Raw genomic sequence first — 56,956 nt, 5'->3', positions numbered from 1 at the left:
CTGCGGCGTGAAACCCAGGCGCAGGGCATGAGGCTGGTGCTGGATGGCGTGTTTAATCATAGCGGCGACTCGCATGTGTGGTTTGACAGGCATAACCGCAGCACTGGCGGCGCGTGCCATCACCCGGACTCGCCGTGGCGCGACTGGTACTCCTTTTCACCACAAGGCGTGGCGCTGGACTGGCTGGGTTATCCGAGCCTGCCGAAACTCGATTATCAATCAGAAACGCTGGTGGATGAGATCTATCGCGGTGAGGACAGTATCGTTCGTCACTGGCTAAAGGCACCGTGGAATATGGACGGCTGGCGGCTGGATGTCGTACATATGCTGGGCGAGGCGGGCGGGGCGCGCCACAATTTGCAGCACGTCGCCGGCATTACCCGGGCGGCAAAAGAGGCGCAGCCTGAAGCCTATATTGTGGGGGAACATTTCGGCGATGCGCGGCAGTGGCTACAGGCCGATGCGGAAGATGCCGCCATGAATTATCGCGGCTTCACCTTCCCGCTATGGGGATTTCTCGCCAATACTGATATCGCTTACGAACCACAGCATATTGATGCCCGGACCTGTATCGCGTGGATGGATAACTACCGCGCCGGGCTGTCACATCAGCAACAACTGCGCATGTTTAATCAACTCGACAGCCATGATACTGCGCGCTTTAAAACTCTGCTGGGTAAAGACGCGGCGCGCCTGCCGCTGGCGGTGGTCTGGCTGTTTACCTGGCCCGGCGTGCCATGTATTTATTACGGCGATGAAGTCGGCGTGGACGGCGCAAATGACCCCATGTGCCGCAAACCGTTCCCGTGGGATGAACGCAAGCAGGACGGCAACTTGCTGGCGCTGTACCAGCGTATGGCGAAACTGCGCCAGAGCAGTCTGGCGCTGCGTCGTGGCGGATGCCAGGCGCTGTATGCCGAAGGTGACGTAGTGGTATTCGTGCGAGTTTATCAGCAGCAGCGGGCGCTGGTGGCGATTAACCGGGGCGAGGCCTGTGAAGTGGCGCTGGAAGCGTTGCCGTTGCTGAACGTGGCCGGATGGCAATGTAAAACGGGAAGCGGTGATATCCGCGAGGGAAGACTTAGTTTACCCGCGATTTCCGCGACGGTATGGATGAATCGTTGAGGCGAGGTGGTTCGTAACACCTTACGCATAAAAAAGGCTCGCATTCGCGAGCCTTTTATCAATGCACTGACTTACAGGCTGGAAATGTTCTCAGCCAGGTATTTAGCCACGCCGTCCGGAGAGGCGTTCATGCCTTCTTTGCCTTTTTCCCACTGCGCCGGGCAGACATCACCGTGCTCTTCGTGGAACTGCAGCGCGTCGACCATACGCAGCATTTCGTCGATATTACGACCCAGCGGCAGATCGTTTACGACCTGGTGGCGAACAATACCGTTAGCGTCAATCAGGAAAGAGCCGCGCAGCGCAACGCCTTCGTCCGGGTGTTCGATACCGTAAGCTTTCTGAATTTCACGCTTCACGTCGGCGACCATTGCGTATTTCACCGGGCCAATGCCGCCTTTATCGACAGGGGTGTTACGCCATGCGTTGTGAACGAACTCAGAGTCGAAAGAAACGCCGACCACTTCAACGCCGCGCTTCTGGAATTCTTCATAACGTTTATCAAAGGCGATCAGCTCAGACGGGCAAACAAAAGTGAAGTCCATCGGCCAGAAGAACAGAACGGTCGTTTTACCATTGGTGTGTTGTTTGAAGTTGAATTTATCAACAATCTCACCGCTACCCAGTACCGCCGCAGCGGTGAAATCCGGGGCCTGACGAGTAACCAGTACCATAATAATTCTCCTGCAATATTAAGGGTTTTAGAACGCAACGCGGGCAGTATAGGGAGGGCGAAGCGACAAAACAATGCGGTCTTGACAATCAATGAGACAGCTTTTGCCTATCGATCGGGTCATTATAAATCGTAATGATGACCCTTTTATGACAGCGAACGATCTTTCTGCCAACGGCGGATCTGACGCACGCCCTCGCTATCAGGCCGTCACAGCGCTTTGCGGGCGGCCTGTGCCATCATACGCGGATAAAAATGCCAGAAGCGCTCTTCTAACGCGTCGTAGTGCGCGTCCAGATCGTACCAGGAATCACGCAAGGCATCCAGCCGGGGACGGCGATTCGCCATGCCATTCAGCACGTTTTGAATGAAATCCATATCGCGATACCGCTCTAACCATTTTTCTGACCAAAGATAATCATTCAGGTTGACAAAGCGCGGCGGGGAGTCGGGCAGAATCGTCGCGACCTGCGCATGGGCGTAGCCGACAAACGCCTGAAGTGGAAAATCAGGAGAGATTTGCGTCCAGTGACGCGATAAAAAATGATCCCACATGACGTCCAGCGTAATGGGCGCCACGCGCCGCGTTTCATGGCGGAACCACTCTCGCGCCTCACGAACTTCCGGCAGGTTGTCGGTCATGACGTCAATACGCCGATGCATATAAATACCCTCTACCACGTCAGGAGGATAATGCGTTGCCGGGTTACCGCGGACAAAATCGGCCAGAAGATTACCGGAAAGCGAGCTGTCGGCAAGGTGCGCCAGATGCAGGTGAGCAAGAAAATTCATTATTGATTCTCTGTCCAAAAAGCGGGTAACGGTTGCAGCGGGAACGCCCCGGCACTAGACTACCCGCCTCTTATTTTAGTCTGAGTCAGAGTCATGCGCGTTACCGATTTTTCCTTTGAACTACCCGAATCCCTGATTGCCCACTACCCACAGCCGGAACGCAGTCGCTGCCGTTTGCTGTCATTAGAGGGGCCGACGGGCGCGCTGACGCACGGTACTTTCACCGATCTGCTCGATAAGCTCAACCCTGGCGATTTGCTGGTCTTCAATAATACCCGCGTGATCCCGGCGCGGCTCTTTGGCCGTAAAGCCAGCGGCGGCAAGATAGAAGTGCTGGTCGAACGTATGCTCGATGATAAACGCATCCTGGCGCATATTCGCGCTTCTAAAGCGCCAAAACCGGGCACGGAACTGCTACTGGGCGACGACGAAAGTATCCACGCGACCATGACCGCGCGTCACGGCGCTCTGTTTGAAGTTGAGTTTAATGACCCGCGTCCGGTGCTGGATATTCTCAACGCCATCGGCCATATGCCGTTGCCGCCGTACATCGACCGTCCGGACGAGGACGCCGATCGCGAACTGTACCAGACGGTCTACAGTGAAAAACCGGGCGCCGTCGCCGCGCCGACCGCCGGGCTGCACTTTGACGAGCCGCTGCTGGCGGCGCTTCGTGAGAAAGGTGTCGAAATGGCGTTTGTTACGCTACACGTCGGCGCGGGCACTTTCCAGCCGGTGCGTGTCGATACCATTGAAGATCACATCATGCACTCCGAATATGCTGAGGTGCCGCAAGAGGTGGTCGACGCGGTGCTGGCGGCGAAAGCGCGCGGCAACCGGGTGATTGCGGTCGGCACCACCTCGGTACGCTCACTGGAAAGCGCGGCGCAGGCGGCAAAAAGCGATTTGATAGAGCCGTTCTTCGGCGATACGCAAATATTTATTTATCCAGGTTATCAATACAAAGTGATTGATGCGCTGATCACCAACTTCCATCTGCCGGAATCGACGTTGATTATGCTGGTTTCCGCATTTGCCGGTTATCAACACACCATGAATGCCTATAAGACTGCGGTAGAACAAAAATATCGCTTTTTTAGCTACGGGGACGCGATGTTTATCACGTACAATCCGCAGGCTATTTCTGAGCGTCCGTAAGAAGGCTATCTCACTTGCCATTTTGACGCCGGGCAGTGCTCGCCATCCTCACGTACTGCGTGTACGCTCCGGTGGTTGTGCGCTGGTCGACCCCAAACTGGCTGCGCCGATGACGCCTTCGGGAATTTATTAGCTATGGAATCATTCCGTAGCGAATCGTTAAACGTCGGACTGTTTTTCTGACGCAGGAGTGATAATGAAATTTGAGTTAGATACCACCGATGGTCGCGCGCGTCGCGGTCGTCTGGTGTTTGATCGTGGCGTAGTGGAAACGCCTGCTTTTATGCCTGTGGGTACTTACGGTACCGTGAAAGGCATGACGCCGGAAGAAGTGGAAGCGACCGGCGCGCAGATTATTCTCGGCAACACTTTCCACCTGTGGCTGCGCCCGGGTCAGGAAATCATGAAGCTGCATGGTGACCTGCACGATTTTATGCAGTGGAAAGGGCCGATTCTCACCGATTCCGGCGGCTTCCAGGTCTTCAGCCTCGGCGATATTCGTAAGATTACCGAGCAAGGCGTGCACTTCCGTAACCCGATCAACGGCGATCCGATTTTCCTCGATCCGGAAAAGTCGATGGAGATCCAGTACGATCTCGGTTCCGATATCGTGATGATCTTTGATGAATGTACGCCGTACCCGGCAGACTGGGACTATGCGAAACGCTCGATGGAGATGTCGTTGCGTTGGGCGAAGCGTAGCCGCGACCGTTTTGATAGCCTTGGCAATAAGAATGCGCTTTTTGGCATCATTCAGGGCAGCGTTTACGAAGATTTACGCGATATCTCGGTGAAAGGTCTGGTAGAGATTGGCTTTGATGGCTACGCTGTCGGCGGTTTGGCTGTCGGTGAGCCGAAAGCAGATATGCACCGCATTCTGGAGCACGTTTGCCCGCAGATCCCGGCTGACAAACCGCGTTACCTGATGGGCGTGGGTAAACCGGAAGATCTGGTGGAAGGGGTGCGTCGCGGTATTGATATGTTTGACTGTGTCATGCCAACGCGAAATGCCCGTAATGGTCATCTGTTTGTGACCGACGGCGTGGTGAAGATTCGTAATGCAAAGCATAAAAGCGACACCAGCCCGCTTGACGCCGAGTGCGATTGCTACACCTGTCGCAATTATTCACGCGCTTACTTGCATCATCTCGACCGTTGCAACGAAATATTAGGTGCGCGTCTCAATACCATTCATAACTTGCGTTACTACCAGCGTTTGATGGCGGGTTTACGCAAGGCTATTGAAGAGGGTAAATTAGAGAGCTTCGTAACCGAGTTTTACCAACGTCAGGGGCGACCCGTTCCACCTTTGAACGTTGATTAATTTTAATAATGAGGGAATTTGAATGAGCTTTTTTATTTCTGATGCGGTAGCGGCAACAGGTGCTCCAGCGCAGGGCAGCCCGATGTCTCTGATTTTAATGCTGGTGGTGTTTGGTCTGATTTTCTATTTCATGATCCTGCGCCCGCAGCAGAAGCGCACCAAAGAGCACAAAAAGCTGATGGACTCCATTGCGAAAGGTGATGAAGTTCTGACGAATGGCGGTCTGGTCGGTCGAGTGACCAAAGTAGCGGAAGCCGGCTACATTGCCATCGCGCTGAATGACACCACGGAAGTGGTTATCAAACGTGACTTCGTAGCTGCCGTTCTGCCGAAAGGCACCATGAAGGCGCTGTAATATTTCGTTTTCCCAAAGGGAACTGCCGTGTTAAACCGTTATCCTTTGTGGAAGTACATCATGCTGGTCGTCGTGATTATCGTCGGCCTGCTTTACGCACTTCCCAACCTGTATGGTGAGGATCCGGCTGTTCAAATCACTGGCGTGCGCGGCGTCGCCGCCAGTGAGCAAACGCTGATCCAGGTCCAGAAAACGTTACAAGAAGAAAAAATTCCCGCTAAGTCTGTGGCACTGGAAGAGGGCGCTATTCTTGCGCGCTTCGACACCACCGATACCCAGCTACGCGCCCGTGAAGCGCTGATGAGCGTGCTGGGGGATAAATATGTCGTGGCGCTTAACCTTGCGCCGGCTACGCCGCGCTGGTTGGCGGCTATTCACGCCGATCCGATGAAGCTCGGTCTTGATCTGCGCGGCGGCGTTCACTTCCTGATGGAAGTGGATATGGATACCGCGTTAGGTAAACTCCAGGAACAAAATATCGATAGCCTGCGCAGCGATCTGCGTGAAAAAGGCATTCCTTATACCACCGTTCGTAAAGAAAATAATTATGGGCTGAGCATCACGTTCCGTGACAGCAAAGCGCGTGATGAGGCGATCGCCTATCTGACGCCGCGTCATCGTGACCTGGTGATTTCCAGCCAGAGCGGTAATCAACTTCGCGCGGTAATGACCGATGCGCGCCTGAGCGAAGCGCGCGAATACGCCGTTCAGCAGAACATTAATATTCTGCGTAACCGTGTTAACCAACTGGGCGTCGCGGAGCCTGTCGTACAACGCCAGGGCGCAGACCGTATTGTGGTTGAGCTGCCGGGTATCCAGGATACCGCTCGCGCGAAAGAAATTCTCGGCGCGACCGCGACGCTGGAATTCCGTCTGGTGAATACCAACGTTGACCAGGCCGCCGCTGCCGCCGGGCGCGTACCGGGCGATTCCGAAGTGAAACAGACCCGCGAAGGTCAGCCGGTGGTATTGTACAAACGCGTGATCCTCACCGGCGACCATATCACCGACTCGACGTCCAGCCAGGATGAATATAACCAACCGCAGGTTAACATCTCGCTGGATAGCGCAGGCGGCAATATCATGTCTAACTTCACTAAGGACAATATCGGCAAACCGATGGCAACCCTGTTTGTGGAGTATAAAGACAGCGGTAAGAAAGACGCTAACGGTCGCGCCGTACTGGTGAAACAGGAAGAGGTGATTAACATTGCCAACATCCAGTCTCGGCTGGGTAACAGCTTCCGTATTACCGGTATCAGCAACCCGAACGAAGCGCGTCAGCTCTCGTTGCTGCTGCGTGCGGGCGCCCTGATTGCGCCGATTCAGATCGTTGAAGAGCGCACCATTGGCCCGACTCTGGGTATGCAGAACATCAAGCAGGGCCTGGAAGCCTGTCTGGCCGGTCTGGTGGTCTCCATCCTGTTCATGATCTTCTTCTATAAGAAGTTTGGTCTGATTGCGACCAGCGCGTTAGTGGCTAACCTGGTGTTGATTGTCGGTATCATGTCGCTGTTGCCGGGGGCAACGCTCAGTATGCCGGGGATTGCGGGTATCGTGTTAACCCTTGCGGTGGCGGTCGACGCCAACGTTCTGATTAACGAACGTATCAAAGAAGAGTTGAGTAATGGCCGCACGGTACAGCAGGCGATAAACGAAGGCTATGCCGGCGCGTTCAGTTCCATCTTCGATGCGAACATCACGACGCTGATTAAAGTCATCATTCTGTATGCTGTCGGTACCGGGGCAATTAAAGGGTTCGCGATTACGACCGGTATCGGTGTGGCGACGTCGATGTTTACCGCGATTATCGGTACGCGTGCTATCGTAAACCTGCTATATGGCGGCAAGCGCGTCACTAAGCTGTCAATCTGAGGAGTGCGATGTGGCACAGGAATACACTGTTGAACAACTAAACCACGGCCGTAAAGTCTATGACTTTATGCGCTGGGACTTCTGGGCATTCGGCATCTCCGGGCTGTTGCTGATCGCGGCCATTGTCATTATGGGTGTACGCGGGTTTAACTGGGGGCTGGATTTCACCGGTGGTACGGTAATTGAAATCACGCTGGAAAAACCGGCTGAAATGGACGTGATGCGCGAAGCGCTGCAAAAAGCGGGCTATGAAGAGCCGCAGTTGCAGAACTTTGGCAGCAGTCACGACATTATGGTGCGTATGCCGCCAACCGAAGGTGAAACCGGCGGTCAGGTACTGGGTAGCAAAGTGGTGACGATCATTAATGAAGCCACCAACCAGAACGCGGCCGTGAAGCGTATTGAATTCGTGGGGCCAAGCGTGGGCGCCGATCTGGCGCAAACCGGCGCTATGGCGCTGCTGGTGGCGTTGATCTCTATCCTCGTTTATGTCGGTTTCCGCTTTGAGTGGCGACTGGCGGCAGGGGTGGTCATCGCGCTGGCGCACGACGTGATCATTACGCTGGGGATACTGTCGCTTTTCCATATCGAGATTGACCTGACCATTGTGGCATCGTTGATGTCGGTGATCGGTTACTCGCTGAACGACAGTATCGTGGTCTCCGACCGTATTCGTGAAAACTTCCGCAAAATCCGTCGCGGGACGCCTTACGAAATCTTTAACGTGTCGCTGACCCAGACGCTACACCGTACGTTGATTACCTCCGGTACGACGTTAGTGGTAATTCTGATGCTGTACCTCTTCGGCGGTCCGGTACTGGAAGGCTTCTCGCTGACGATGCTGATCGGTGTCTCTATTGGTACGGCATCTTCTATCTATGTCGCATCGGCGCTGGCGCTGAAACTCGGTATGAAGCGCGAGCATATGCTGCAGCAGAAAGTCGAAAAAGAAGGGGCGGATCAGCCGTCCATTCTGCCGTAAGCTGGCGTTAACATGACTGAAAAAAGCCGCAACATCGCAGGGTGCTGCGGCTTTTTATTATCCAGAATAAACTCGATTGCATGAGGAACTATCATGGCTATCATCCCCAAAAACTATGCGCGCCTGGAAAGCGGCTATCGTGAAAAAGCGCTGAAGCTGTTTCCGTGGGTGTGCGGACGTTGTTCCCGTGAGTTTGTGTATTCAAATCTGCGTGAGCTGACGGTGCATCATATCGATCATGACCACACCAATAACCCGGAAGACGGCAGCAACTGGGAGCTATTGTGCCTCTACTGCCACGATCATGAGCATTCTAAATATACCGAAGCCGATCAGTACGGTTCGACGGTCATTGCCGGGGAAGATGCGCAAAAAGATGTCGGCGAGGCGACTTATAACCCGTTTGCCGATCTGAAAGCGATGATGAACAAAAAGAAATAAGCAGACTGCTGACAAAGCTGTTGGTGCTGTTGAATGTTAGGTTACGCTTCGCTCCACCCAACGGAATCCGCAATATAAATGAATTATTGGTTTTCGTAGGTCGGATGCAATCTGGCATTTTTTCAGCCCCGGAGTTTGTCGCCAGCCCCAAACGTCCTGTAACGCATACATTGTCACTGGAATCCCGATCGCAAGGTTGGGATTTTTTTGTTTTTAAGTCCTGCCGATACTGGCGAGCAGAGTAGAATCAGCGGTAAGCCGGGGCAACCCGGTGAGGCGCAATGTTGCGGGGGCTTGATCCCCGGTGGCCTTGTCGCTGGAAAGAGAAAACCCCCGCACATTGTTCGGTATTCACCGGCAACATTACGGGGGCTAACTTGACCCTAGACAAGTTGAGGATAGCCGCGAACCGTTGCCATTGCAACAAAGGCGGCAATATGACGCTCACAGAGTTGAGCATTACTATCTGGCACGATCTGGCGGCACCAACGCTGGTCGGGATTGCGACAGGTCTGTTTTTAGGCTGGTGGCATCGCCGGAAGTAATGTGAAGTGGGCGCGACTCGCCGCCGCATGGCAGCATGCGCCCGAAACGGGCCAGAGGACGACCTCTGGCCTTTTTTGCAGGTTTAGAAGTTGTAACCCACGACCAGGTAGCCGCCCCAGCCGGTAGATTTCGCGCTGAAATCGCCGTCGCCCCAGTTCAGTTTTGCGCCATTCTGCCACTGTCCGCCGTTATGGAAGTAACGCGCAACGACCGAGTAGTGCCAGTGATCGTAGTTCAGCGCCAGGATATGGCTGGAAGCGATGGAGTTGCTGGTACGGTTCGGATCGTCGCCTAAATCAGATCCCCAGTCAAAGTTGGTAAAGCCGATATAGCTCAGTTTACCGCCCCACAGATCGGTGATGGGGACGAAGTATTTCACTTTGAAACGGTAGCCGTCCCATTCGTTTTCATTGGACGCGCCGTAGTTTTGCCACTGATATTTCGCATACACGTTCAGCGACAGGCCCATCGGCAGGCCGGTGTCGATATCGGTCCCCAGACCCATATACCACGTGCTCTGGCGGCTGGCTTTGTTATCGCCCATATCGTAGATGTAGTTGTTGGCGAAATACCACTCTTTAAACGGGCCGAAGCTCAGGTCTGCGCCGGTCAGCTTATCAATTGAGAAACGCGGTTCGATTTCCATGAACAGCGGAGAACCGTCGGACCAGATACCTTTATCGTTGCCGTTACCCCAATCAAAGGTTTTGGGAATATCGATATAGCCGTAGAAATCAAACCAGTCTTTTTTGGCAAATGCTTCATATTCCAGATAGACGTCGTTGTTCAATTTCGGCGAGAAACGGGTATGGTAGCTGCCTACCACGTTTACGCTCTGGTGCCACCAGTCGGACAAATACTGCGGCTGATCATTTTCTGCTGCGTTAGCAGTAAAAGATGAGGTGAGCGCCAGCGCTGCGCTGACTGCGAGTAAAGTTTTTTTCATATGTATGCCACTGTTTGAAATCCCTTACGGGAGTGAAAAGAACGCAATTTGCGTTTCTAAATATTTCGTGTTTCTGCGGAGCCTATTATAAAAATCATTGCTCACAAAAATATGTCTTGTTTCACATATCTATCATTTACGTAATCGATTGCGTTCACGTTTGCGCATTTTAGACGCGGCGACAGTACTATCTTTCATGAATATTACCAATCCATGTCATAAATGACGGAAATGTCAGTAGGGCAACAAAAGTCGCGCGGGGGATGTTGCGGAGCGCACAAAACGCCCCGCCAGAACGTTTATTGATTAACAGGCTGAATATCATGGATGCGAATGAAGCCTAACTGCGCCGGTGTGATCCCCTTCAACGGTAACGAAATATTGACATCACTGGGCGCCAGCAAGCTGGCAGGGGCATTTACCAGAAGGCTCTGTGCATTCACCTCCTGATAGTTCTCCGTAGTGCCCTGAAGTTGCCCGTACTCTACGGTAGCGCTGAATGCCGGCAGCGGATCGCGGGACTCGCCCTGAATGTGTAACGTTGCGTGAGCGCCGTCTGCGACAGGCGTAATTTCCAGCAATGTCATACGTAGCGTACCGATCTGGCTCTCCAGCCGGGCAGGCGTATTGGCGCCAGGCAACAAATAGACGCCGCGGGTTGACTCCGCATTCAGCTTATTTTGTTGGGTAATTTTTACCGTTTCCTGATTCAGTTGGGTCATCTCTTTATTCAGGGTGCTAATGCTTTGATGCATCTGGCGAACTTCGCTCTGCGGCGCGCAGGCGGTCAGGCTCAAGAGACTTCCCACCAGGAGAATTCTTAGGTAACGTCTTGTCATGTCGATCATTTCCTTCATGGTTCGATAGCGTAATGGTAGTGCGCTATACGCACAAAGGCACCGATCCTTTATCTCAAAAGCGCTCCGCCTTTGTTGTCGCGCCAGTTCAGGGTAAAATAGCATTTCCTAAATCATCTGGTCAGGACGCCGTATGCATTGCCCATTTTGTTTCGCCGTAGATACCAAAGTCATTGACTCTCGTCTTGTAGGCGAGGGCTCGTCCGTGCGCCGCCGTCGGCAGTGCCTGGTGTGTAATGAACGCTTTACGACCTTTGAAGTGGCTGAACTGGTCATGCCGCGCGTGATAAAAAGCAACGATGTGCGCGAACCCTTTAATGAGGATAAGCTGCGTAGCGGCATGTTGAGAGCGCTGGAAAAAAGACCCGTCAGCGCAGATGATGTTGAAATGGCATTGAACCATATTAAGTCACAATTACGTGCCACTGGGGAGCGTGAAGTTCCCAGCAAGATGATTGGCAACCTGGTCATGGAGCAGCTGAAAAAACTCGATAAAGTCGCGTATATTCGCTTTGCCTCCGTCTATCGCAGTTTCGAAGATATCAAAGACTTTGGCGAAGAAATCGCTCGCCTACAGGACTAAGCCATGCAGGATGAGTTTTACATGGCGCGAGCGCTCAAACTGGCGCAGCGTGGACGTTTCACCACTCACCCGAACCCTAATGTCGGCTGTGTCATTGTTAACAATGGCGACATCGTCGGCGAAGGTTATCACCATCGCGCCGGAGAGCCGCACGCCGAGGTCCATGCGCTGCGGATGGCGGGCGCAAAAGCCAAAGGCGCAACCGCCTATGTCACGCTTGAACCTTGTAGCCATCATGGGCGAACGCCGCCATGTTGCGATGCGCTGATTGCGGCCGGCGTCGCGCGCGTGGTCGCCGCGATGCAGGACCCGAACCCACAGGTCGCCGGGCGCGGGCTGTATCGCCTGCAACAGGCGGGTATTGCGGTCAGCCACGGGTTAATGATGAGTGAAGCGGAGGCGCTCAATAAAGGCTTCCTCAAGCGGATGCGTACCGGATTCCCTTATCTTCAGCTTAAACTGGGCACCTCCGTGGATGGACGGACGGCGATGGCCAGCGGCGAAAGCCAGTGGATCACCTCGCCGCAGGCCCGGCGTGACGTTCAGCGCTTGCGTGCGCAAAGCCACGCTATCTTAACCAGTAGCGCGACGGTATTGGCTGACGATCCGGCCTTGACGGTGCGTTGGGCGGAGTTAGACGCCTCTACGCAGGCGTCTTACCCGCAGGAAAATCTGCGCCAGCCGGTGCGAATTGTTATCGACAGCCAAAACCGGGTAACGCCTGCGCATCGTATTGTGCAGCAGCCTGGCGAAACGTGGATCGCGCGTACCCAGGAAGATAGCCGCGCGTGGCCCGATGCGGTTCGTACTATCAGCGTGCCGGCGCACAACGGACATTTGGATCTGGTTGTGCTGATGATGCAGTTAGGCAGGCAGCAGATTAATAGCATATGGGTTGAAGCCGGACCGGGACTGGCGGGCGCGTTGCTGCAAGCCGGGCTGGTGGATGAACTGATTGTCTATGTCGCGCCTAAATTGTTGGGAACCCAGGCGCGGGGATTATGCGAATTGCCGGGGCTTGAGAAGCTCGCCGACGCGCCGCAATTTACCTTCAGCGAAATACGTCATGTCGGCCCGGATGTTTGCCTGCATATGGTGAGCGCATGAGTTCTCCCGTCGAAAGGGGAGCAGCGCTCAAATTATTATGATAAAATCCGCCCCCCTGCGGGGCCAAATGAACCCTGGAAGAGAGAATATGAACATTATTAAAGCTAACGTTGCAGCCCCTGACGCTCGTGTCGCCATCACTATTGCGCGTTTCAATCAGTTTATCAACGACAGCCTGCTGGATGGCGCGGTTGATGCCCTGACGCGTATTGGTCAGGTAAAAGATGATAATATTACCGTAGTGTGGGTGCCTGGCGCCTATGAACTGCCGCTGGCGACCGAAGCGCTGGCGAAAAGCGGTAAATACGACGCCGTGGTTGCGCTGGGAACCGTGATTCGCGGGGGGACTGCGCACTTTGAATATGTGGCAGGCGGCGCCAGCAATGGCCTGGCAAGCGTTGCCCAGGACAGCGGCGTGCCGGTAGCCTTTGGTGTTCTGACCACCGAGAGTATTGAACAAGCCATCGAACGTGCTGGTACAAAAGCCGGTAATAAAGGCGCAGAAGCTGCGCTGACCGCGCTTGAAATGATTAATGTATTGAAAGCCATTAAGGCCTGATTTTTTGTAAGGGGAATTCCGTGAAACCTGCTGCTCGTCGCCGCGCCCGTGAGTGTGCCGTCCAGGCGCTTTACTCCTGGCAGTTGTCCCAGAACGACATCGCTGATGTTGAATACCAGTTCCTGGCGGAACAGGACGTAAAAGACGTCGACGTTCTCTATTTCCGTGAACTGCTATCCGGGGTGGCGACTAACAGCGCGTACCTGGATGGTTTAATGAAACCGTATCTGTCCCGCCTGCTTGAAGAGCTGGGACAGGTTGAAAAAGCCGTGCTGCGTATTGCGTTGTTTGAGCTGTCAAAACGCAGCGATGTGCCTTATAAAGTGGCCATCAACGAAGCGATTGAACTGGCGAAAACCTTTGGCGCTGAAGACAGCCACAAATTCGTCAACGGCGTACTGGATAAAGCAGCTCCGGTGATTCGTCCCAACAAAAAGTGATTCACAGGCCGGAAAGATAGCGGGCGATGGATACCCGCCGTCTCCGGCCTTTTCTTTTTTTCTGCTGAGGCATAACGTATGGCATGTGGCGAGTTTTCCCTGATTGCCCGTTATTTTGACCGTGTAAGAAGCTCTCGTCTTGATGTTGAAACCGGTATTGGCGACGATTGCGCGCTCCTGAATATTCCTGAAAAGCAGACCCTGGCGATCAGTACCGATACGCTGGTGGCGGGCATCCATTTCTTACCCAATATCGATCCTGCCGATCTAGCGTATAAAGCGCTGGCGGTGAATTTAAGCGATCTGGCGGCGATGGGCGCCGATCCGGCATGGTTAACGCTGGCGCTCACGCTTCCTGACGTCGATGAGGCGTGGCTTGCCGCGTTCAGCGACAGCCTGTTTGAACAACTGGATTACTACGACATGCAGCTCATTGGCGGCGATACCACGCGCGGCCCGCTGTCGATGACGCTCGGTATTCATGGCCTTGTGCCAGCCGGTCGGGCGCTGAAACGTTCTGGCGCAAAACCGGGCGACTGGATTTATGTTACTGGCACGTTGGGCGATAGCGCTGCCGGGCTGGCGATTCTACGGGGTGATTTTCGCGTGGGAAGCTGGGGGGATGCCGACTATCTGGTCAAACGCCATCTGCGCCCGACGCCGCGTATTTTACAAGGACAGGCGCTACGCGATCTCGCCAGTTCGGCGATCGATCTTTCCGACGGTTTGATCTCCGATCTTGGTCACATTCTGCAAGCCAGCAACTGCGGCGCGCGAATCGATTTGGAGGCGCTGCCTGACTCCGAAGAACTGTGGGGACATGCCAATGATCCCGAACAAAAGCTTCGCTGGATGTTATCCGGCGGCGAAGATTATGAACTGTGCTTTACCGTCCCGGAGCTGAACCGTGGCGCGCTGGATGTCGCGCTTGGTCATCTGGGCGTGCCGTTTACCTGTATCGGGCAAATGACGGCGGATATCGAAGGGATCGCCTTTGTGCGTGACGGAGAACCTGTCACTTTTGACTGGAAAGGATATGACCATTTTGCCACGCCATAAAGATGTTGCGAAAAGCCGCCTGAATTTGCGCAATCCGTGGCACCTGCTCGCTACCGGCTTTGGCAGCGGGCTGAGCCCTGTGGTGCCGGGCACGATGGGCTCGCTGGCGGCGATCCCCTTCTGGTATTTGATGACGTTTCTGCCGTGGCAGCTTTATTCGCTGGTCGTGATGTTTGGGATCTGCATTGGCGTTTATCTTTGCCATCAGACGGCGAAAGATATGGGCGTACACGACCACGGCAGTATTGTCTGGGATGAATTTATCGGTATGTGGATAACGCTAATGGCGTTGCCGACGACGGACTGGCAGTGGGTGGCTGCCGGGTTCGTTATTTTCCGCATTCTGGATATGTGGAAACCCTGGCCGATCCGTTGGTTTGATCGCAACGTGCACGGCGGCATGGGGATTATGATCGATGATATCGTCGCCGGCGTGATATCCGCCGGCATACTGTATTTTATCGGTCATCACTGGCCGCTCGGTATTATTTAAAGGGTTTGCCGGATGGCGGCGTAAACGCCTTATCCGGCCTACCCCCGAACAATATGTCGATTTCGCAGGCCCGATAAGTGCCGCGCCATCGGGCAATGGCAGATTATTTAAATCCCACCACCGGATGCTGTTTGTACGGCGTTTCGAGTTCAGCAATCTGCTCCGGTTTGAGCGTTAAATCAACGGCATTCAGCAACTCATCTAACTGCTCTTCACGCGAAGTGCCGATAATCGGCGCGGCGACGCCTCGTTTACTGAGTAGCCAGGCCAGCGCAACCTGCGCTCGCGTTGCGCCAAGCGCCTCGCTGACGCCAGCCAGCCGTTCCGCTATTTGCGCATCATTTTTATCGCTTTCATCGTATAAATTTTTACCCACGTCATCCGAGACCAGCCGGGCCGTGGTTTCTCCCCAGGGGCGAGTTAAGCGCCCGCGCGCCAGCGGACTCCACGGAATCACGGCGACGCCTTCCTGCCAGCACAGCGGTAGCATCTCACGCTCTTCCTCGCGGTAGATCAGGTTATAGTGATCCTGCATGGTGACAAACGGCGCCCAGCCGTGTTGTTTTTGTAGCGCCAGCGCTTGGGCAAATTGTGAGGCGTGCATTGAGGAAGCGCCGATATAGCGGGCTTTACCCGCCTTCACCACGTCGTTTAGCGCTTCCAGAGTCTCTTCTATCGGCGTGGTGTAATCCCAGCGGTGGATTTGCAGGATATCGACATACTCCATTCCCAGACGGGTGAGGCTATCGTCAATAGAGCGCAGGATTTGCGCGCGGGACAATCCTTCCGGCAGATCGCCGACGCGATGGAAGACTTTCGTCGCTACCACCACCTCGTCGCGCCGGGCGAAATCACGCAGCGCGCGGCCGACAATCTCTTCGCTGCTGCCGTCGGAGTAGCTGTTGGCGGTATCAAAAAAGTTAATGCCGCCCTCAAGGGCGCGCTTGATGATGGGACGGCTGCTCTCTTCGGGAAGCGTCCAGGCGTGATTGCCGCGACTCGGCTCGCCGAATGTCATACAGCCCAGACAAAGGCGGGATACCCGAAGATCTGTATTTCCTAACGTGTTGTATTGCATGACTCCGCTCCTGTTATACCCGTCACTCTTCAAGCATAGCAGGAGCAAAGAGGGGATTATGCCAGCCAGGCCTTGATTTTGGCTTCAATGCCTGCGGCGTCAAGCCCCAGTTCCGCGCGGGCTTCTTCCTGCGTTCCTTGCGGGATAAAGAAATCCGGAAGACCGATATTCAGCACAGGTACAGGTTTACGATGGGCCATTAGCACTTCGTTTACGCCGCTGCCAGCGCCGCCCATAATGGCGTTTTCTTCCAGCGTCACCAGCGCGTCATGCTGCGCGGCCATCTCCAGAATTAACGTGTCGTCCAGCGGCTTAACAAAGCGCATGTCGACCAGCGTGGCGTTCAGCGCTTCGGCGACTTTCGCCGCCTCAGGCATTAAGGTGCCAAAGTTCAGAATCGCCAGTTTTTCGCCATGACGCTTCACAAGGCCTTTACCAATAGGCAGTTTTTCCAGCGGGGTTAGCGCCACGCCCTGCGCATTACCGCGTGGATAACGTACTGCCGTCGGGCCGTCGTTATAGTGATACCCGGTAAATAACATCTGGCGACATTCGTTTTCGTCGCTTGGCGTCATGATCACCATATCCGGGATGCAGCGCAGATAGGAGAGATCGAACGCGCCCTGGTGTGTTTGCCCATCCGCGCCAACGATACCGGCGCGATCGATGGCGAACATGACCGGCAGTTTCTGGATAGCGACGTCATGGATGACCTGATCGTAGGCGCGTTGCAGGAAAGTAGAGTAGATCGCCACGACGGGCTTATAGCCGCCAATCGCCAGACCTGCGGCGAAGGTGACGGCATGCTGCTCGGCGATAGCGACGTCAAAATAGCGATCCGGGAATTTACGTGAAAATTCCACCATGCCGGAACCTTCGCGCATTGCCGGGGTGATCGCCATCAGCTTGCTGTCTTTGGCGGCAGTTTCACACAGCCAGTCACCGAAGATTTTTGAATAGCCTGGCAGACCGCCGCTGCTTTTCGGCAAACATCCGCTGGAAGGATCAAATTTAGGCACCGCATGGAAAGTGATCGGATCTTTTTCCGCGGGCTCATAGCCGCGGCCTTTCTTGGTCATGATATGCAGGAACTGCGGGCCTTTCAGGTCGCGCATGTTCTTCAATGTGCTGATAAGCCCCATGACATCGTGACCATCGACCGGCCCGATGTAGTTAAAGCCCAGCTCTTCGAACAGTGTGCCCGGCACAACCATGCCTTTAATATGTTCTTCGGTACGCTTGAGCAGTTCTTTAATTGGCGGTACGCCGGAGAAGACCTTTTTTCCGCCTTCGCGCAGAGAAGAGTAAAGTTTACCGGAAAGTAGCTGCGCCAGATGGTTGTTGAGCGCGCCGACGTTTTCCGAAATCGACATTTCATTGTCGTTCAGAATGACCAGCATGTCGGGTCGGATATCGCCTGCGTGATTCATTGCTTCAAACGCCATACCGGCGGTGATGGCGCCGTCGCCAATCACACAGACGGTGCGGCGATCTTTGCCTTCTTTCTCCGCCGCCACGGCAATACCGATACCGGCGCTGATGGAGGTGGAGGAATGCCCAACGCTCAGCACATCGTATTCGCTTTCTCCGCGCCACGGGAACGGATGCAGACCGCCTTTCTGGCGAATGGTGCCGATTTTGTCGCGACGACCGGTAAGGATTTTATGTGGATAAGCCTGGTGACCAACATCCCAGATTAGCTGGTCAAACGGGGTGTTGTAGACATAATGCAGCGCCACGGTAAGTTCTACCGTGCCCAGCCCGGAAGCGAAGTGCCCGCTGGAACGGCTTACGCTGTCGAGTAAGTAGCGGCGTAGCTCGTCGCAGAGTTTCGGCAGACTCTCTTTCGGTAACAGTCGTAACTCCTGGGTGGAGTCGACCAATGCCAGGGTAGGGTATTTGGCTATATCAAAACTCATCGCAAGCTCATTGGATATGGGGTTTATTTATCACGCTGGATTATGTAGTTCGCTAGCGCTTCCAGTGCCGAGGTGTCCAGTGATTGCGCGGCCAGCTGATGTAACGACTGACGGGCGTCCTCTATCAGGTCCCGGGCTTTATTCCGGGCTTGCTCAAGACCCAGAAGTGCAGGGTAGGTACTTTTGCCAAGCTGCTGGTCTGCGCCCTGACGTTTACCTAACGTTGCAGTATCGCCCACCACATCCAGAATGTCATCCTGAACCTGGAAGGCAAGGCCGATACTCTCTGCATAGCGGTCAAGTATCGGCAGAGTATTCCGTCCTTTATCGCCCGCGCTCAACGCGCCAAGTCTAACGGCGGCGCGAATGAGCGCGCCGGTCTTATGGCGATGAATGCGTTCCAGCGCGTCCAGAGTGATCCGCTGGCCTTCTGCCGCCAGATCCAATGCCTGACCGCCGCACATACCGGCGATACCGCTGGCGTTCGCCAGTTCGGCGATCATCGCGATACGATCGCGATCGGCGACTTCCGGCATCGGCGCGTCGCTGATAATGGCAAACGCCAGCGTCTGCAACGCGTCTCCCGCCAGGATTGCGTTGGCTTCGCCAAATTTAATATGGCAAGTTGGCAGGCCGCGACGCAAATCGTCATCGTCCATTGCTGGCAGGTCGTCATGGATCAGCGAATAGGCATGAATGCATTCGACCGCCGCAGCTGGCGCATCCAGCGTTGCCGTACTGACGCCAAACATTTGACCGGTGGCGTAAACCAGAAATGGCCGCAGGCGTTTACCGCCTAATAATGCGCCATACTGCATGGCTTCGACCACGGGAGTGTTCTGAAAGGGCAGTGGCGCGATAAAACGGCTCAGCGCCTGATTCGCTTGCGTTACGCAAGCCTGTAGCTGCTGCGTAAAGTCCATTTACTCATTATCCGCGATAAAAGGCTCAGGTGAAGCCTCTTCATTATCAGACAGCAAAATTTGCACGCGCTGTTCCGCCTGCTGCAGTTTTGCCTGCCCCTGACGCGCCAGTTGTACGCCGCGCTCGAATTCATTCAGCGCGTCTTCCAGCGGCAAATCGCCGCTTTCCAGGCGGGTAACAATATGTTCCAGCTCGCTCAGCGCAGTTTCAAAGCTGGCGGGCGCCTCATTTTTCTTCGGCATGATGACTGTTTGACTCTCTGTAATGGCAGCACAAGTCTATGGTAACGGACTCACACTGATAAGCAAATAACGCGCAATGGTAAGGGGAAATGCGCAAGATGTCCGTGATAGTGATATACTTCCGCGCCTGGATGCAGCCGTAGGTATGGGCTGCTGTACTATTTCTCCACGACAAGCCTTAGATTGCTTGCTAAAGAACCATTGCCGCCATGAAGTTTATCATTAAATTGTTCCCGGAAATCACTATCAAAAGCCAATCTGTGCGTTTGCGCTTTATAAAAATTTTAACCGGGAACATCCGTAACGTTTTAAAGCACTACGATGAGACCCTCGCGGTTGTCCGTCACTGGGATAACATTGAAGTTCGCGCCAAAGATGAAAACCAGCGTCTGGCGATTCGCGACGCGCTGACCCGCATTCCGGGGATTCACCATATTCTTGAAGTCGAAGATGTGCCGTTCACCGATATGCACGACATTTTCGAGAAAGCGTTGGCGCAGTATCGCGAACAGCTTGAAGGCAAAACCTTCTGCGTGCGGGTAAAACGTCGCGGTAAGCATGAGTTTAGCTCCATTGAAGTGGAGCGCTATGTTGGCGGCGGATTAAATCAGCATATTGAATCGGCGCGCGTGAAGCTCACTAACCCGGATGTGACGGTGCATCTGGAAGTGGAAGATGATCGCCTGCTGCTGATCAAAGGGCGTTATGAAGGTATTGGCGGTTTCCCGATTGGCACCCAGGAAGACGTGCTGTCGCTGATCTCCGGCGGTTTTGACTCCGGCGTCTCCAGCTATATGCTGATGCGTCGCGGCTGCCGCGTACACTACTGCTTCTTTAACCTTGGCGGCGCGGCGCATGAAATCGGCGTTCGCCAGGTGGCGCATTACCTGTGGAACCGCTTTGGCAGCTCCCATCGCGTGCGTTTTGTGGCGATTAACTTCGAACCGGTGGTCGGCGAGATTCTGGAGAAAGTTGACGACGGCCAGATGGGCGTGGTGCTCAAACGTATGATGGTACGCGCGGCGTCGAAAGTGGCGGAACGCTACGGCGTACAGGCGCTGGTGACCGGCGAAGCGCTGGGCCAGGTGTCCAGCCAGACGCTAACCAACTTGCGCTTGATCGATAACGTGTCTGACACGCTGATCCTGCGCCCGCTGATCTCTTACGATAAAGAGCACATTATCAACCTGGCGCGCCAGATTGGTACGGAAGATTTTGCCCGTACGATGCCTGAATACTGTGGCGTGATTTCAAAAAGTCCGACGGTGAAAGCCATTAAAGCGAAAATTGAAGCCGAAGAAGAAAACTTCGACTTCAGTATTCTCGATAAGGTGGTAGAAGAAGCGAACAACGTCGATATTCGTGAAATCGCCCAGCAGACCCAGCAGGAGGTGGTGGAAGTAGAAACCGTGAGCGGTTTCGGCCCGAACGACGTGATTCTGGATATCCGTTCTGTGGATGAACAGGATGACAAGCCGCTGAAAGTGGAAGGTGTGGACGTGGTTTCGCTGCCTTTCTACAAGCTGAGCACTAAATTTGGCGATCTCGATCAGAGCAAAACCTGGCTGCTATGGTGCGAACGCGGCGTAATGAGTCGCCTGCAGGCGCTCTATCTGCGCGAGCAGGGGTTTGCCAATGTGAAGGTGTATCGCCCGTAATTCCTTTGCCGGGTGGCGGCTATGTCCTACCCGGCCTACCGTTTTATTTCTGCCCCAACCGTTTTGCAATGCGCTCCAGCTTCATCATCAGCAGCAGCGTCATGGCCACCAGCACAATGGTCAGCGCCGCGCCGTCGGCGATATTTCCACGGTCGGTCAGGCTAAAGATAGCCACCGGCAGCGTCGTCCAGCCCGGCGGATAAATCATCATCGTCGCGCCCAACTCCCCCATGGAGAGCGATAAACTCAGCGCCAGCGCTGACATCATCCACGGCATCAATAACGGCAACGTCACGTGACGCAGACGATACCAGGGCGATGCCCCCAGACTCGACGCGACGTTTTCAATATCGGCGGAAATTCGCGCCAGTCCGGTCGACACGTTACTGAAGGTAAAGGCGGAAATCAGCACAAAGTGCGCTGTCAGCACAATCCATAGGGTGCCGTTCATTTGCAATGGCCCCTGGCTGAAAGCAACCAGAATGCCCAGGCCTACGGACACTGACGGAATCGCACTCGGCAGATAGAACACCATACTTAACCATTTCTGCGTTTTCACCCCATATTGACGCAGCGCCAGCGCCGCCCAAACGCCGCAAAGCAGCGCAAACAGGCTGGCGCAAAAGCCAATCGTGAGGCTGGCAAGTAGGGCATCCCATGCCGCACCGTGCAGAGCGTTAACAAAGTGGTTCAGCGTGAAGCCACTCGGCAGAATACCGTTCCACTGCTGGCTAAGGCTGGACATCAGAATCACCGCCAGCGGCAGGAAAAAGAACACGATAAACAGTACGCTAGCCACAACGCCCGCCGCTGCGCGTCCTTTAGGTGACCAAATTAGCATGGCTGGCTCCTTACGCCGGTACGCGATGCCGCCAGGCGATAGAGGGAGAACAGCCCCAGCGACAAGACAATGTTAATCAACGCAATCATGCAGGCGACCGTATAGTCGGACTCCAGAATCGCTTTGCTGTAAACCATCATCGGCAGGGTGTTAACCCCTTTCGCGCCAATAAACAGTACGATGCCAAACTCGTTAGTGGTTAACAGCAGGCACAGGCTGCCACCAGCCATCAGCGCCGGTAGCGCCGCCGGGAAAATCACCTGCCCAATCACCCGTAACGGGTGCGCCCCCAGAATGCTGGCTGCCTCTAGCTGGCTTTTATCAATTTGCCGCAGCGCGGCCATCAGTGGCCGCATCACCAGCGGAGTGAACACCGTGATCTCCGCCAGAATGACGCCCTGCATCGAGTAGAGAAAATCCACCGGCGGTAGCTCAAAGGCAAACAGGCTCATCAGCGTACCGTTGAGCAGACCCGCTGACCCATAAATAAAGGTGAACGCCAGCGTAATCAGGAAGGTCGGCAGCGCAATAAAAGTATCGACGACCCGACCAATCAACTCGCTTCCGGGGAAAGGAATAAACACCAGAATCAGCGACATCACGCTGCCCAGCAGCAGGCAACCGGCGGTGGCGAAAAAGGCGATTTGCAACGTGTTCAGCAACGCGCCGACAAAGCGTTTCGAGTCGACCACCTGGCGGAAGGTCTCGAGCCCGATGTCGCCATTGGCACCGCGTAGCGCCTGTTCAACGATGAGCGACAGAGGCCAGAAAAACAGCGTCGCCAGCACCAGCAACGGGAGCAGCAGCCACAGCAGCGGGCGTAGGTTAAGCGCCGGTTTTTCCAGAGGTAAAATGAGTGACATGGTTATACCTCAATCAGGACCGCATCATCCGGTTCGAACCACAGCGCCAGCTTGTCGCCCACGCGCGGCAGCGGATTGACATGCGTCAACACCATCCGCACCGTTTCGCCAGCAATGTCACACAGCAGATGGGTTAAATCGCCCTGCCAGTGCACCGATTGCAGTGTGGCGTTGAAGCGGTTGCTGTAGGCCGAACGCGGCGTCAGGCTGAGGTGCTGAGGACGAATGCACAGCAGTTTGTTGTAACCGTGGTGGCTGCCCCGGCTGAACGCGCGAATCACCGCACCGCCGCAGCTGACGTCCACCAGCCCCGGAGCCTCCGTTATCCCCAGCGCGATGGCGGAGAGAATATTGGCGCGGCCTAAGAATTCGGCGGCAAAACGATTGGGCGGATGCTGATACAGCGCGCGGGTTTCGCCGTGAGCAATCAGCGAACCATCCTTCATAATGCCGATTTTATCGGCCAGGGTGAGCGCTTCCGTTTGATCGTGGGTGACGTAGAGAATAGTGAGTTCCGGCAGCTCACGGTGAAGACGGGCGATTTCTTCCACCATATTATGACGAATCTGTGCGTCCAGCGCTGACAGTGGTTCATCCAGCAACAGCACGCGCGGGCGCACGGCAATCGCGCGGGCGATGGCCACGCGTTGCTGCTGGCCGCCGGAAAGTTGATGCGGATAACGGGCGGCGTAATCACTCATGCCAACCGTTTTCAGCGCCTGCGTTACACGCTCATTAATTAGCGCCTTTGGCTGCTTCTGCGCACGCAGGCCAAAAGCGACGTTGTCTTCCACTTTCAGATGCGGGAACAAGGCGTAGTTCTGCACCACCATCGCCAACCCGCGTTTATAGGGTGGCAGATGGGTGACGTCCGTATCGCCAATCAGAATACGACCGCCTGCAGGTTGCACAAAGCCCGCAACCGCACGCAGCACCGTCGTTTTTCCAGATCCTGATGGGCCAATCAGCGCCAGCACTTCGCCAGGTTCAATCGTCAAAGAGAGCGGTTTAAGCACCACGTTGCCGTGATACGCAACGCGCAGCGAGTCGAGGACTATCCCCGATGTCCCCTGCGATGCAGGGACGTGAACGGCAGTCGTTTTCATCAGCATCAGGCTTACTCGCTTTCGGTCACTTTGTGCCAACGGCTAATATCTGCCGACAGCGAAACGGCTACGTCATCCCAATTTGGCTGCCAGCTCTGCACGCCTTCTAACGCGGCAGTGGCGGTCTTGTAATGTTCGTCGCTCGGCGTCACGTCGCTGCGTACCGGCATTCCCCAGGAGAGTTCGCTGACGCGAGTCTGCGCTTCTTTACTCAGCAGGAAGTTAATCAGCTTTTTACCATTTTCACTCTGCGGCGCCCCCTGGACCAGGCCAATGACATAAGGGATGGCCAGCGCGCTGCGCTCGCCTTTGTCGTTGGCCGGCCAGAAGATTTTCACGTTCGGGTTACGTTCCATCTGCGCGAGGTTCATTTGCAGGTCGCCGTTAGCGACGTAGATTTCACCTTTATTAACCAGCGCGGTTAGCTTGCCGGTAGAGGCAGATGGCCCGACGTTATTGGCCTGCAGCTTGCCGAGATACGCAAAACCGGCATCTTTACTGCCGAAGCTGTGGAAAGCCTGCAGCATCACCGCCGTGCCGTCAGCGGCCTGACCTGGCGTGGAATACTGGAGTTTATTTTTGAATTTACCGTCAAGCAGATCCTGCCAGCTCGCCGGGGCAGTTTTCAGCAGCTTGCTGTTGTAGATAAAGCTCAGATAGTTCTTTACCAGCGGCGAATAAAGGTTGTTGGCATCGGGGATAGCCGAGGCGGCGTCGGTGTTAAAGTTCGCCAGCAGCTTTTCGGCGGCGGCGCGCTGAATGAATGGCGGCGCGGTTACCAGCACGTCGGCCTGTGGATTCGTGCGCTCTTTTGCCAGACGTTCCACTACCACGCCACCACCGCCTTCAACATAGCGTACGGTAATGCCGGTCGCTTTGGTGAATGCGTCAAACTGCACCTGGTACCAGCTGTTATCGCCATCGTGCAGCCCGTCGATGGAGTACACCGTGACCACTGATTCCGCCCATGACGGGGCGCTGGCGAGAGCGAAGACAGACAGCAGAGCAAGTCGGGAAAGTTTCATCGTAATAGCCTCATAGCGTACGTTGCATTTTCTGGCCTATACCAGGTTTGCTTTTTACGCTAAACGGCTTATATGACAAAACGATGAAAGAGAAATAAATCAGTCCACGCCGGATGATGCTGCGCTTATCCGGATAGCCGTGAGACGATACGATTGACAGGCCGGATAAGTCCCGCAGCCAACATCCGGCGCACCCGCTAGTGGGTATCTACCTCAATGCGCAGGCTGTCGTGACGCCAGTATTCGATATCCAGATCCAGCACTCGCCCGTGTTGATCGTAGTTCAGACGGCGCAGTAACAGCGCCGGGCGCCCTTCCATAACGCCCAGCGCCTGTGCGGCCTGCGCAGGCATGGCGGTGGGGTAGAACGACAGATGCATGCTGGTATAGACGAGGTTGTAGTGCGACTCGTATACCTCGGTCAGGCTGCCGTTGAGATCGTACTGCAGCAGCTCAGGCACGCGGGCGGGCAAACAATGGTTTTCGCAGTAGCACACGGCGCGGCCATCGGCGTAACGCAGACGGGTCAGCAGATAGATTTGATCAAACGGCTGGAGCTGGAGGGGCTCCATGACCTCGACAGGCACGGTGGTTAACACGCCGCTCAGTAGCGCGGTTTTTGGCTCCCGCCCCTGCTCGCGGCAAAGCTTATGGAAGTTGGTGTTCTGGGTCGGATCCAGCCACAGGCGTTCCGGCGTAACGAACCAACCGCGACGATCGGCGCGCCAGATAAGCCCACTGGACTCCAGCTGCGCCAGGCTTTCACGAATAGTAATGCGCGTGGTGTTGAAGATCGCGCACAGTTCGCGTTCAGACGGCAGTTTATCACCGCTTTTCAACGCACCGCTCTGAATACGCGCCTGAAGCTGCGCCTTGATCAACAGGTACTGCGGGATATCGCCCGGGATAGATTTCATGCTTACTCGCTTCCGTTTTGCCTGCCGCCATTATACAAGCAGAGATGAATTTTTTGTTGCAGCGCGATTTTCTCTTTGACCCGTCGCGGCAAAGATCGTCATGATAAATGCAATCTGGTATAGACCAAAGGTAAATAACATGACTTCGCGTAACTATCTGCTGCTGACTCCTGGCCCACTCACCACCTCTCGCACCGTGAAAGAAGCGATGTTGTTCGATAGCTGTACCTGGGATGATGATTACAATATCGGCGTGGTGGAACAGATCCGCCAGCAGCTGACCGCACTGGCAACGGCCTCCGAAGGCTACACCTCCGTACTACTGCAAGGCAGCGGTAGCTATGCTGTGGAAGCCGTACTGGGCAGCGCATTGGGGCCGCAGGATAAGGTGCTGATCGTCAGCAACGGTGCATACGGCGCACGAATGGTCGAGATGGCCGGCCTTATGGGTATCGCCCATCACGCTTACGACTGCGGCGAAGTTGCGCGCCCGGACGTGCAGGCGATCGACGCGATCCTCAACGCCGACCCGACGATCAGCCATATCGCCATGGTGCATAGCGAAACGACCACCGGGATGCTCAACCCCATTGATGAGGTGGGCGCTCTGGCGCATCGCTATGGCAAAACCTACATCGTTGACGCCATGAGCAGCTTCGGCGGCATCCCCATGGATATTGCAGCATTACACATCGACTATCTGATCAGCTCCGCTAATAAATGCATCCAGGGCGTGCCGGGTTTTGCCTTTGTGATTGCCCGCGAGCAAAAACTGGCCGCGTGCAAAGGGCGTTCCCGCTCGCTGTCGTTAGATCTCTACGCCCAGTGGCGCTGCATGGAGGATAATCACGGCAAATGGCGTTTTACTTCGCCCACACATACCGTCCTGGCGTTTGCACAGGCGCTGAAAGAGCTGGCGAAAGAAGGTGGCGTGGCGGCACGTCATCAACGCTATCAGCAAAATCAGCGCAGCCTGGTGGCCGGAATGCGGGCGCTGGGCTTTAACACGCTGCTGGATGACGAACTTCACTCGCCCATTATCACCGCCTTTTATTCACCGGAAGATCCGCAGTATCGCTTTAGCGAATTTTATCGCCGCCTCAAAGAGCAGGGCTTTGTTATCTATCCAGGCAAGGTGTCGCAAAGTGACTGCTTCCGCATCGGCAACATTGGCGAAGTATATGCCGCCGATATCACTGCCCTGCTGACCGCCATTCGTACCGCCATGTACTGGACGAAATAAGGAACCATGATGAACCGTATTCACGCTGTTATTCTCGACTGGGCGGGCACCACCGTCGATTTTGGCTCCTTCGCGCCGACGCAAATTTTCGTCGAGGCGTTCCGTCAGGCATTTGATGTGGAGATCACCCTCGCCGAAGCACGCGTGCCAATGGGGCTGGGTAAATGGCAACACATTGAAGCGCTGGGAAAATTACCTACTGTTGACGCGCGCTGGCAGGCAAAGTTTGGCCGCTCCATGAGCGCAGCAGATATTGATGCCATCTATGCCGCTTTCATGCCGTTACAGATTGCTAAAGTTGTCGATTTTTCTTCTCCTGTTGCCGGAGTTATCGACACGATCGCGACGCTACGAGCCGAGGGTATCAAGATAGGCTCCTGCTCCGGTTACCCACGAGCGGTGATGGAGCGCCTGGTTCCCGCCGCCGCCGGGCATGGTTATTGTCCGGATCATTGGGTGGCAACGGACGACCTGGCCGCGGGTGGTCGTCCGGGGCCGTGGATGGCGCTGCAAAACGTGATTGCGCTGGGCATTGATGCGGTCGCGCACTGTGTGAAGGTAGATGATGCCGCGCCGGGCATTAGCGAGGGGCTTAACGCGGGGATGTGGACGGTGGGGCTGGCGGTATCGGGTAACGAATTCGGCGCAACATGGGACGCCTATCAGACAATGTCGAAAGAGGACGTTGCGGTCCGCCGCGAGCACGCGGCCAGCAAGCTGTACGCCGCCGGGGCGCATTACGTGGTGGATTCACTGGCGGATTTACCTGAGGTGATTGCGCATATTAATGCGCGTCTGGCGCAGGGCGAACGCCCGTAAAATAACTGCCGGATGGCGCTGCCGCTTATCCGGCCTACAGACTGTACCGTTTTGTAGGCCGGATAAGGTGTTTACGCCGCCATCCGGCAATCATTCTTATTCGTAGTAGTTATAAATCCCCGCCGCCATCACCAGTTGCGAAGCCACTTCATGCGCTTTTTCACGACCAACCAACAGGTCGATGATTTTCAAGCCAAAATCGATAGCGGTACCCGGTCCCTGGCTGGTTAATAATTTTACCCGCGCATCCCACACCACACGCTTATCCTGCCACTGTTCGGCGGGGATCTTATCTTTCAGCGCCGGAAAACCGGTCATATTGCCGATAGGGAAGATATCGTGCGGCACGAGCACTGTAGCGGCTGCGGCGCAAATGGCTGCGACAATGCGCCCGGAGCGGTGAAACTGTTTTACGGTTTCGACCAGCAGCGGGCTGTCGCGAAAGCACTCGGCGCCTTTAATTCCGCCGGGCAACACGATGATGTCATAATCGCCGTCGGCAACTTCAACCAGCGGCGCATCCGCCAGCAGCTTCACGCCGCGCGAGCAAACAATCGTCAGGTTGCCATCGCTGGCGACGCTGGCGGTAGTGACGTGGATTCCGCCGCGAACCAGCAGATCGATAGTGGTGACCGCTTCGGTCTCTTCACTACCAGGGGCGAGGCATACCAGTGCCTGAGCGCTCATACTCACTCTCCTTTCGCTTTACCATTTCAAACAGGCGGCTATTTTCCGGAACGGCGAGACCGTGCACGCGGGCGCGCTTGAGTAAATAACCGGTGATGTAGTCAATTTCGGTATGGCGCATGGCACGCACGTCCTGCAACATGGATGAGATGTTTTCTGCCGTACTGTCAATCACTTGCTCAACATAATAGCGTAAATCGTCTGCCGATGTGTGGTAGCCTTCACGTTCAATCACGGCGGCGACCTCTTCGCAAATCGCGTTGATTTCATCAGGATGATGGCGCAGCTCGCCGTTCGGGCAGTTCCAAAGCGCGGTGAGCGGGTTGATAACACAGTTGACCGCCAGTTTGCGCCACATCTCTGCGCGGATATTGTTATGCCAGGCGACATCGGGCAGTACCCCCTGCAGGATATCGGCGAGATAACTGTAATCGCCGTCTTGCTCGCGCGCCGGGCCAATATGCGTAGTACCGTTAGCGACATGAATAATGATATTACCGTCGCGGCGCGCAGCATGGGTGATAGTCCCCATCAACATCGGCTGTTGGATATTTTGCAGCTCTTCTATGGTTCCCATTCCATTATGAATGAGCAGGATAGGCGACGTCACCGGTAGGGTTGACGCCAGGGTTCGTACTGCGTCGGAAACCTGCCACGCTTTCAGCGTGACTAACAACAGTTCGCTCTTCGCCAAAAAATCCGGATCGTTTGCCGTCAGTGATTCGTTGAAAAAGGAACCATCGGTATCGATCAGATTTACGCTGCAATAAGGTTGTGGCACTCGTAGCCAGCCCTGTACGTCATGTCCATGTTTGCACAGTGCCGAAAGCCAAAGTTGTCCTAAGGCTCCGCATCCCAGTACAGTAATTTTCATTGTTCCTCCTCACCTGCAACAGCGCCAGGTGTTATGGCGCTAATTATAGCGTCATCAGCTAAGCTTCTCGTTAAGCCTCGTTGCAGGTATTATGCAACGCAACGAAAATGAAGGGAGAAGAAAAGATGCCATCTTTCGATATTGTTTCTGAAGTTGATCTGCAGGAAGCGCGTAACGGCGTGGATAACGCGGTTCGCGAGGTTGAGTCTCGTTTTGACTTTCGTGGCGTAGAGGCGACTATTGAACTGAACGATGCCAATAAAACCATCAAGGTGCTGAGCGAGTCCGATTTCCAGGTCAATCAGTTGCTCGATATTCTGCGCGCCAAGCTGCTTAAACGCGGTATTGAAGGCGCTTCGCTGGATGTACCGGACGAGTTCGTGCATAGCGGTAAAACCTGGTATGTGGAAGCGAAGCTGAAGCAGGGCATTGAAAGCGCCGTGCAGAAGAAAATCGTCAAGCTGATTAAAGACAGCAAACTGAAGGTGCAGGCGCAAATTCAGGGGGAAGAGATTCGCGTGACGGGCAAATCACGTGACGATCTGCAATCGGTAATGGCGCTGGTTCGCGGCGGCGATTTGGGCCAGCCGTTCCAGTTCAAAAACTTCCGCGATTAAGTTGTTATGCCGGATAGAGCCTCGCCGCCATCCGGCAATGCAGTATCATCATTTGCTGATAAGCTGTTCAACTTCAAAGCGATTGGTCACTTTGCTGTCGATTTTGACGTAAGCGGAATGCTCTTCCGCCACGATCAGCGCTTCGCTTACGCCTTTCATTGCCAACAGTCGCTGTTTTAGCCTGTCGTCAGCAACGATATCCGCTGGAATTTCCACGCGCAGGCTGCTGACATAGGGCGGCTCTTTCATGGTACTTGCCACTGCCAGCCATATCATCGCCAGTACGGCCCCGGCAAGGAAAACGGTTTGCCCATCAAACATGCCGTCTATCCAGCCGCCCAGCGAGCCGCCAAGCGCCACGCCAAGAAACTGACTGGTAGAATAGACGCCCATCGCCGTTCCTTTATACCCCGCGGGCGACTCTTTGCTAATAAGCGAAGGCAGCAGCGCCTCCATCAGATTAAAGGCGAGGAAAAAGAGTTGTACGCCAATCACCAGCTCCCAGAAATGCTGGCCCGCTCCCCACAACACGATTTCTGCGACGATAATGAGCCCCACGCAAAACAGGAATACCTGCTTCATCCGCCGTTTGACTTCAGCATAGATGATAAAAGGCACGACGGCGGCAAAGGCGATCACCATGGTTGCCAGATACACCTTCCAGTGTTCGGCGGCAGGGAAACCGGCATCGGCAAGCTGGCCGGGCAGGGCGACAAAGGTGGACATCAATAAAATATGCAGACACATAATGCCGAAATTGAGCTTGAGCAGCCTCGGCTCCGCCAGCACTTTACTGAAGCTGCCTTTGACCATCCCGGATTCGCGATTCAGCACATGGTTGGTACTGTTGGGAACCACCCAGATCGTCAGAAGAATGCCCAGGGTGGCGAGGGCGGCGATCATCCAGAACAACGCGTTCAATCCCAGACTATGGGTAACAATCGGCCCTAATACCATCGCAATCGCGAAGGTGATACCAAAGCTGACGCCGATAAACGCCATCGCTTTGGTGCGGTTTTGCTCTCGGGTCAGATCAGACAGGAGCGCCATGACGGCGGCGGCAATAGCGCCGGACCCCTGTAGCGCTCGCCCCAGAATAATGCCCCAGATAGAGTGGGAGAGCGCGGCAATGACGCTACCCGCGACAAATACCGCCAGTCCGCCGACAATCAGCGGTTTACGGCCAATGCGGTCGGACAACAGCCCAAAGGGAATTTGAAAGATAGCCTGCGCCAGCCCGTAAATACCGATCGCAATGCCGATTAATGCTTCGCTGGCGCCCTGTAGCGCCATACCGTATGTGGTCAGTACTGGTAGAACCATAAACATGCCCAGCATACGCAACGAAAAGACGGTCCCTAAACCCCATGTGGCGCGCAGCTCCCCTGGCGTCATTTTATAATCGTTCATTGCCACCTCTGTATAAAAGCTGGGAGTAGTGTAGTGCGGGGAGTGTGCCGGGTAAATAGAGGGTTAATTAGCAAATATTATGTTTTTGAAACAGTTGAGCTAAAAAAGAGATAAATTGTTAACACGATAGGGGCGATCGGGAGAGTCAGCATAGCCTTGTGCTCATTCATATTCCGATCTCCTTGAGCTGTAGTGGCTATCTGAGCCATCTCAGTATAGTGTAGCGGTTAGCCACGGCCTTCAGGCTGTGCGCGCTGTTGCTCCATGTCGCAATAGCAGAACTCGTCAAGCCAGACTGTCAGCGAACCGCGCTGCCTGAGTGTGGCTGGCCGGTGGGTGACTTTAAAATTTTGCTTTGCCATAGGAAGCCGATTCTGAAACGATGGCAATGATCAGAACCGTCCATCTCCTGAAAATTTGATTTATTCAACAACGCCGAGACTGATAGCAAACTTTCTGCGTGATGGCGCGCGTTTATCAGGCAGAAGGTTCGTCATCAGTCTTATTTATTATATTATTCAAGGAGTGAATTAGTTGTGAAAATTAAATTCTTATCATTATGTATTTTAGCGGGTGTTTTATTTGCTAACCAGGTGAATGCATCAGAGAACAACAGTAAAGATGATGTAAAATACGCTGCGCTTACCCAGAAGGATCTTGATGCTTTGCCTGTGGAAAAAAGAGCTTCGGTTCTGGATGAACTGGGGTTTATCCATGAATACGGCCTTAGTGTACCGATGAATCGCGAACGGGCGTTGCAGTATTACAAGCAGGCCTGTGAGCTTGGCGGTAACTACGGCTGTTATAATGTGAAGTATGCTTATCAGTATGGCGACGGAGTGGCGAAAGATAGCGCTCAGGCCAATAAGTATGCTAAGAAAATGAATCTGGATAATTTATTGATTGAGCAAGAATATATTGATAAGTTTTCGCAAGAAATTTTCACGGCAAAAGTATTAGCCGATACGGATAAATCGCAGCGGGCGGCATTTATTAGTATACTAATTCATGCTCTAAATAATAGACCCGAGAGCGATGCGCTTTTTTTTAGCCGTATTGGATTTAACCAGGAAAAAACATTTCGGCTGGCTACGTTATGGTCGCAGGATGGCGACCCGCAAATGGATTATCAACTGGGGCGACTCACCCTTAATGATTTCTCTGGTCATTATGTGGATGAGCCTTATAAAGCCAGGCCGGCCTCGTTGAAATGGTTTCGCGCCGCCGCGGAAAAAGGCGTCGTTGAGGCCCAATCTCTCTTGGGGGGTATTTATTCGGGGGGAGAGGGCGATGAGTGGGGGATTAAGCCAGACATTCAGGAAGCGCAAAAATGGTATGGGCAGGCGTCTGAGCAGGGGGACAGCGATGCACAGATTGCGTTAGGTAAAATCTATTATTCTGGTGCAACAGGGCGCACTGATTACGCTAAAGCGCTGGCATTATTTACGCAGGTTGAAAATGATGGTACTAATTCGCGCTCAACGATGCCGTTGAGTTGGATGTATTATAACGGTTTAGGTACTGCACCTGATTGTGATAAAGCCTGGTCGTATTACAAGAAAGCATCTCGATATGTAGGTAAGAAAGTTGAGGAAAAAATATTTTTGAGTAAATGCGAAGCGGATATTCAGAGTCGAAAAAACAACGCGGATGCTTTACCCAAAGTAACCCTAAAAAAAGAAAGTATTTTCTCTCGCGGGATAACGGCTAAGCCGAAAGAATGCGCACTAATTTTTCAGATTGGCACAGATAAAATCCGTAACATGGCGAATTTGCATATTACGCTTGAGCTGAAAAATGATGATGGAATGGCAACTGAGGAAACGTTAATGATTCCGCCATTCGGTTTGAATACACTGGGGATAGATATGCAAAATCATGATGTTGATCCTCTCGTTACCCCATACGATCTCCCGCTGTATACGCAAGATTTTTGTCACGGTATCGGCGATATCCATTTTACGCTGAAATCCGCTACGGCAACGATTAACGGTAAGAATGTCGATTTGCTGAAAGCTGACAGTGTGCGCTTTTTAGATAAAGAATAAGGGAATGAAAAATGATAAAACGGAAATGGAATATTTTGTTTCTGCTTGGGCTTTCTTTCGCATCGGTATGTCAGGCAGGTGATGATATTAACGCGTTGTATAGCCGTATTGCGCAGAAAGATGTTCAGGCGCTAAATGAGCTAAAAGCGTTAGCCAAAGATAATAATGCCCAAGCGCTGGCAGAACTGGGGTTTATTTATGAGTACGGCGTTGCCGTGCCGAAAGATACGATACAGGCTATCAAGTATTATGAGCAGGCTTGTCATGTTGAAGAACCCTATGGCTGCTACAACGCTCGTTATTTTTATCTGCATGGCCTGGGGGTGATGCAGAATGACGTTTTGGCAAAAGAGCTTGCGGATAAAACCAGTAAAGCAGACATCGATACTGATGCGCAGACGGTGACGCGCCTGATAGCCGACGAAATAGATACGGCAAAGCAAGCCGCGGAAAGCGATATTACTCAGCGTTCCCGGTTTATTGAAACATTACGCCAGTATGCCAGCGGCGGGAGCGTGATGGCCGCGCTCATCACGCGCCTGGGTTATTCAAAGGCGGATATCCTGCACCTTGCGGAGCTGTGGGCGCAGGAGAGAGACCCTGAACTTAACTTTATCGTTGGTAGCCTCTATGACTCTGGTTTTGTTGAGGTCGACGATAAAGAGGCGCGTTCGTTGCAATGGTTCCGCAAGGCTGCTGAATTGGGCCAGGCTGATGCGCAGAATATACTCGGTTACTTCTACTTGAATGGAAAACGAGGGATTAAGCGCGATCTGCAGAAGGGGGTGCAGTGGTACGAGTTGGCGGCTGCGCAGGGTAATGTCGATGCGCTCATAAATCTTGGTGAGATCTATTACTCCGGGACGCAGGTTCCGCTTGATTACGCTCGGGCGTTTGAATTCTTTGAACGGGCGGCGAAGATGGGCAAGTCTCGCGCTTTAAACTATCTTGCCTGGATGTATACCAACGGTCAGTTTGTCGACACAGACTGCCGGAAGGCAGCGGAGTTGTTTGCTCAGGGGCGAACAAGTTTTGCAGACGATCCCCATTTTCAGGTGACCTGCGAAAAAGACCGACAGGCCCGCGCTGAGGCTGTTGCAATGCGTGAAAAGAATTTGCCGAAGTTAACCTTCAATCGTGATCGTGTTTTCGGTGCGAGCCAGGGCAGCGGCTATGCATGCGAGCTGGAGTTTGTCGTCAAAACGGACAGAATCAGCAGTATAGAGAATTTACGCGTCTCACTGGCGCTGAAAAATAAGGCCGGGGCGATGTCACAGCAGGTTATCGCATTTGAGCCTTTTGGGCTAAATACGCAGAACCGCAATTTACAAGGGTATAAGTCTGATACGCTCCGTGAATCGACATTACAACCTGTCTATCAGCCGGAATTTTGCGATGTTGATAGCTATAGCGTGACTGCTGTGACGGGAATGGTTAACGGTAAAGAGATGGATATGCTTAAGGCAGGCATTTTTCTGTAACTGCGAGCGAAAATAATGGCGTATCAAGCGATACGCCATCAAAAGTCTTACCAGACGTAAGTCAGCAGATTCTGCGAATTCGGCACCATAAAATCAACGGACATCATGATACTCAGCGCGGTAATCGCAATGATAGAGAAGCCGAACAGCTTGCGCGCCCAGACCTTATCATCTTCCACTTTGTAACCGCGTAGCGCCATGCCGAGCCACCAAACGCTGACCGCCGCGGCGACCACCAGGTATTTGTAACCGGCATAACCGCCCAACGTGAGCATTAGCGTTGCAACGGCAAACGCAATGATGTACAGCGTGATGTGGTTTTTAGCGACTGAGATTCCTTTTACCACCGGCAGAACCGGGATATTGGCCGCCTGATAGTCCTTAAAGCGGAAAATGGCGATGGCGTAAGAGTGCGGCATCTGCCAGAGGCTGAAAATAGCCAACAGAATCGCCGCGCCGCTGTCAAAGTCGCCCGTTACGGCGCAGTAGCCAATCACCGGCGGCGCTGCGCCGGAGAGAGAACCAATCAGCGTTCCGTAGACGGAGTGACGCTTCATGTACAAGCTGTACACGCCAACGTAGACCACGAAGCCCATCACCCCCAGCCAGCAGGCCAGAGGATTGGCGCCAAACCACAACAGCATAAAGCCAGCAATACCCAGCAGGGTGGCGTATACCAGCGAGACGCCAGGAGAAATCAGGCCTTTGACCAGCACCCGATTCTTGGTCCTTTCCATCTTCCTGTCGATATCCCTGTCGATGTAGTTGTTAAATACACAACCCGACGCCACAACCAGTGACACCCCGACCAGCGTATAGATGAACAGGGGATAGTCAATGCTGCCCTTTGAAGCCAGCAGAAATCCCCCGATCACCGAGATCAGGTTGCCAAAGATGATGCCTGGTTTCGTTACTTGCAGGTATTGCTTAAACATCATACTCGCCGCTCTTAGTGCATCATCATGTTGTAGTTGAGGTTCCACATAATCCAGATGGAGCCCACAACCAGGATGGCGATGATCAGCACGGTAAAGATGAAGGCCGTCATGTTCCAGCCTTCATCAGATTTGGTGTTCATGTGCAGGAAACACACCAGATGCACCAAAATCTGCACCACTGCCATTGCCAGGATAGATCCCAGAATAACGGCCGGAGAGGCAGCGCCGGTCATCACCATCCAGAATGGAATAACCGTCAGGATGACCGACAGGATAAAGCCGGTCATGTACGTTTTTACGCTGCCGTGGGATGCGCCGCCGCTCTCGGTAGAATGACTCATTACATCGCCCCCATCAGATAAACAACAGTGAATACGCAAATCCAAATCACATCCAGGAAGTGCCAGAACAGGCTCAGACACATGATGCGGGTACGGTTAGTGCTGGTCAGACCGCGACGGGCAACTTGCACCATCAGCACCGCCATCCAGATCAAACCGGAAGTGACGTGCAGACCGTGCGTGCCGACCAGCGCGAAGAACGCAGACAGGAAGCCGCTGCGATCCGGGCCCATACCGTTAACAATCAGGTGATGGAATTCATAGAGTTCCATCCCGATAAATCCGGCGCCAAACAAGAAGGTCAACGCCAGCCAGGAGATAACCTGGCTCTTGTTGTTCTTGTGCATGGCGATCGCCGCCATGCCGTAGGTAATGGAGCTAAATAACAGCAGGAAGGTTTCAACCAGAACGAACGGCAGTTCGAAAATGTCCTTACCTGTCGGGCCGCCAGCGGTGCCGTTCACCAGAACGGCATAGGTAGCAAACAGAATAGAGAACAGAATGCAGTCGCTCATCAGGTAGACCCAAAATCCGAAGATTTTGTTCTGGCCTGCGTCATGGTGCCCGTGTTCGTGCGCGTGGGCAGTCGCGTGCGTTAAAGTATCAGTTGCCATTTTTCAGCCCTGCCTTAGTAATCTCATCGAAATGCTGGTTTTCCAGTTTTTCGACTTCCGGGACCGGCACGTAGTAATCCACATCTTCATCAAAGCTTTTTACAATCCAGCTGATGATCATGCCTGCGAAACCCACTATCGCCAGCCACCAGATATGCCAGATCATGGCGAAGCCAAATACCGTTGCGAAGGCGGCGATAACAATACCGGCACCGCTATTTTTCGGCATATGAATCTCTTCATACTGTCCAGGCTGTTGGTACGCTTCGCCTTTTTCTTTCATTTCCCAGAAGGCGTCACGTTCGTGAACGTGCGGCACAACGGCAAAGTTATAGAACGGCGGCGGAGACGAGGTTGACCACTCCAGCGTACGGCCACCCCATGGGTCGCCGGTCAGATCGCGGTTCTGATCGCGGTCGCGAATAGAAACGAAGATCTGAATCAGTTGACACAGGATACCCAGCGCAATCAGCGCGGCGCCGGCGGCGGCAACCATCAGCATCGTATGGAACTGCGGATCAATTTGCTGGCTGAGGCGACGGGTCATGCCCATGAAGCCCAGTACGTACAGCGGCATAAAGGCTACAAAGAAACCGATAATCCAGAACCAGAAGGCGCGTTTACCCCAGGTTTCGTTCAGCTTGAAGCCAAACGCCTTCGGCCACCAGTAGGTCATACCCGCGAAGCAGCCAAACACTACGCCGCCGATGATCACGTTATGGAAGTGCGCAATCAGGAACAGACTGTTGTGCAGGACGAAGTCCGCGCCCGGTACCGCCAGCAGAACGCCGGTCATACCGCCGACCGAGAAGGTCACGATAAAGCCAATGGTCCACATCATTGCGGAATGGAAGACGATACGGCCCTGATACATGGTGAACAACCAGTTGAAGATCTTCACCCCGGTCGGGATGGCGATAATCATGGTGGTGATACCGAAGAAGGCGTTAACGTTCGCGCCCGCGCCCATCGTGAAGAAGTGGTGCAGCCAAACGATAAACGACAGTACGGTAATACAGACGGTCGCCCAAACCAGCGAGGTATAGCCGAACAGACGTTTACGCGAGAAGGTCGCTGCGATTTCGGAGAATACCCCGAAGACCGGCAGAATCAGAATGTACACTTCCGGATGGCCCCAGGCCCAAATCAGGTTGATGTACATCATCATGTTGCCGCCCATATCGTTGGTAAAGAAATGGGTGCCCAGATAGCGATCCAGGGTCAGCAACGCGACGGTAACCGTCAGAATCGGGAAAGAGGCGATGATCAGTACGTTGGCGCACAAAGAGGCCCAGGTAAAGACCGGCATCTTGAACATTGTCATACCCGGCGCACGCATCTTCAGGATCGTCACGAAGAAGTTGATACCGGTTAACGTCGTACCAATACCCGAGAGTTGCAACGCCCATATCCAGTAATCGACCCCGACGCTGGGACTGTACTCTATTCCCGATAGCGGCGGATAAGCCAGCCACCCTGTCTGCGCGAATTCACCCACGCCCAGCGAGAGGTTAACCAGGATAACGCCGACAACGGTGAACCAGAAGCTCAGGTTGTTCAGGAAAGGGAACGCAACGTCGCGCGCGCCGATCTGCAGCGGAACCACCAGGTTCATCAGACCGATAACGAAGGGCATCGCCACGAAGAAGATCATGATTACGCCGTGAGCGGTAAAGATCTGATCGTAGTGGTGCGGCGGTAGAAAACCCGCTTCGCCTGCGGAGGCAAGCGCCTGCTGGCTACGCATCATGATGGCATCGGCGAAGCCACGTAACAGCATCACAATCGCGACGATGATATACATGATGCCGAGGCGTTTATGGTCAACCGACGTTAACCACTCTTTCCATAGGTAGGTCCACTTACCGAAGTAAGTAATCGCTGCCAGTATCGCCAGTCCCCCGACGATAATTGCAGCGATCGTTACCATGACGATAGGTTCATGGAACGGTACTGCATCCAGTGATAATTTTCCGAACATCTTATCTTCCTCAACCCTTGGAGTTGGCGGATTCCGCGTGGCTCATGTCCATACCTTCCATTCCTTCATGCGAGCTGTGCTCACCTTCAGGTTGGGTCATGTCCATGCTCTTACCGTGGCCCATGAATTTGTTAATAACGTCCTTGAACAAATCTGGTTTCACGCTGGAGAAATATTCCACCTTGTTGTACTCGCTTGGCATAGCCACTTTCTCGAACGCCGCCATATCATTCATGGTGTTCGGAGACTGCTTCGCTTTTGCGACCCATTGGTCGAATTCTGCGCGGTCTTTGGTGGCGATAGCTTTAAACTTCATACCAGAGAAGCCCGGGCCGCTATAGCTGGCGGAGATGCCATCGTAGGTTCCGGGTTCGTTGGCGATCAGATGCAAACGTGTTTGCATACCGGCCATGGCATAAATCTGGCTACCCAGACGCGGGATAAAGAAGGAGTTCATCACGGAGTTGGAGGTCACTTTGAAATAAACCGGCGTGTTCGCCGGGAAGGCGATCTCGTTGACGGTGGCGATACCCTGCTCCGGATAGATGAAGAACCATTTCCAGTCCATGGAAACCACTTCGATGGTGATCGGTTTTTCGTCATGCGCCAGCGGCTTGCTTGGTTCAAGCGCGTGCGTGGTTTTCCAGGTCAGTACGGCAAGGAAAATGATGATCAAGATAGGCACCGTCCAGACCACGGCTTCCACTTTATTGGAGTGTGACCAGTTCGGGCTATACTTCGCATCCTTATTACTCGCACGATACTTCCAGGCGAAACCAACAGCCATCAAGATGGCGGGAATAACGACGATCAACATCAGGCCAAATGCCGTCAGTATCAGCGAACGTTGCTCCAGTCCAATCTGTCCTTTGGGATCCAGCAGCGCAGAATTACAGCCACTGAGTAATGCAGTGCCTGCAATTAATGACAACCATCCCAAACTTTTATTGTATTTCCTGAGTCTCATTTAACGACCTCAATTCCACGGGACCTGGTGGCGTTTAAAGTGTAGGGGCATTTTACGGTAAGGTTACATTACTGTAAACATGATTGGTTCTGTGTTACCAAGTTCTGCCGCGCATGTCACATATGTTGCCAAGTATGTCGAAATAACTTTAAGACACTGTTGAAACTTTGCGTTATAACGGATGAGGTCTGTAAGTGGGATGTTGAGGGATAATTGGTATAACCAATGTGAAAATAAAACAATTACTTAACAATTTATTATCAATAAAAGGACAATCAACGGCAGAAATTTAAATTTAATCGGCTGAATCGTGTAAAGAAAATAGGTAGCGTAGAAATTACCAATAATTTCCAAAATTCTGTTGCGCACAAAAAGACAAATATATTTTTTATCAATTGATGGTTATTTAGCCGTTATAATTCCGGGTCGTTATTACAACGGCAAATAATGTTTTAGAGCAGGCGTGTTTTTCGTAGCGCCAGGTAGTCCAGCAACCCGCCAAAGACAATGCCGCACACGGCAACCGCTACCGCAGTCTCAAGCAATCCGGACAGGAATGAGAAGTTAGTGTAATCCAACGCGTTCATGGTCAGCAGGAGTACCCACACCGCCAGCAAAGCGACGCCCGCGAGCAGGATTGAAAGCGCGAAATTGTAGGCGCCACGGTATTGCGTGCGGGGAATGAAACGCTCGCTCTGCCAGCTATATTCCAGCGTTTGCCGACAGACCAGCAACAGTAACAGCCCGGGAACGGCGGCGACAACCGAGAAGAGGTAGAATGTCGGCCAGCCGTGCGCTTCAACGAACCAGCCCGCTACAGGACCAACATAAACGCGGCCTACTGCGGAGAGGGCCGACAGTAGGGCAAACTGTGTTGCGGAAAACGACTTATTACATAGCGTCATTAATAAGGCGACAAAGGCGGCAGTACCCATCCCGCCGCACAGATTTTCGAAAAAGACCGCCGCGCCCATGCTGAACATGTTTTTATCGGTAATGGAGAGCAACCAGTAACCGGCGTTGGACGCGCCTTGCAAAATGCCGAAAATCAGCAGCGCGCGAAACAGCGAAAGACGCTGCATTAATATGCCGCCGTATAACGCGCCGACGATTGTCGCCAACAGGCCCAGCGTTTTATTGACCACGCCAACTTCACCAGCGTCAAAGCCGACGCCGCGAATCAAAAAGGTGGTGGTCAGGCTCATAGCGAAGGCGTCCCCCAGTTTATAAAGCACAATGAGCAGTAAAATCAGCCAGGCGTTATTACGGCCAAAGAAATCGCGTAGCGGCGCGACGACGGCCTGTTCCAGCGATTTCGGGGACGGGATAGTATCGGTCGGTTCCGGCGCCAGTAAGGTGGCGATAATGCAGGGGATCAACAATGCCGCCATCAGCCAGTACATGCCCTGCCAGCCGAGCCAGCGATCGGCCAGCCATAGCGCCAGTCCGCCGGAAACCAGCATCCCCAACCGGTAGCCAAGCACGCTGATTGCCGCGCCAGCGCCGCGTTCTTCTGCGGGTAAAACATCGGTTTTCCAGGCGTCGAACACGATATCCTGCGAGGCGGAGCAAAAAGCAATCACCACCGCCAGCGCCGCCATCCAGCGTAGCTGCGTGCCGGGTTCAAGAAAGCCCATCGCCGCAATCGCCGCCAGTAACAACAGTTGGGTGGCGAGTAACCAACCGCGACGACGACCTAAAAAAGGCGGCGTGTAGCGGTCCATCAGCGGGGACCAGAGAAACTTAAACACATAGGCCTGACCAACCAGCGAGAAGAAGCCAATCGTTTTAAGATCGATATTCTCGACGGTCATCCACGCCTGTAGCGTACCGGAGGTGAGCGCCAGCGGGAGACCGGAGGCAAAACCCAATATCAGCAGAATGGCTGAGCGCGGTTGCTGGAAAATACGTAAATATTGACTTGACATAGGCATCTACAGACCCGGCTTCTGCCGGGTCTTGTTGTTGCTATTAACGGGCGTTTTGCTTGATAAAATCGTGAATACTGGTGTCCTGAGACATATCAGCAATGGTATCGGTCAGAACGCTATTCACTGCGTCGGCAATATTCTGGTTAGAGGCCTGGAACGCCCCTTCAATAGAGTAGTTGGCGCGATAGTTTTTGGTCATCTTGCTGCCATTTGCCGCGGTCGCAATAATCGCGATATCCGCTTTGGTCGCGATGTTGTAGCGCACGCTGCCCTGGGAAACATCAGCATACAGTTGGTTAACAATAATCTGCAGATTAACCGCGCCGTTAGGCCCGATCATATAGCCCCGCGCCGTCATCTGTTTTTCCAGGACTTCTTGTAACAGGAAGCGTAAATCGCGGGAGGCGGTTAACGTTACCAGCTGGTTGTTACGCGTGACTTTCGCTAACGCTTGATCCTGGCGTTGGTCTGCGCCGGTAATGCTAACGGTGACGCCCATCAGGCTCGGATCCTGCTGTGGCAAGGTGATCTTCGGCGCGACGTCAATGGTCGTCGGCGGTGTGGCGCATCCTGCCAGCATAAACAGAGCGACTAACGGAAAGAGAAGTTTTTTTAACATATTCAGGCTCTCAATGACGCTTAAAACGTGATAGGTAAAAATTCCCGCCATCATAACACCGCTAACGGCGAGGGGAAGTGGTCAACGCAGGTAAATTCGTCGTAATGTCCGATTTGGTATTGATAACGGCGCGAGCGGGGATTTTGAGCGCTAAAAGAATGATTAAGGCAGTAAACTTCATACGTTTGGCTGAAATAATCAGACGAAAGCTAAATTTTTGTTGTCATGCTGTAATGGAAACGGTAAAAGCGGCTAGTATTTAAAGGGATGGGTGACATCACAGCGTTGTCGGAGGAGATTTTCATGATGATACGTGAGCAAATAGAAGAAAAATTAAGGACAGCGTTCGACCCCGTGTTTCTCGAAGTTGTGGATGAAAGCTATCGTCACAATGTTCCAGCAGGATCGGAAAGCCATTTTAAGGTCGTGCTGGTGAGCGATCGCTTTACAGGCGAACGTTTTCTTAATCGTCATCGGATGATTTACGGTACGTTAACGGCGGAACTTTCCACAACCGTACATGCGCTGGCACTGCATACTTATACCCTCAAAGAGTGGGAAGGGTTGCAGGATACTATCTTCGCGTCGCCTCCTTGTCGCGGCGCGGGAAGCATCGCGTAGCAAAACGGATTTGCAACTACCTCCGCTTTTCCAGTATGTTGCTACAGAATTATGTGAAAACGGCCTGCGGGCCGTTTTGTTTTGTCTGAATTTTGAGCGTGCCGTACAGTATTCAGACAAAAATTAGCCGAGAATTGTGAAAACCGCCGCAGCATCGCACAATCACCGTTCTCGACTCACAAAAGTGATGCCGCTATAATGCGCCGTCTTATATATGAACGTCTTCGGGATGATTCTGACGACAGGGAATGTGATTGATTATGAGAACATCCCGGTTCCGCGAAGCAAATAGCACGTGCTTGCGGAGTAGAGTTGACCGAGCACTGTGATTTTTTGAGGTAACAAGATGCAAGTTTCAGTTGAAACCACTCAGGGCCTTGGCCGCCGTGTAACGATTACAATCGCTGCTGACAGCATCGAGACCGCTGTAAAAAGCGAGCTGGTCAACGTAGCGAAAAAAGTACGTATTGACGGCTTCCGTAAAGGCAAAGTACCGATGAATATCGTCGCTCAGCGTTATGGCGCTTCTGTTCGCCAGGACGTGCTGGGCGATCTGATGAGCCGCAACTTCGTTGACGCGATCATCAAAGAAAAAATTAACCCGGCAGGCGCGCCGAACTATGTTCCGGGCGAATACAAAGTGGGTGAAGACTTCACTTACTCCGTCGAGTTTGAAGTCTATCCGGAAGTTGAGCTGACCGGACTCGAGTCCATCGAAGTTGAAAAACCGGTTGTTGAAGTCACCGACGCTGACGTTGATGTGATGCTGGACACCCTGCGTAAGCAGCAGGCGACCTGGAAAGAAAAAGACGGCGCTGCTGATGCGGAAGACCGCGTGACCATCGACTTCACCGGCTCTGTAGACGGCGAAGAGTTCGAAGGCGGCAAAGCGACCGATTTTGTTCTGGCGATGGGCCAGGGTCGTATGATTCCGGGCTTTGAAGACGGCGTTAAAGGCCACAAAGCTGGCGAAGAGTTCACTATCGATGTGACCTTCCCGGAAGAGTACCATGCTGAAAACCTGAAAGGTAAAGCGGCTAAGTTCGTTATCAACCTGAAGAAAGTTGAAGAACGCGAACTGCCGGAACTGACCGAAGAATTCATCAAACGTTTCGGCGTTGAAGATGGTTCCGTAGCCGGTCTGCGCGCTGAAGTACGTAAAAACATGGAACGCGAGCTGAAAGGCGCGGTGCGTAACCGCGTTAAGTCTCAGGCGATCGAAGGTCTGGTAAAAGCTAACGACATCGACGTACCGTCTGCGCTGATCGACAGCGAAATCGACGTTCTGCGTCGTCAGGCTGCGCAGCGTTTTGGTGGTAACGAGAAACAGGCTCTGGAGCTGCCGCGCGAACTGTTCGAAGAACAGGCTAAGCGTCGTGTAGTTGTCGGTCTGCTGCTCGGCGAAGTCATTCGTACCAACGAGCTGAAAGCGGACGAAGAACGCGTTAAAGGCCTGATCGAAGAGATGGCGTCTGCTTACGAAGATCCGAAAGAAGTGATTGAGTTCTACAGCAAAAATAAAGAGCTGATGGACAATATGCGTAACGTCGCTCTGGAAGAACAGGCTGTTGAAGCGGTTCTGGCAAAAGCGAAAGTGTCTGAAAAAGCCACTTCCTTCAATGAGCTGATGAACCAGCAGGCGTAATTTTTCGCGTTAAAAGCACGAAATTTGCACAAAAACCCGTCACCTTTCAGTGACGGGTTTTTTTTGTCACGTATTTTGCATGGTAAGGGTGCGAAAACCGCGTTTCAGTGTTAGCGTTAGAGCAAAAGATTGTTATGCTTGAATTATGGCGATGCCGTACCCATTACAGAGGGACTGGCTGATAATCCGTCCATCAGGTTACAATCAGTACAGCAGATTTTTTCAATTTTTATCCAGGAGACGGAAATGTCATACAGCGGAGAACGAGATAATTTGGCCCCTCATATGGCGCTGGTGCCGATGGTCATTGAACAGACCTCACGCGGTGAGCGCTCTTTTGATATCTATTCTCGTCTACTTAAGGAACGCGTCATATTTCTGACCGGCCAGGTCGAAGACCATATGGCTAACCTGATCGTGGCGCAGATGCTGTTCCTGGAAGCGGAAAACCCGGAAAAAGATATCTATCTGTACATTAATTCTCCTGGCGGCGTAATTACTGCGGGGATGTCCATCTATGACACCATGCAGTTTATTAAGCCAGACGTCAGCACCATTTGTATGGGACAGGCGGCCTCTATGGGGGCGTTTCTGCTGACTGCCGGGGCGAAAGGCAAACGTTTCTGCTTGCCGAACTCTCGCGTCATGATCCACCAGCCGCTGGGCGGCTACCAGGGCCAGGCGACGGATATTGAAATTCACGCCCGCGAAATTTTGAAAGTAAAAGGGCGCATGAATGAACTTATGGCGCATCATACGGGTCAATCTCTTGAGCAGATTGAACGTGATACTGAGCGCGATCGCTTCCTCTCCGCGCCTGAAGCGGTAGAGTACGGTTTGGTTGACTCAATTTTGACCCATCGTAATTGATGCCCTGGACGCAAGTGTGCCGCTATACACTTCATCCTTCACGCTACCTCGGTGTTGGCTGCCAGCGCGCCTCCCAGTGACTTACTTATGTAAGCGCCTGCGGAGTCGACGAGTTGCCGCCTTGATGTAGCTCGAATGATTTTGTGTATATACTAATGAAGGGCGGCACAACGCTGATTAGCGGCTTGCGCCTGAGAATGGCATTTGCGTCGTCGTGTGCGGCACAAAGAACAAAGAAGAGGTTTTGACTCATGACAGATAAACGCAAAGATGGCTCGGGCAAATTGTTGTACTGCTCTTTTTGCGGCAAAAGCCAGCATGAAGTGCGCAAGCTGATTGCCGGTCCATCCGTGTATATCTGCGACGAATGCGTCGATTTATGTAACGACATTATTCGCGAAGAAATTAAAGAAGTTGCTCCGCACCGTGAACGTAGTGCGCTGCCGACGCCGCATGAAATTCGTACCCACCTGGACGATTACGTTATCGGCCAGGAGCAGGCGAAAAAAGTGCTGGCGGTGGCGGTCTATAACCACTACAAGCGTCTGCGTAACGGCGATACCAGCAATGGCGTCGAGTTAGGTAAAAGCAACATTCTGCTGATTGGACCGACCGGTTCCGGTAAAACGCTGCTGGCGGAAACGCTGGCGCGCTTGCTGGATGTGCCGTTCACTATGGCGGATGCGACCACGCTAACCGAAGCGGGTTACGTTGGTGAAGACGTCGAGAATATCATTCAGAAACTGTTGCAGAAATGCGACTACGACGTGCAAAAAGCGCAGCGTGGGATTGTCTACATTGATGAAATCGATAAGATTTCGCGTAAATCAGACAATCCGTCCATTACCCGCGATGTTTCCGGCGAAGGCGTACAGCAGGCGTTGCTGAAACTGATCGAAGGCACCGTCGCCGCGGTTCCACCGCAGGGCGGTCGCAAACATCCGCAGCAGGAGTTCTTACAGGTAGATACCTCTAAGATTCTGTTTATCTGCGGCGGCGCGTTTGCCGGTCTGGATAAAGTGATCGCTAACCGTGTTGAAACCGGCTCCGGCATTGGTTTTGGCGCGACGGTGAAAGCGAAGTCCGACAAAGCCAGCGAAGGCGAGCTGTTGTCGCAGGTTGAACCGGAAGATTTGATCAAATTTGGTCTGATTCCTGAGTTTATCGGTCGTCTGCCAGTGGTAGCGACGCTGAATGAACTCAGCGAAGAAGCGCTGATTCAAATCCTGAAAGAGCCGAAAAATGCGCTGACCAAGCAGTATCAGGCGCTGTTTAACCTGGAAGGCGTCGATCTGGAATTCCGTGACGAAGCGCTGGACGCTATCGCCAGGAAAGCAATGGCGCGTAAAACCGGTGCCCGTGGTCTGCGTTCTATCGTCGAAGCGGCGCTGCTGGATACCATGTACGATTTGCCATCTATGGAAGACGTCGAAAAAGTGGTGATCGACGAGTCCGTTATTGCCGGTCAGAGTAAGCCGTTGCTGATTTACGGCAAACCGGAAGCGCAGGCTTCTGGCGAATAATTAAACATTCATACAATCAGTTAGCCAAAAAAGGGGGGATTTTATCTCCCCTTTCGTTTTTCCTGTAAACACGCCGTTGAATGTGTGGGAAACATCCCCATATACTGACGTACATGTTATAGGTGGTATGGAGCACAGCTATACTATCTGATTACCTGGCGGACACTAAACTAAGAGAGAGCTCTATGAATCCTGAGCGTTCTGAACGCATTGAAATCCCCGTATTGCCCTTGCGCGATGTGGTGGTTTATCCGCACATGGTCATACCCTTATTTGTAGGGCGGGAAAAATCTATCCGTTGTCTGGAAGCGGCTATGGACCATGATAAAAAAATCATGCTGGTCGCCCAGAAGGAAGCATCAACGGATGAGCCGGGTGTAAACGATCTTTTCACCGTCGGGACCGTGGCCTCTATTTTGCAGATGCTGAAACTGCCTGACGGCACCGTAAAAGTGCTGGTCGAGGGGTTACAGCGCGCGCGTATTTCCGCGCTGTCTGACAACGGCGAACATTTCTCCGCGAAGGCGGAGTACCTTGATTCGCCAGCCATTGATGAGCGTGAACAAGAAGTGCTGGTGCGTACCGCTATCAGCCAGTTCGAAGGCTACATCAAGCTGAACAAAAAAATTCCGCCGGAAGTGCTGACGTCACTCAATAGCATTGACGACCCTGCACGTCTGGCTGACACCATCGCCGCGCATATGCCGCTGAAACTGGCGGATAAACAGTCCGTACTGGAGATGTCCGACGTTAACGAACGTCTGGAATATCTGATGGCGATGATGGAATCTGAAATCGATCTGCTGCAGGTTGAGAAACGCATTCGCAACCGCGTGAAAAAGCAGATGGAGAAATCCCAGCGCGAGTACTATCTGAACGAGCAAATGAAAGCGATTCAGAAAGAGCTTGGCGAGATGGACGACGCGCCGGACGAAAACGAAGCGCTGAAGCGTAAGATCGACGCGGCGAAAATGCCGAAAGAGGCGAAAGAAAAAGCGGAAGCGGAACTGCAGAAGCTGAAAATGATGTCTCCGATGTCGGCGGAAGCGACCGTGGTGCGCGGCTATATCGACTGGATGGTGCAGGTGCCGTGGAATGCGCGTAGCAAGGTCAAAAAAGACCTGCGTCAGGCGCAGGAAATCCTCGATACTGACCATTATGGTCTGGAGCGTGTGAAAGACCGCATCCTTGAGTATCTCGCGGTACAAAGCCGTGTAAATAAAATCAAGGGGCCGATCCTGTGTCTGGTGGGGCCGCCGGGGGTAGGTAAAACCTCGTTGGGCCAGTCCATCGCTAAAGCAACAGGGCGTAAATACATCCGTATGGCGCTGGGCGGCGTGCGTGATGAAGCGGAAATCCGCGGTCATCGCCGGACTTACATTGGCTCTATGCCGGGTAAACTGATCCAAAAAATGGCCAAAGTGGGGGTTAAAAACCCACTGTTCCTGCTCGATGAGATCGACAAAATGTCTTCTGACATGCGCGGCGATCCGGCTTCCGCCCTGCTGGAAGTGCTGGATCCGGAGCAGAACGTGGCGTTCAGCGATCATTACCTGGAAGTGGATTACGATCTCAGCGATGTGATGTTCGTCGCCACTTCCAACTCCATGAACATTCCGGCGCCGCTGCTGGATCGTATGGAAGTGATCCGTCTGTCCGGTTATACCGAAGACGAGAAGCTGAATATTGCTAAACGTCACCTGCTGCCGAAGCAGATCGAGCGTAACGCGCTGAAGAAAGGCGAACTGACGGTCGACGATAGCGCGATTATCGGTATTATCCGCTATTACACGCGTGAAGCGGGCGTTCGTAGTCTGGAGCGTGAAATCTCCAAACTGTGCCGCAAAGCGGTTAAACAACTGTTGCTCGATAAGTCGTTAAAACATATCGAAATTAACGGCGATAATCTGCACGACTACCTCGGTGTGCAGCGCTTTGATTATGGCCGCGCGGATAGCGAAAACCGCGTAGGTCAGGTGACGGGGCTGGCGTGGACGGAAGTGGGCGGCGATCTGTTGACCATCGAAACCGCCTGCGTCCCGGGCAAAGGCAAGTTGACCTACACCGGCTCGCTCGGTGAAGTGATGCAGGAATCCATTCAGGCGGCGCTGACCGTGGTGCGTGCGCGCGCGGAAAAACTGGGTATTAATCCGGACTTTTACGAAAAACGCGATATCCACGTTCACGTGCCGGAAGGCGCAACGCCGAAAGACGGTCCAAGCGCCGGTATCGCGATGTGTACCGCGCTGGTTTCCTGCCTGACCGGTAATCCGGTGCGCGCAGATGTGGCAATGACCGGTGAGATCACGCTGCGTGGTCAGGTGTTGCCGATCGGCGGCCTGAAAGAAAAACTGTTGGCGGCGCATCGCGGCGGGATTAAAACGGTCTTAATTCCATTCGAAAATAAACGTGACCTGGAGGAGATTCCGGACAACGTGATTGCCGATCTGGATATTCACCCGGTTAAGCGTATTGAGGAAGTTCTGACGCTTGCTCTGCAAAACGAACCGTCTGGGATGCAGGTTGTAACCGCAAAATAGTGACCTCGCGCAAATAGCGCTAATAAAAACAGGGCTGGCAGGCTATTTCGGACTTGCCAGCCTTTTTTTGTATAGCTAATTTAGATGGTTGATTGGGTCTGCCACCATTAACGGGTGTTGTAAGGGCGTGGCAGGCCTGATATAACTGCTGCGCGGTCGTACTTCGAAGGATTCAGGTGCGATATAAATTATAAAGAGGAAGAGAAGAGTGAATAAATCTCAACTGATCGAAAAAATTGCTGCAGGGGCTGATATCTCTAAGGCTGCGGCTGGACGTGCGTTAGATGCGATTATTGCTTCTGTTACCGAATCTCTGAAAGAAGGGGATGACGTTGCACTGGTAGGCTTTGGTACTTTTGCTGTTAAAGAGCGTGCTGCCCGTACTGGTCGCAACCCGCAAACAGGTAAAGAGATCACCATCGCCGCTGCCAAAGTGCCGAGTTTCCGTGCAGGTAAAGCGCTGAAAGACGCGGTAAACTAAGCGTGATCCCCTCGGGGGATGTGACAAAGTACAAGGGCGCATCAACTGATGTGCCTTTTTTATTGGCGATTCGGGACTTTCTGTGCGTTGCGGGCTGACAATTGCCCTCGTTTCTTGTCACAATAGGCTTTTGTGCGCCGCGTTCAGAAAATGCGATGCGCGTGAAGTCTCTATACGCAAATCATTCAGGTTGCGTCGACGCGGCTACTGAGCGAATCACTCAGTAGCCAGCAGAGAAGCCGCCTGAAAGATAAAGTGTAAAGTCACCTACAGCGGAGTGTGGTTACACCATGATGGACAGCTTACGCACGGCTGCAAACAGTCTCGTGCTCAAGATTATTTTCGTTATCATTATCGTGTCGTTCATTTTGACCGGCGTTAGTGGTTACCTGATTGGCGGAAGCAATAACTACGCCGCAAAAGTGAATGGCCAGGAAATCAGCCGGGCACAGTTTGAGAATGCGTTTAATAACGAACGTAACCGTATGCAGCAGCAGTTGGGCGACAGGTATTCTGAACTGGCGGCCAACGAAGGTTATATGAAAAGCCTGCGCCAGCAGGTGCTGAATCGTCTGATAGATGAAGCGCTGTTGGATCAATATTCCCGCGAACTGAAACTGGGCATCAGCGATGAGCAGGTAAAACAGGCGATTTTCGCCACTCCCGCTTTTCAGGTGGACGGTAAGTTTGACAACAACCGCTATAACGCGATTGTGAATCAGATGGGAATGACCGCCGATCAGTACGCTCAGGCGCTGCGTAACCAGCTTACCACTCAGCAACTGATCAACGGCGTGGCCGGTACTGATTTTATGCTGAAAGGGGAAACCGACGAACTGGCGGCATTAGTCTCTCAACAGCGCGTGGTGCGTGAAGCCGTTATTGATGTCAACGCGCTGGCGGCGAAGCAGCAGGTGACCGATCAGGAAGTGTCCAGCTACTACGATCAGAATAAAGTCCGCTTTATGACGCCGGAACAGTTCCGCGTAAGCTACATCAAGCTGGATGCCGCGACGATGCAGGCGCCGGTCAGCGATGCGGATATTCAGGCCTATTATGACCAGCATGTAGATCAGTTTACTCAGCCGGAGCGTATTCGTTACAGCATTATTCAGACCAAAACGGAAGATGATGCGAAAGCGGTACTGGATGCGCTGAACAAGGGCGAAGATTTCGCCACGCTGGCGAAGGAGAAATCTACCGATATCATCTCTGCGCGTAATGGCGGCGATATGGGCTGGCTGGAAGAGTCTGCCACGGTGCCGGAACTGAAAAACGCCGGATTAAAAGAAAAGGGCCAGATATCTGGCGTGATTAAGTCGTCTGTCGGTTTTCTGGTGGCGCGTCTGGATGATATTCAGCCTGCCAAAGTGAAACCGTTAAGCGAGGTTCGCGACGACATTGCCGCGAAAGTGAAACAAGAAAAAGCGCTGGATGCTTACTATGCGTTGCAGCAGAAGGTGAGCGATGCGGCAAGCAACGACAATGAGTCGTTAGCAGGCGCTGAACAGGTCGCTGGCGTAAAAGCGGTTGAAACCGGCTGGTTTAGCCGTGACACCTTACCGGAAGAGCTGAACTTCAAACCGGTAGCCGATGCTATCTTTAATGGCGGTCTGGTGGGCGAAAACGGTACGCCGGGGCCGAATTCAGACATTATCACCGTAGATGGCGACCGGGCTTTTGTTGTGCGCGTGAGCGAACATAAACCTGAAGCCGTGAAGCCGTTGGCAGAAGTGAAAGAACAGGTCACTGCCCTGGTGAAGCATAACAAAGCGGAACAACAGGCGAAGCTGGATGCGGAAAAACTGCTGGTCGAGCTGAAAGCGGGCAAAGGCGCGGAAGCGATGAAAGCGGCGGGTCTGAGTTTTGGCGAGCCTAAAACGTTAAGTCGTACCAGTCAGGATCCGGTGAGTCAGGCGGCCTTTGCGTTAAGCCTTCCGACGAAAGATAAGCCAGTTTATGGCGTGGCGAACGATATGCAGGGTAACGTCGTTCTGCTGGCGTTTGACGAGGTGAAAGCGGGCGCCATGCCGGAAGCGCAGAAAAAAGCGATGGTGCAGGGCATCACGCAGAACAATGCGCAAATTGTCTTTGAGGCGCTGATGAGCAATCTGCGTAAAGAGGCGAAAATCAAAATCGGCGACGCTCTGGAACAGCAGTAATCGTCGAGGCGCTTCGCAAAAAATTGCAAAATGTTGTATCCCACAAAGGCCGCTTTCGCGGCCTTTTCCATTTCTGAGAATTGCCGTTTGTTCGTTTTTCTCCGTCCCGCTATCGTGGCTGCACTGTTAACAAACAAGGAGAAAACAGTATGAAACACGGAATTAAAGCACTGCTTATTACACTTTCTTTAACCTGCGCGGGCATGGCCCATAGCGCACTGGCGGCGACGCCTGTCGCAAAAAATGCAGCGGTGGAAACAAAAGCGGATACGCCTTCTTCATCCTCCGCCAAAGCGGCATTACCTGCTAAAGCCAGCGATGATGAAGGTACCAGGGTGAGCATTAATACCGCGTCTGCGGAGGATCTGGCGCGGGTGATGAACGGCGTTGGGCTGAAAAAAGCGCAGGCTATTGTGAGCTATCGGGAGGAGTATGGTCCTTTTAAAACGGTGGATGATTTAAAGCAGGTGCCGGGAATGGGAAGCGCGCTGGTGGAGCGTAATCTGGCAGTTTTAACATTGTAATCACTTGCACAGTGGCAAAAATTTGCCAGACTGTAGAGGTCATACCAGTTATGACCTCTGTACTTGTCGTTTACTTATAACAACAACGTAAGGTTATTGCGCTATGCAAACACAAATCAAAGTTCGTGGATATCATCTTGATGTTTATCAACATGTTAATAATGCCCGCTATCTGGAATTTCTGGAAGAGGCCCGTTGGGATGGGCTGGAAAACAGCGACAGCTTTCAGTGGATGACGGCCCGCAATATTGCCTTTGTGGTGGTAAACATCAATATAAATTACCGTCGCCCGGCGGTATTGAGCGATCTACTGACCGTGACCAGCCAGGTACAACAGCTTAACGGTAAAAGCGGCGTATTAAGCCAGACGATTACGCTGGAGCCAGAAGGGCAGGTGGTGGCCGATGCGCTCATCACGTTTGTTTGTATTGATTTAAAAACGCAAAAAGCGCTGCCGCTGGAAGGCGAATTGCGTGAAAAGCTGGAACAGATGGTGCAATAACGCCTCGCTGTCTGATGGCGTTGAACTTGTCCGGCCTGGCGATATTGACCATGGTGCATATCGCCAGGCACGGATAAGGTGCGTGCGCCGCCATCCGGCAAAACAATCACCTTAACCCGGTTTTTTGCTTCATTGCCGCCATCACCGCCGCTTTATTCGACAGATAATGATTCAGGCCGTTAGCGCGCAGATTACAGGCTGCGCAATGACCACAGCCATCGCCTTTAATGCCGTTATAGCAGGTCAGCGTCTCTTCGCGAACCAAATCCAGTTGGCCCCAATAATCGGCCAGCGCCCAGGTTTCAGCTTTATCAATCCACATTAAGGGCGTTTCGAAACGGATATCTTTCGCCATGCCCAGATTCACCGCGTGATTCAGCGCTTTGACGAACTCATCGCGACAGTCTGGATAGCCGGAAAAATCGGTCTCGCAAACGCCGGTGATCACCGCCTCGGCTTTGACCTGATAAGCGTAAATCGCCGCCAGCGTCAGAAAGAGAATATTACGTCCCGGTACGAAAGTATTGGGGATGCCGTCCGCGTTCGGTTCATAGTCCGGCACCGGAATGCTATCTCGCGTCAGGCTGCTGACCGCCAGTTCGTTCAGTAAAGTGACATCCAGCACTTTATGCGCGCGTGCGCCAAGTTTTAACGCCAGCGCCCGCGCGACATCAATCTCTGCGCGGTGGCGCTGACCATAATCAAACGTGACACAATGCACTTCATCATACTGATGCCGCGCTTGCGCCAGACAAGTGGTGGAGTCTTGACCTCCACTAAATACAACAACGGCGCGTTTCATAGTTATCCTGATCAATGACGAAAACCAATATGGTAACGCGTACGGATAATCCCGACCAGCTTCTTCACGGCGAAGGCGGCGGAAGCCAGGCTTCGCTAAATTCAAACCAGCCGCGAGGGGTGAGCCGAACGCCGTTAACGCCCGGTGGGGCGCTGATGCGATAGTGATAATTAAACAGCGGCGTAAGTGTGGCGTCATCCATCAGGTTAGCAAAAACTTGTTGTAGCGCGGCGCGGCGATCTTTTTCATTGGGCTGAATTTGCAGAGCGTCAAGCGTAGCCTGCAGATGGGAAAACGCAGGCGCGTCCAGGACATGCGGCCAGATCTGATCGCAACGTAGCCACTGCTCCAGCGTATATTCCGGCGCTTCGCCGATCAGCCTGTCGCCCATCATCAGATCCGCTTGCGCCAACGCAGGGCAGTTATCCCAGTTTTTGGCATTATGAAAAATCAACGTTAACTCACAGCCGAGCGTCGCCAGGTAATGTCGAAGCTGTTCCGCCATCGTATGCAGCTCTACGGGAAGGTGATACGCCAGGGTAAGTTTTTTCGGCAATGGCGTTTCATCAACGTCCTGCCATTGCGGGATTGTCCAGCCGGGTAGCAGCCCCTGACTTGGCATAATCAAGTTCTCATCTACCGGTAAGGTTTTCAGCAGCGAAGTATGATGGATAATATGTATCAGACGCCGCGCCTGCTGTACGTTGAGCCGTGAGCCCTTTTTGAGGGTTAAATAACAAAAGCCAAGACTGATACCACTACTTACCTGACTCAGCGTCGCCAGCTCTTCCGGTTTGCCGATGGCAATCTGCACCGGATGGCGGCAACTGGTGCCCAGATCCTGGGCAAACAGTTGCGGGGTGATCCAGAATTCAATCGCTTTCAGCAGCGGATGGCTGAGGTGATAATGGTCATGACTTTCCAGACGCACCAGTTCCGGCGTGAACAACGCCAGGCGAAAAGGACCGGTGCCGATAAGCGGCAGGTCAGGATGCGCCAGACCGCTACAATAGCTCGCCAGACGATGCGCCAGCCAGTAATCAGGTCGGTGAAGGAGAAAGGTCAGGCACTGAGGATGCGTTACTTCGATCCGTGCGACGCTAATAAACAATTTGCTTAGCGCGGGTAGGGTAAGCAGCCTTTCCAGGCGTTCGTGTAGCTGCGCGGTATCCACCGCATCGCCATTATGCCAGTGCAGCGTGGAGCGAATATAAAAATCCCAGCGTAAACCGTCGGCGGAAACCTCCCAGTGATGCGCCAAATCCCCGCAAGGATATTGACTGTCGCGGTCGAAGCGCGTTAACCCGGAAAAAACTTGCCCTGCGAGATGCTGTTCCGCGCGGCCTGGCAGGAAACCCGGCTGCAGCGGATCAAGCGGACGATAGTAGGGAATACGCAATGTCGGCGTATCGTTTTGCCATTGGCCGCCCATAAAAGGCTGGAGCATCGCCCGTAACTCGCCCGGCGCCAGCTGCGCCAGTTCCAGTACGTTGAGCTGCTGCCCTTTTTCCAGCGCCTGTTCCATCATGGCGGTGCGGAGCGATTCCGGCGTGACCAGAAACTGGAGCCGTCCACGTTTCCCGCGCCCGGACTGCGCCTCCCATCTTAGCCAACCTGCCTGCTGGGCCTGACGCAGCAGCGTTCGCAGATGGCGCTCGCTACAAAAACAGCGTTCGGCCAGTTCGCTAACGGTGACATGTTGCGTTTCCCCGGCGGAAGGCTGCCAGAGGCGTTGATATTGATTAAGCCGATTCAGTAGCCTCATAGAAACCCGGAACACTTCCTTTTATCTGTTCACTATTACTTCCGTATATCTCAGGTAATACTGAACAACAAGTTAACCGCGTCACAGTGTGGAGAAAGAGATGGCCCGTCTGGCAGCATTTGATATGGATGGCACGTTATTAATGCCCGATCACCATTTGGGTAGAGAAACGATCGCCACGCTGGCGCGTCTGCGCGAACGCGATATCACCCTGACATTCGCTACGGGTCGTCATGTGCTGGAAATGCGGCATATTCTGGGGACGCTTTCACTGGATGCTTATCTTATTACCGGTAACGGGACGCGAATTCACTCGCTGGAAGGCGACGTGCTGCATCGTCAGGATCTCGATCCTCAGGTTGCCGATACGGTGATGCACCATGCCTGGGATACCCGAGCCAGTATGCATGTGTTTAATGACAACGGCTGGTTTACAGGCCAGGAGATCCCCGCGCTACTCCAGGCGCACGTCTACAGCGGCTTTCGTTATCAGGTTATCGATATAAAAAGCATTCCGGCCCATCAGGTGACGAAGATCTGTTTTTGCGGCGATCATGACGATCTGATCCGTTTGCGCATTCAGCTCAATGAGGTGCTGGAAGAACGCGCGCACCTCTGTTTCTCTGCCGTCGACTGCCTGGAAGTGCTACCGCTGGGGTGCAATAAAGGATCGGCGCTGGCGGTATTGAGCAACCATTTAGGGCTTTCACTGGCAGATTGCATGGCGTTTGGCGACGCGATGAACGATCGGGAAATGCTGGGCAGCGTCGGGCGGGGGCTCATTATGGGCAATGCCATGCCGCAGCTTATCGCCGCGCTGCCACACCTTTCGGTTATCGGACATTGTGGTAATCAAGCGGTATCACACTTTTTGACGCATTGGCTGGACAATCCGCATCTACCTTATTCCCCCGAATGAGAGATCTCTTCCAGCAAGCCAGACATTCAGTCTGGCTTTTTTTTGTCTATGGAAAACCCCCAGCTAGGCTGGGGGTTCCGGAAAGCTTTCAGCTTTAAGTCAGTTATTAAAACCCCTTTTGATTTGTTAAAACATCTTGCGGTC

General features: G+C 53.4%; 55 protein-coding genes and 3 pseudogenes (1 of these 58 cut by a window edge). 31 read left to right on the top strand and 27 right to left on the bottom strand.

Going from position 1 to position 56,956, the window contains the following annotated elements:
* Positions 1-1,125, top strand: partial view of a maltodextrin glucosidase gene (gene malZ / locus HV477_RS14380; protein WP_175065149.1) — the 3' portion only. Its footprint begins 693 nt before the window's first position; only the last 1,125 of its 1,818 coding nucleotides appear in the window; the start codon falls outside the window, past its left edge; the stop codon is at positions 1,123-1,125.
* A gap of 71 nt (positions 1,126-1,196) precedes the next feature.
* On the opposite strand, the gene HV477_RS14375 is transcribed toward malZ, so the two are convergent.
* Together HV477_RS14375 and acpH are read right to left on the bottom strand one after the other, a co-directional pair.
* Positions 1,197-1,799: a peroxiredoxin gene (locus HV477_RS14375; protein ID WP_000244731.1), complete on the bottom strand. Its 603-nt coding sequence runs from the start codon at positions 1,797-1,799 to the stop codon at positions 1,197-1,199.
* 209 nt (positions 1,800-2,008) lie between these two features.
* Complete coding sequence (gene acpH, locus HV477_RS14370; RefSeq protein ID WP_001009858.1) at positions 2,009-2,590, bottom strand: ACP phosphodiesterase; 582 nt, start codon at positions 2,588-2,590, stop codon at positions 2,009-2,011.
* A 93-nt stretch (positions 2,591-2,683) separates the two neighbouring features.
* Between acpH and queA the strand changes: the two genes are divergently transcribed.
* From queA to HV477_RS28905, 7 genes are all read left to right on the top strand, one after another.
* Positions 2,684-3,748, top strand: a complete 1,065-nt coding sequence (queA, locus tag HV477_RS14365; protein ID WP_001266530.1) for a tRNA preQ1(34) S-adenosylmethionine ribosyltransferase-isomerase QueA — start codon at positions 2,684-2,686, stop codon at positions 3,746-3,748.
* 196 nt (positions 3,749-3,944) lie between these two features.
* Complete coding sequence (gene tgt / locus HV477_RS14360) at positions 3,945-5,072, top strand: tRNA guanosine(34) transglycosylase Tgt (protein ID WP_000667305.1); 1,128 nt, start codon at positions 3,945-3,947, stop codon at positions 5,070-5,072.
* Between the two features lie 22 nt (positions 5,073-5,094).
* Complete coding sequence (gene yajC / locus HV477_RS14355) at positions 5,095-5,427, top strand: preprotein translocase subunit YajC (protein WP_000007628.1); 333 nt, start codon at positions 5,095-5,097, stop codon at positions 5,425-5,427.
* A gap of 27 nt (positions 5,428-5,454) precedes the next feature.
* Positions 5,455-7,302 carry a protein translocase subunit SecD gene (gene secD / locus HV477_RS14350; RefSeq protein WP_000934811.1) on the top strand — a complete coding sequence of 616 codons (1,848 nt, stop codon included), beginning with the start codon at positions 5,455-5,457 and terminating at the stop codon, positions 7,300-7,302.
* Positions 7,303-7,312: 10 nt separating this feature from the next.
* Positions 7,313-8,284 carry a protein translocase subunit SecF gene (secF, locus tag HV477_RS14345; protein ID WP_000046629.1) on the top strand — a complete coding sequence of 324 codons (972 nt, stop codon included), beginning with the start codon at positions 7,313-7,315 and terminating at the stop codon, positions 8,282-8,284.
* A gap of 93 nt (positions 8,285-8,377) precedes the next feature.
* Complete coding sequence (gene yajD, locus HV477_RS14340; RefSeq protein WP_000974818.1) at positions 8,378-8,725, top strand: HNH nuclease YajD; 348 nt, start codon at positions 8,378-8,380, stop codon at positions 8,723-8,725.
* Positions 8,726-9,162: 437 nt separating this feature from the next.
* Positions 9,163-9,270: a type I toxin-antitoxin system toxin Ldr family protein gene (locus tag HV477_RS28905; protein ID WP_000176312.1), complete on the top strand. Its 108-nt coding sequence runs from the start codon at positions 9,163-9,165 to the stop codon at positions 9,268-9,270.
* 83 nt (positions 9,271-9,353) lie between these two features.
* Here the strand turns inward: HV477_RS28905 and HV477_RS14330 are convergent, their stop codons facing one another.
* Positions 9,354-10,217, bottom strand: coding sequence for a nucleoside-specific channel-forming protein Tsx (locus HV477_RS14330; RefSeq protein ID WP_000752021.1), 864 nt, complete (start codon positions 10,215-10,217; stop codon positions 9,354-9,356).
* Between the two features lie 299 nt (positions 10,218-10,516).
* Positions 10,517-11,056, bottom strand: a complete 540-nt coding sequence (locus HV477_RS14325; RefSeq protein WP_000198484.1) for a DUF3251 domain-containing protein — start codon at positions 11,054-11,056, stop codon at positions 10,517-10,519.
* 151 nt (positions 11,057-11,207) lie between these two features.
* Between HV477_RS14325 and nrdR the strand changes: the two genes are divergently transcribed.
* The 6 genes from nrdR to pgpA all read left to right on the top strand — a co-directional run bounded on the left by nrdR (position 11,208) and on the right by pgpA (position 15,315).
* Positions 11,208-11,657: a transcriptional regulator NrdR gene (gene nrdR / locus HV477_RS14320; RefSeq protein WP_000543533.1), complete on the top strand. Its 450-nt coding sequence runs from the start codon at positions 11,208-11,210 to the stop codon at positions 11,655-11,657.
* Between the two features lie 3 nt (positions 11,658-11,660).
* On the top strand, positions 11,661-12,764 hold the full coding sequence (gene ribD, locus HV477_RS14315) for a bifunctional diaminohydroxyphosphoribosylaminopyrimidine deaminase/5-amino-6-(5-phosphoribosylamino)uracil reductase RibD (protein WP_079899099.1): 1,104 nt from the start codon (positions 11,661-11,663) through the stop codon (positions 12,762-12,764).
* Between the two features lie 88 nt (positions 12,765-12,852).
* On the top strand, positions 12,853-13,323 hold the full coding sequence (ribE, locus tag HV477_RS14310; RefSeq protein WP_001021372.1) for a 6,7-dimethyl-8-ribityllumazine synthase: 471 nt from the start codon (positions 12,853-12,855) through the stop codon (positions 13,321-13,323).
* 20 nt (positions 13,324-13,343) lie between these two features.
* Positions 13,344-13,763, top strand: a complete 420-nt coding sequence (gene nusB, locus HV477_RS14305) for a transcription antitermination factor NusB (protein WP_000801129.1) — start codon at positions 13,344-13,346, stop codon at positions 13,761-13,763.
* A 78-nt stretch (positions 13,764-13,841) separates the two neighbouring features.
* Entirely contained in the window at positions 13,842-14,822 is a 981-nt protein-coding gene (gene thiL, locus HV477_RS14300) for a thiamine-phosphate kinase (RefSeq protein WP_000752137.1), read from the top strand.
* Entirely contained in the window at positions 14,800-15,315 is a 516-nt protein-coding gene (pgpA, locus tag HV477_RS14295; protein ID WP_000154063.1) for a phosphatidylglycerophosphatase A, read from the top strand. The genes thiL and pgpA overlap by 23 nt, the downstream gene beginning before the upstream one ends.
* A 4-nt stretch (positions 15,316-15,319) precedes the next feature.
* Here pgpA and HV477_RS29030 read toward each other — a convergent pair.
* From HV477_RS29030 to xseB, 5 genes and pseudogenes are all read right to left on the bottom strand, one after another.
* Positions 15,320-15,411, bottom strand: a pseudogene (locus HV477_RS29030) (hypothetical protein); the annotation flags it as partial.
* Positions 15,412-15,418: 7 nt separating this feature from the next.
* The gene (locus HV477_RS14290; protein ID WP_001199874.1) at positions 15,419-16,393 is read right to left on the bottom strand and encodes an aldo/keto reductase; all 975 of its coding nucleotides are present in this window, start codon (positions 16,391-16,393) and stop codon (positions 15,419-15,421) included.
* A gap of 56 nt (positions 16,394-16,449) precedes the next feature.
* The gene (gene dxs, locus HV477_RS14285) at positions 16,450-18,312 is read right to left on the bottom strand and encodes a 1-deoxy-D-xylulose-5-phosphate synthase (RefSeq protein WP_000006777.1); all 1,863 of its coding nucleotides are present in this window, start codon (positions 18,310-18,312) and stop codon (positions 16,450-16,452) included.
* 23 nt (positions 18,313-18,335) lie between these two features.
* Complete coding sequence (ispA, locus tag HV477_RS14280; RefSeq protein ID WP_000348074.1) at positions 18,336-19,235, bottom strand: (2E,6E)-farnesyl diphosphate synthase; 900 nt, start codon at positions 19,233-19,235, stop codon at positions 18,336-18,338.
* A complete protein-coding gene (gene xseB / locus HV477_RS14275) occupies positions 19,236-19,478 on the bottom strand; it encodes an exodeoxyribonuclease VII small subunit (RefSeq protein ID WP_001124944.1) in 243 nt (80 codons plus the stop codon). It abuts the gene before it with no gap.
* A gap of 209 nt (positions 19,479-19,687) precedes the next feature.
* Between xseB and thiI the strand changes: the two genes are divergently transcribed.
* Positions 19,688-21,136 carry a tRNA uracil 4-sulfurtransferase ThiI gene (gene thiI, locus HV477_RS14270; RefSeq protein WP_000668650.1) on the top strand — a complete coding sequence of 483 codons (1,449 nt, stop codon included), beginning with the start codon at positions 19,688-19,690 and terminating at the stop codon, positions 21,134-21,136.
* Positions 21,137-21,179: 43 nt separating this feature from the next.
* Here the strand turns inward: thiI and phnV are convergent, their stop codons facing one another.
* The 5 genes from phnV to phnR form a co-directional block, all read right to left on the bottom strand.
* A complete protein-coding gene (gene phnV, locus HV477_RS14265; RefSeq protein ID WP_000909792.1) occupies positions 21,180-21,977 on the bottom strand; it encodes a 2-aminoethylphosphonate ABC transport system, membrane component PhnV in 798 nt (265 codons plus the stop codon).
* Entirely contained in the window at positions 21,971-22,840 is an 870-nt protein-coding gene (gene phnU, locus HV477_RS14260; protein ID WP_001658871.1) for a 2-aminoethylphosphonate ABC transporter permease subunit, read from the bottom strand. The genes phnV and phnU overlap by 7 nt, the downstream gene beginning before the upstream one ends.
* 2 nt (positions 22,841-22,842) lie before the next feature.
* Positions 22,843-23,952, bottom strand: a complete 1,110-nt coding sequence (gene phnT / locus HV477_RS14255) for a 2-aminoethylphosphonate ABC transport system ATP-binding subunit PhnT (protein WP_079899100.1) — start codon at positions 23,950-23,952, stop codon at positions 22,843-22,845.
* 5 nt (positions 23,953-23,957) lie between these two features.
* A complete protein-coding gene (gene phnS / locus HV477_RS14250; RefSeq protein WP_023215780.1) occupies positions 23,958-24,971 on the bottom strand; it encodes a 2-aminoethylphosphonate ABC transporter substrate-binding protein in 1,014 nt (337 codons plus the stop codon).
* Positions 24,972-25,168: 197 nt separating this feature from the next.
* Entirely contained in the window at positions 25,169-25,888 is a 720-nt protein-coding gene (phnR, locus tag HV477_RS14245) for a phosphonate utilization transcriptional regulator PhnR (RefSeq protein ID WP_000836268.1), read from the bottom strand.
* A 139-nt stretch (positions 25,889-26,027) separates the two neighbouring features.
* On the opposite strand from phnR, the gene phnW reads away from it, so the two are divergent.
* From phnW to HV477_RS29025, 3 genes and pseudogenes are all read left to right on the top strand, one after another.
* A complete protein-coding gene (phnW, locus tag HV477_RS14240) occupies positions 26,028-27,131 on the top strand; it encodes a 2-aminoethylphosphonate--pyruvate transaminase (RefSeq protein WP_000203959.1) in 1,104 nt (367 codons plus the stop codon).
* A gap of 9 nt (positions 27,132-27,140) precedes the next feature.
* Positions 27,141-27,950 (top strand): phosphonoacetaldehyde hydrolase, encoded by an 810-nt coding sequence (gene phnX / locus HV477_RS14235; protein ID WP_079899101.1) that lies wholly within the window; start codon positions 27,141-27,143, stop codon positions 27,948-27,950.
* A 5-nt stretch (positions 27,951-27,955) separates the two neighbouring features.
* A pseudogene (locus HV477_RS29025) lies at positions 27,956-28,038 on the top strand (hypothetical protein); the annotation flags it as partial.
* Between the two features lie 8 nt (positions 28,039-28,046).
* Here the strand turns inward: HV477_RS29025 and yajL are convergent.
* Together yajL and panE are read right to left on the bottom strand one after the other, a co-directional pair.
* Positions 28,047-28,637, bottom strand: coding sequence for a protein deglycase YajL (gene yajL / locus HV477_RS14230; RefSeq protein ID WP_001275809.1), 591 nt, complete (start codon positions 28,635-28,637; stop codon positions 28,047-28,049).
* A complete protein-coding gene (gene panE / locus HV477_RS14225; protein WP_000705814.1) occupies positions 28,600-29,511 on the bottom strand; it encodes a 2-dehydropantoate 2-reductase in 912 nt (303 codons plus the stop codon). Before panE ends, yajL begins: the two co-directional genes overlap by 38 nt.
* 125 nt (positions 29,512-29,636) lie before the next feature.
* On the opposite strand from panE, the gene HV477_RS14220 reads away from it, so the two are divergent.
* Positions 29,637-30,128, top strand: coding sequence for a YajQ family cyclic di-GMP-binding protein (locus HV477_RS14220; RefSeq protein ID WP_001138913.1), 492 nt, complete (start codon positions 29,637-29,639; stop codon positions 30,126-30,128).
* 48 nt (positions 30,129-30,176) lie between these two features.
* Here HV477_RS14220 and HV477_RS14215 read toward each other — a convergent pair whose 3' ends face one another.
* Together HV477_RS14215 and HV477_RS28440 are read right to left on the bottom strand one after the other, a co-directional pair.
* The gene (locus tag HV477_RS14215; RefSeq protein WP_175065148.1) at positions 30,177-31,538 is read right to left on the bottom strand and encodes an MFS transporter; all 1,362 of its coding nucleotides are present in this window, start codon (positions 31,536-31,538) and stop codon (positions 30,177-30,179) included.
* A gap of 230 nt (positions 31,539-31,768) precedes the next feature.
* Positions 31,769-31,900 (bottom strand): annotated as a pseudogene (locus tag HV477_RS28440) (IS5/IS1182 family transposase); the annotation flags it as partial.
* Between the two features lie 174 nt (positions 31,901-32,074).
* Here HV477_RS28440 and HV477_RS14210 point away from each other — a divergent pair.
* Both HV477_RS14210 and HV477_RS14205 read left to right on the top strand, forming a co-directional pair.
* The gene (locus HV477_RS14210; RefSeq protein WP_079899103.1) at positions 32,075-33,586 is read left to right on the top strand and encodes an SEL1-like repeat protein; all 1,512 of its coding nucleotides are present in this window, start codon (positions 32,075-32,077) and stop codon (positions 33,584-33,586) included.
* Positions 33,587-33,597: 11 nt separating this feature from the next.
* Positions 33,598-35,067: a tetratricopeptide repeat protein gene (locus HV477_RS14205; protein ID WP_079899104.1), complete on the top strand. Its 1,470-nt coding sequence runs from the start codon at positions 33,598-33,600 to the stop codon at positions 35,065-35,067.
* 47 nt (positions 35,068-35,114) lie between these two features.
* Here HV477_RS14205 and cyoE read toward each other — a convergent pair whose 3' ends face one another.
* The 7 genes from cyoE to HV477_RS14170 all read right to left on the bottom strand — a co-directional run bounded on the left by cyoE (position 35,115) and on the right by HV477_RS14170 (position 42,458).
* Positions 35,115-36,005: a heme o synthase gene (gene cyoE / locus HV477_RS14200; RefSeq protein ID WP_000971352.1), complete on the bottom strand. Its 891-nt coding sequence runs from the start codon at positions 36,003-36,005 to the stop codon at positions 35,115-35,117.
* Between the two features lie 11 nt (positions 36,006-36,016).
* The gene (locus HV477_RS14195) at positions 36,017-36,346 is read right to left on the bottom strand and encodes a cytochrome o ubiquinol oxidase subunit IV (RefSeq protein WP_000019878.1); all 330 of its coding nucleotides are present in this window, start codon (positions 36,344-36,346) and stop codon (positions 36,017-36,019) included.
* Complete coding sequence (locus tag HV477_RS14190; RefSeq protein ID WP_000179833.1) at positions 36,346-36,960, bottom strand: cytochrome o ubiquinol oxidase subunit III; 615 nt, start codon at positions 36,958-36,960, stop codon at positions 36,346-36,348. Before HV477_RS14190 ends, HV477_RS14195 begins: the two co-directional genes overlap by 1 nt.
* A complete protein-coding gene (gene cyoB / locus HV477_RS14185; RefSeq protein WP_000467158.1) occupies positions 36,950-38,941 on the bottom strand; it encodes a cytochrome o ubiquinol oxidase subunit I in 1,992 nt (663 codons plus the stop codon). Before cyoB ends, HV477_RS14190 begins: the two co-directional genes overlap by 11 nt.
* Positions 38,942-38,951: 10 nt before the next feature.
* Positions 38,952-39,908 (bottom strand): cytochrome o ubiquinol oxidase subunit II, encoded by a 957-nt coding sequence (gene cyoA, locus HV477_RS14180; protein WP_001239449.1) that lies wholly within the window; start codon positions 39,906-39,908, stop codon positions 38,952-38,954.
* Between the two features lie 452 nt (positions 39,909-40,360).
* Positions 40,361-41,836, bottom strand: coding sequence for a muropeptide MFS transporter AmpG (gene ampG / locus HV477_RS14175; protein ID WP_000098479.1), 1,476 nt, complete (start codon positions 41,834-41,836; stop codon positions 40,361-40,363).
* Positions 41,837-41,879: 43 nt separating this feature from the next.
* Positions 41,880-42,458: a lipoprotein gene (locus HV477_RS14170; RefSeq protein ID WP_001537832.1), complete on the bottom strand. Its 579-nt coding sequence runs from the start codon at positions 42,456-42,458 to the stop codon at positions 41,880-41,882.
* A 303-nt stretch (positions 42,459-42,761) separates the two neighbouring features.
* Between HV477_RS14170 and bolA the strand changes: the two genes are divergently transcribed.
* From bolA to fadM, 9 genes are all read left to right on the top strand, one after another.
* On the top strand, positions 42,762-43,079 hold the full coding sequence (gene bolA, locus HV477_RS14165; protein WP_000973433.1) for a transcriptional regulator BolA: 318 nt from the start codon (positions 42,762-42,764) through the stop codon (positions 43,077-43,079).
* Between the two features lie 346 nt (positions 43,080-43,425).
* Positions 43,426-44,724, top strand: coding sequence for a trigger factor (gene tig, locus HV477_RS14160; RefSeq protein ID WP_001198406.1), 1,299 nt, complete (start codon positions 43,426-43,428; stop codon positions 44,722-44,724).
* Between the two features lie 246 nt (positions 44,725-44,970).
* A complete protein-coding gene (gene clpP, locus HV477_RS14155) occupies positions 44,971-45,594 on the top strand; it encodes an ATP-dependent Clp endopeptidase proteolytic subunit ClpP (RefSeq protein WP_000122257.1) in 624 nt (207 codons plus the stop codon).
* 251 nt (positions 45,595-45,845) lie between these two features.
* Complete coding sequence (gene clpX / locus HV477_RS14150; protein ID WP_000130314.1) at positions 45,846-47,117, top strand: ATP-dependent protease ATP-binding subunit ClpX; 1,272 nt, start codon at positions 45,846-45,848, stop codon at positions 47,115-47,117.
* Between the two features lie 185 nt (positions 47,118-47,302).
* Positions 47,303-49,657: an endopeptidase La gene (gene lon / locus HV477_RS14145; protein WP_001067723.1), complete on the top strand. Its 2,355-nt coding sequence runs from the start codon at positions 47,303-47,305 to the stop codon at positions 49,655-49,657.
* 190 nt (positions 49,658-49,847) lie between these two features.
* Positions 49,848-50,138, top strand: a complete 291-nt coding sequence (gene hupB / locus HV477_RS14140) for a nucleoid-associated protein HU-beta (RefSeq protein WP_254888479.1) — start codon at positions 49,848-49,850, stop codon at positions 50,136-50,138.
* Between the two features lie 290 nt (positions 50,139-50,428).
* A complete protein-coding gene (gene ppiD, locus HV477_RS14135) occupies positions 50,429-52,300 on the top strand; it encodes a peptidylprolyl isomerase (protein ID WP_000969434.1) in 1,872 nt (623 codons plus the stop codon).
* Between the two features lie 149 nt (positions 52,301-52,449).
* Positions 52,450-52,824, top strand: a complete 375-nt coding sequence (locus HV477_RS14130; RefSeq protein ID WP_000680322.1) for a helix-hairpin-helix domain-containing protein — start codon at positions 52,450-52,452, stop codon at positions 52,822-52,824.
* 103 nt (positions 52,825-52,927) lie between these two features.
* Entirely contained in the window at positions 52,928-53,326 is a 399-nt protein-coding gene (gene fadM / locus HV477_RS14125; RefSeq protein ID WP_001194543.1) for a long-chain acyl-CoA thioesterase FadM, read from the top strand.
* A 106-nt stretch (positions 53,327-53,432) separates the two neighbouring features.
* Here the strand turns inward: fadM and queC are convergent, their stop codons facing one another.
* Positions 53,433-54,128 (bottom strand): 7-cyano-7-deazaguanine synthase QueC, encoded by a 696-nt coding sequence (gene queC, locus HV477_RS14120; protein WP_000817201.1) that lies wholly within the window; start codon positions 54,126-54,128, stop codon positions 53,433-53,435.
* Between the two features lie 64 nt (positions 54,129-54,192).
* Positions 54,193-55,893: an SgrR family transcriptional regulator gene (locus tag HV477_RS14115; protein ID WP_001238162.1), complete on the bottom strand. Its 1,701-nt coding sequence runs from the start codon at positions 55,891-55,893 to the stop codon at positions 54,193-54,195.
* A 100-nt stretch (positions 55,894-55,993) separates the two neighbouring features.
* On the opposite strand from HV477_RS14115, the gene cof reads away from it, so the two are divergent.
* Positions 55,994-56,812 carry an HMP-PP phosphatase gene (cof, locus tag HV477_RS14110; RefSeq protein ID WP_079899105.1) on the top strand — a complete coding sequence of 273 codons (819 nt, stop codon included), beginning with the start codon at positions 55,994-55,996 and terminating at the stop codon, positions 56,810-56,812.
* Positions 56,813-56,956 lie beyond the last annotated feature (144 nt).

Origin of the sequence: Salmonella sp. SG203 (assembly GCF_013350575.1) — a bacterium.
In the GTDB taxonomy this organism is placed as follows: Bacteria; Pseudomonadota; Gammaproteobacteria; order Enterobacterales; family Enterobacteriaceae; genus Salmonella; species Salmonella enterica.
Note: the sequence above shows the minus strand (reverse complement) of the source record. Positions and strands in the feature narration are given on the sequence as shown.

What these genes read in the sequence shown, in the direction of transcription:
- HV477_RS14375 (WP_000244731.1), bottom strand. Translation starts at nt 1,799, where the DNA reads ATGGTACTGGTTACTCGTCAGGCCCCGGATTTCACCGCTGCGGCGGTA.
- acpH (WP_001009858.1), bottom strand. Translation starts at nt 2,590, where the DNA reads ATGAATTTTCTTGCTCACCTGCATCTGGCGCACCTTGCCGACAGCTCG.
- queA (WP_001266530.1), top strand. Translation starts at nt 2,684, where the DNA reads ATGCGCGTTACCGATTTTTCCTTTGAACTACCCGAATCCCTGATTGCC.
- tgt (WP_000667305.1), top strand. Translation starts at nt 3,945, where the DNA reads ATGAAATTTGAGTTAGATACCACCGATGGTCGCGCGCGTCGCGGTCGT.
- yajC (WP_000007628.1), top strand. Translation starts at nt 5,095, where the DNA reads ATGAGCTTTTTTATTTCTGATGCGGTAGCGGCAACAGGTGCTCCAGCG.
- yajD (WP_000974818.1), top strand. Translation starts at nt 8,378, where the DNA reads ATGGCTATCATCCCCAAAAACTATGCGCGCCTGGAAAGCGGCTATCGT.
- HV477_RS28905 (WP_000176312.1), top strand. Translation starts at nt 9,163, where the DNA reads ATGACGCTCACAGAGTTGAGCATTACTATCTGGCACGATCTGGCGGCA.
- HV477_RS14330 (WP_000752021.1), bottom strand. Translation starts at nt 10,217, where the DNA reads ATGAAAAAAACTTTACTCGCAGTCAGCGCAGCGCTGGCGCTCACCTCA.
- HV477_RS14325 (WP_000198484.1), bottom strand. Translation starts at nt 11,056, where the DNA reads ATGACAAGACGTTACCTAAGAATTCTCCTGGTGGGAAGTCTCTTGAGC.
- nrdR (WP_000543533.1), top strand. Translation starts at nt 11,208, where the DNA reads ATGCATTGCCCATTTTGTTTCGCCGTAGATACCAAAGTCATTGACTCT.
- ribD (WP_079899099.1), top strand. Translation starts at nt 11,661, where the DNA reads ATGCAGGATGAGTTTTACATGGCGCGAGCGCTCAAACTGGCGCAGCGT.
- ribE (WP_001021372.1), top strand. Translation starts at nt 12,853, where the DNA reads ATGAACATTATTAAAGCTAACGTTGCAGCCCCTGACGCTCGTGTCGCC.
- thiL (WP_000752137.1), top strand. Translation starts at nt 13,842, where the DNA reads ATGGCATGTGGCGAGTTTTCCCTGATTGCCCGTTATTTTGACCGTGTA.
- pgpA (WP_000154063.1), top strand. Translation starts at nt 14,800, where the DNA reads ATGACCATTTTGCCACGCCATAAAGATGTTGCGAAAAGCCGCCTGAAT.
- HV477_RS14290 (WP_001199874.1), bottom strand. Translation starts at nt 16,393, where the DNA reads ATGCAATACAACACGTTAGGAAATACAGATCTTCGGGTATCCCGCCTT.
- dxs (WP_000006777.1), bottom strand. Translation starts at nt 18,312, where the DNA reads ATGAGTTTTGATATAGCCAAATACCCTACCCTGGCATTGGTCGACTCC.
- ispA (WP_000348074.1), bottom strand. Translation starts at nt 19,235, where the DNA reads ATGGACTTTACGCAGCAGCTACAGGCTTGCGTAACGCAAGCGAATCAG.
- xseB (WP_001124944.1), bottom strand. Translation starts at nt 19,478, where the DNA reads ATGCCGAAGAAAAATGAGGCGCCCGCCAGCTTTGAAACTGCGCTGAGC.
- thiI (WP_000668650.1), top strand. Translation starts at nt 19,688, where the DNA reads ATGAAGTTTATCATTAAATTGTTCCCGGAAATCACTATCAAAAGCCAA.
- phnV (WP_000909792.1), bottom strand. Translation starts at nt 21,977, where the DNA reads ATGCTAATTTGGTCACCTAAAGGACGCGCAGCGGCGGGCGTTGTGGCT.
- phnU (WP_001658871.1), bottom strand. Translation starts at nt 22,840, where the DNA reads ATGTCACTCATTTTACCTCTGGAAAAACCGGCGCTTAACCTACGCCCG.
- phnT (WP_079899100.1), bottom strand. Translation starts at nt 23,952, where the DNA reads ATGCTGATGAAAACGACTGCCGTTCACGTCCCTGCATCGCAGGGGACA.
- phnS (WP_023215780.1), bottom strand. Translation starts at nt 24,971, where the DNA reads ATGAAACTTTCCCGACTTGCTCTGCTGTCTGTCTTCGCTCTCGCCAGC.
- phnR (WP_000836268.1), bottom strand. Translation starts at nt 25,888, where the DNA reads ATGAAATCTATCCCGGGCGATATCCCGCAGTACCTGTTGATCAAGGCG.
- phnW (WP_000203959.1), top strand. Translation starts at nt 26,028, where the DNA reads ATGACTTCGCGTAACTATCTGCTGCTGACTCCTGGCCCACTCACCACC.
- phnX (WP_079899101.1), top strand. Translation starts at nt 27,141, where the DNA reads ATGAACCGTATTCACGCTGTTATTCTCGACTGGGCGGGCACCACCGTC.
- yajL (WP_001275809.1), bottom strand. Translation starts at nt 28,637, where the DNA reads ATGAGCGCTCAGGCACTGGTATGCCTCGCCCCTGGTAGTGAAGAGACC.
- panE (WP_000705814.1), bottom strand. Translation starts at nt 29,511, where the DNA reads ATGAAAATTACTGTACTGGGATGCGGAGCCTTAGGACAACTTTGGCTT.
- HV477_RS14220 (WP_001138913.1), top strand. Translation starts at nt 29,637, where the DNA reads ATGCCATCTTTCGATATTGTTTCTGAAGTTGATCTGCAGGAAGCGCGT.
- HV477_RS14215 (WP_175065148.1), bottom strand. Translation starts at nt 31,538, where the DNA reads ATGAACGATTATAAAATGACGCCAGGGGAGCTGCGCGCCACATGGGGT.
- HV477_RS14205 (WP_079899104.1), top strand. Translation starts at nt 33,598, where the DNA reads ATGATAAAACGGAAATGGAATATTTTGTTTCTGCTTGGGCTTTCTTTC.
- cyoE (WP_000971352.1), bottom strand. Translation starts at nt 36,005, where the DNA reads ATGATGTTTAAGCAATACCTGCAAGTAACGAAACCAGGCATCATCTTT.
- HV477_RS14195 (WP_000019878.1), bottom strand. Translation starts at nt 36,346, where the DNA reads ATGAGTCATTCTACCGAGAGCGGCGGCGCATCCCACGGCAGCGTAAAA.
- HV477_RS14190 (WP_000179833.1), bottom strand. Translation starts at nt 36,960, where the DNA reads ATGGCAACTGATACTTTAACGCACGCGACTGCCCACGCGCACGAACAC.
- cyoB (WP_000467158.1), bottom strand. Translation starts at nt 38,941, where the DNA reads ATGTTCGGAAAATTATCACTGGATGCAGTACCGTTCCATGAACCTATC.
- cyoA (WP_001239449.1), bottom strand. Translation starts at nt 39,908, where the DNA reads ATGAGACTCAGGAAATACAATAAAAGTTTGGGATGGTTGTCATTAATT.
- ampG (WP_000098479.1), bottom strand. Translation starts at nt 41,836, where the DNA reads ATGTCAAGTCAATATTTACGTATTTTCCAGCAACCGCGCTCAGCCATT.
- HV477_RS14170 (WP_001537832.1), bottom strand. Translation starts at nt 42,458, where the DNA reads ATGTTAAAAAAACTTCTCTTTCCGTTAGTCGCTCTGTTTATGCTGGCA.
- bolA (WP_000973433.1), top strand. Translation starts at nt 42,762, where the DNA reads ATGATGATACGTGAGCAAATAGAAGAAAAATTAAGGACAGCGTTCGAC.
- tig (WP_001198406.1), top strand. Translation starts at nt 43,426, where the DNA reads ATGCAAGTTTCAGTTGAAACCACTCAGGGCCTTGGCCGCCGTGTAACG.
- clpP (WP_000122257.1), top strand. Translation starts at nt 44,971, where the DNA reads ATGTCATACAGCGGAGAACGAGATAATTTGGCCCCTCATATGGCGCTG.
- clpX (WP_000130314.1), top strand. Translation starts at nt 45,846, where the DNA reads ATGACAGATAAACGCAAAGATGGCTCGGGCAAATTGTTGTACTGCTCT.
- lon (WP_001067723.1), top strand. Translation starts at nt 47,303, where the DNA reads ATGAATCCTGAGCGTTCTGAACGCATTGAAATCCCCGTATTGCCCTTG.
- ppiD (WP_000969434.1), top strand. Translation starts at nt 50,429, where the DNA reads ATGATGGACAGCTTACGCACGGCTGCAAACAGTCTCGTGCTCAAGATT.
- HV477_RS14130 (WP_000680322.1), top strand. Translation starts at nt 52,450, where the DNA reads ATGAAACACGGAATTAAAGCACTGCTTATTACACTTTCTTTAACCTGC.
- fadM (WP_001194543.1), top strand. Translation starts at nt 52,928, where the DNA reads ATGCAAACACAAATCAAAGTTCGTGGATATCATCTTGATGTTTATCAA.
- queC (WP_000817201.1), bottom strand. Translation starts at nt 54,128, where the DNA reads ATGAAACGCGCCGTTGTTGTATTTAGTGGAGGTCAAGACTCCACCACT.
- HV477_RS14115 (WP_001238162.1), bottom strand. Translation starts at nt 55,893, where the DNA reads ATGAGGCTACTGAATCGGCTTAATCAATATCAACGCCTCTGGCAGCCT.
- cof (WP_079899105.1), top strand. Translation starts at nt 55,994, where the DNA reads ATGGCCCGTCTGGCAGCATTTGATATGGATGGCACGTTATTAATGCCC.